General features: G+C 61.4%; 61 protein-coding genes and 3 pseudogenes (2 of these 64 only partly in view). 35 read left to right on the forward strand and 29 right to left on the reverse strand.

The window, feature by feature from the left end:
* The 5 genes and pseudogenes from C475_RS22545 to C475_RS22550 all read left to right on the forward strand — a co-directional run.
* Positions 1–1,912, forward strand: partial view of an Eco57I restriction-modification methylase domain-containing protein gene (locus C475_RS22545; protein WP_152436516.1) — the 3' portion only. Its footprint begins 578 nt before the window's first position; the window shows 1,912 of its 2,490 coding nt (coding positions 579–2,490); the start codon falls outside the window, past its left edge; the stop codon is at positions 1,910–1,912.
* 151 nt (positions 1,913–2,063) lie between these two features.
* The gene (locus tag C475_RS18790; protein WP_049930960.1) at positions 2,064–2,645 is read left to right on the forward strand and encodes a sigma factor-like helix-turn-helix DNA-binding protein; all 582 of its coding nucleotides are present in this window, start codon (positions 2,064–2,066) and stop codon (positions 2,643–2,645) included.
* 332 nt (positions 2,646–2,977) lie between these two features.
* Entirely contained in the window at positions 2,978–3,427 is a 450-nt protein-coding gene (locus C475_RS18800) for a helix-turn-helix domain-containing protein (protein ID WP_152436517.1), read from the forward strand.
* 1,022 nt (positions 3,428–4,449) lie between these two features.
* Positions 4,450–5,040 carry a hypothetical protein gene (locus tag C475_RS23435; protein ID WP_152436518.1) on the forward strand — a complete coding sequence of 197 codons (591 nt, stop codon included), beginning with the start codon at positions 4,450–4,452 and terminating at the stop codon, positions 5,038–5,040.
* A gap of 94 nt (positions 5,041–5,134) precedes the next feature.
* Positions 5,135–6,265 (forward strand): annotated as a pseudogene (locus C475_RS22550) (ISH3 family transposase).
* A gap of 362 nt (positions 6,266–6,627) precedes the next feature.
* Here the strand turns inward: C475_RS22550 and C475_RS22555 are convergent.
* Positions 6,628–7,695, reverse strand: a complete 1,068-nt coding sequence (locus C475_RS22555; protein WP_082223366.1) for a two-component system sensor histidine kinase NtrB — start codon at positions 7,693–7,695, stop codon at positions 6,628–6,630.
* A 476-nt stretch (positions 7,696–8,171) separates the two neighbouring features.
* Positions 8,172–8,324, reverse strand: a complete 153-nt coding sequence (locus C475_RS25450; RefSeq protein WP_006885475.1) for a DUF7837 family putative zinc-binding protein — start codon at positions 8,322–8,324, stop codon at positions 8,172–8,174.
* Between the two features lie 265 nt (positions 8,325–8,589).
* Between C475_RS25450 and C475_RS18810 the strand changes: the two genes are divergently transcribed.
* The 5 genes from C475_RS18810 (at position 8,590) to C475_RS18830 (ending at position 12,306) form a co-directional block, all read left to right on the forward strand.
* On the forward strand, positions 8,590–9,021 hold the full coding sequence (locus C475_RS18810) for a hypothetical protein (protein ID WP_006885476.1): 432 nt from the start codon (positions 8,590–8,592) through the stop codon (positions 9,019–9,021).
* Between the two features lie 133 nt (positions 9,022–9,154).
* Positions 9,155–10,210, forward strand: a complete 1,056-nt coding sequence (locus C475_RS18815; RefSeq protein WP_049930962.1) for an ABC transporter substrate-binding protein — start codon at positions 9,155–9,157, stop codon at positions 10,208–10,210.
* Complete coding sequence (locus C475_RS18820; protein ID WP_006885478.1) at positions 10,197–10,994, forward strand: ABC transporter permease; 798 nt, start codon at positions 10,197–10,199, stop codon at positions 10,992–10,994. The genes C475_RS18815 and C475_RS18820 overlap by 14 nt, the downstream gene beginning before the upstream one ends.
* A 5-nt stretch (positions 10,995–10,999) precedes the next feature.
* Positions 11,000–11,815, forward strand: a complete 816-nt coding sequence (locus C475_RS18825; RefSeq protein WP_049930964.1) for an ABC transporter ATP-binding protein — start codon at positions 11,000–11,002, stop codon at positions 11,813–11,815.
* Positions 11,816–11,916: 101 nt separating this feature from the next.
* Entirely contained in the window at positions 11,917–12,306 is a 390-nt protein-coding gene (locus C475_RS18830) for a helix-turn-helix domain-containing protein (RefSeq protein ID WP_049930987.1), read from the forward strand.
* A 65-nt stretch (positions 12,307–12,371) separates the two neighbouring features.
* On the opposite strand, the gene C475_RS24990 is transcribed toward C475_RS18830, so the two are convergent.
* From C475_RS24990 to C475_RS18855, 5 genes are all read right to left on the reverse strand, one after another.
* Positions 12,372–14,462 (reverse strand): halocyanin domain-containing protein, encoded by a 2,091-nt coding sequence (locus C475_RS24990; protein WP_006885481.1) that lies wholly within the window; start codon positions 14,460–14,462, stop codon positions 12,372–12,374.
* Between the two features lie 311 nt (positions 14,463–14,773).
* Positions 14,774–15,319, reverse strand: coding sequence for a peroxiredoxin family protein (locus tag C475_RS18840; RefSeq protein WP_006885482.1), 546 nt, complete (start codon positions 15,317–15,319; stop codon positions 14,774–14,776).
* 121 nt (positions 15,320–15,440) lie between these two features.
* Complete coding sequence (locus C475_RS18845; RefSeq protein ID WP_006885483.1) at positions 15,441–16,433, reverse strand: sulfite exporter TauE/SafE family protein; 993 nt, start codon at positions 16,431–16,433, stop codon at positions 15,441–15,443.
* On the reverse strand, positions 16,434–16,991 hold the full coding sequence (locus C475_RS18850) for a carboxymuconolactone decarboxylase family protein (RefSeq protein ID WP_006885484.1): 558 nt from the start codon (positions 16,989–16,991) through the stop codon (positions 16,434–16,436).
* A gap of 90 nt (positions 16,992–17,081) precedes the next feature.
* Positions 17,082–17,531, reverse strand: coding sequence for a hypothetical protein (locus C475_RS18855; protein ID WP_049930966.1), 450 nt, complete (start codon positions 17,529–17,531; stop codon positions 17,082–17,084).
* A gap of 125 nt (positions 17,532–17,656) precedes the next feature.
* Between C475_RS18855 and C475_RS24035 the strand changes: the two genes are divergently transcribed.
* The 4 genes from C475_RS24035 to C475_RS18870 all read left to right on the forward strand — a co-directional run bounded on the left by C475_RS24035 (position 17,657) and on the right by C475_RS18870 (position 19,572).
* A complete protein-coding gene (locus C475_RS24035) occupies positions 17,657–17,830 on the forward strand; it encodes a DUF7331 family protein (protein WP_161625219.1) in 174 nt (57 codons plus the stop codon).
* A gap of 132 nt (positions 17,831–17,962) precedes the next feature.
* Entirely contained in the window at positions 17,963–18,346 is a 384-nt protein-coding gene (locus tag C475_RS18860; RefSeq protein ID WP_006885486.1) for a winged helix-turn-helix transcriptional regulator, read from the forward strand.
* Between the two features lie 10 nt (positions 18,347–18,356).
* Complete coding sequence (locus C475_RS18865; protein ID WP_006885487.1) at positions 18,357–19,133, forward strand: sulfite exporter TauE/SafE family protein; 777 nt, start codon at positions 18,357–18,359, stop codon at positions 19,131–19,133.
* Between the two features lie 94 nt (positions 19,134–19,227).
* Positions 19,228–19,572, forward strand: coding sequence for a thioredoxin family protein (locus C475_RS18870; RefSeq protein ID WP_006885488.1), 345 nt, complete (start codon positions 19,228–19,230; stop codon positions 19,570–19,572).
* Positions 19,573–19,624: 52 nt separating this feature from the next.
* Here C475_RS18870 and C475_RS18875 read toward each other — a convergent pair whose 3' ends face one another.
* The 3 genes from C475_RS18875 to C475_RS18885 form a co-directional block, all read right to left on the reverse strand.
* Positions 19,625–20,875 (reverse strand): MFS transporter, encoded by a 1,251-nt coding sequence (locus tag C475_RS18875; protein ID WP_006885489.1) that lies wholly within the window; start codon positions 20,873–20,875, stop codon positions 19,625–19,627.
* 62 nt (positions 20,876–20,937) lie between these two features.
* Complete coding sequence (locus C475_RS18880) at positions 20,938–22,146, reverse strand: MFS transporter (RefSeq protein WP_006885490.1); 1,209 nt, start codon at positions 22,144–22,146, stop codon at positions 20,938–20,940.
* 61 nt (positions 22,147–22,207) lie between these two features.
* Positions 22,208–22,936 carry an NAD(P)H-hydrate epimerase gene (locus C475_RS18885; RefSeq protein ID WP_049930968.1) on the reverse strand — a complete coding sequence of 243 codons (729 nt, stop codon included), beginning with the start codon at positions 22,934–22,936 and terminating at the stop codon, positions 22,208–22,210.
* 209 nt (positions 22,937–23,145) lie between these two features.
* On the opposite strand from C475_RS18885, the gene C475_RS18890 reads away from it, so the two are divergent.
* The 3 genes from C475_RS18890 to C475_RS18900 all read left to right on the forward strand — a co-directional run bounded on the left by C475_RS18890 (position 23,146) and on the right by C475_RS18900 (position 25,852).
* A complete protein-coding gene (locus tag C475_RS18890; RefSeq protein ID WP_006885492.1) occupies positions 23,146–23,898 on the forward strand; it encodes a proteasome assembly chaperone family protein in 753 nt (250 codons plus the stop codon).
* Positions 23,899–23,982: 84 nt separating this feature from the next.
* Positions 23,983–24,846 (forward strand): SDR family oxidoreductase, encoded by an 864-nt coding sequence (locus tag C475_RS18895; protein ID WP_006885493.1) that lies wholly within the window; start codon positions 23,983–23,985, stop codon positions 24,844–24,846.
* The gene (locus C475_RS18900) at positions 24,839–25,852 is read left to right on the forward strand and encodes a patatin-like phospholipase family protein (protein ID WP_006885494.1); all 1,014 of its coding nucleotides are present in this window, start codon (positions 24,839–24,841) and stop codon (positions 25,850–25,852) included. The genes C475_RS18895 and C475_RS18900 overlap by 8 nt, the downstream gene beginning before the upstream one ends.
* Positions 25,853–25,858: 6 nt before the next feature.
* Here the strand turns inward: C475_RS18900 and C475_RS18905 are convergent, their stop codons facing one another.
* From C475_RS18905 to C475_RS18940, 9 genes are all read right to left on the reverse strand, one after another.
* On the reverse strand, positions 25,859–26,065 hold the full coding sequence (locus C475_RS18905) for a hypothetical protein (RefSeq protein WP_006885495.1): 207 nt from the start codon (positions 26,063–26,065) through the stop codon (positions 25,859–25,861).
* Between the two features lie 65 nt (positions 26,066–26,130).
* Entirely contained in the window at positions 26,131–27,153 is a 1,023-nt protein-coding gene (locus C475_RS18910; RefSeq protein WP_006885496.1) for an NAD(P)/FAD-dependent oxidoreductase, read from the reverse strand.
* 86 nt (positions 27,154–27,239) lie between these two features.
* A complete protein-coding gene (locus C475_RS22560; protein WP_082223367.1) occupies positions 27,240–27,530 on the reverse strand; it encodes a bacterio-opsin activator domain-containing protein in 291 nt (96 codons plus the stop codon).
* A gap of 168 nt (positions 27,531–27,698) precedes the next feature.
* Complete coding sequence (locus C475_RS18915; protein ID WP_049930971.1) at positions 27,699–29,096, reverse strand: FAD-binding oxidoreductase; 1,398 nt, start codon at positions 29,094–29,096, stop codon at positions 27,699–27,701.
* Positions 29,097–29,390: 294 nt separating this feature from the next.
* Positions 29,391–30,140 carry a methyl-accepting chemotaxis protein gene (locus C475_RS18920; protein ID WP_006885498.1) on the reverse strand — a complete coding sequence of 250 codons (750 nt, stop codon included), beginning with the start codon at positions 30,138–30,140 and terminating at the stop codon, positions 29,391–29,393.
* Between the two features lie 282 nt (positions 30,141–30,422).
* On the reverse strand, positions 30,423–31,790 hold the full coding sequence (locus C475_RS18925) for a dihydrolipoyl dehydrogenase family protein (protein WP_006885499.1): 1,368 nt from the start codon (positions 31,788–31,790) through the stop codon (positions 30,423–30,425).
* Positions 31,791–32,144 carry a winged helix-turn-helix transcriptional regulator gene (locus tag C475_RS18930; protein ID WP_006885500.1) on the reverse strand — a complete coding sequence of 118 codons (354 nt, stop codon included), beginning with the start codon at positions 32,142–32,144 and terminating at the stop codon, positions 31,791–31,793.
* Positions 32,145–32,266: 122 nt separating this feature from the next.
* Complete coding sequence (locus C475_RS18935; RefSeq protein ID WP_006885501.1) at positions 32,267–32,899, reverse strand: helix-turn-helix domain-containing protein; 633 nt, start codon at positions 32,897–32,899, stop codon at positions 32,267–32,269.
* Positions 32,900–33,062: 163 nt separating this feature from the next.
* Entirely contained in the window at positions 33,063–33,323 is a 261-nt protein-coding gene (locus tag C475_RS18940; protein WP_006885502.1) for a hypothetical protein, read from the reverse strand.
* 422 nt (positions 33,324–33,745) lie between these two features.
* Here C475_RS18940 and C475_RS18945 point away from each other — a divergent pair.
* Positions 33,746–33,949, forward strand: a pseudogene (locus C475_RS18945) (citrate/2-methylcitrate synthase); the annotation flags it as partial.
* A 73-nt stretch (positions 33,950–34,022) separates the two neighbouring features.
* Positions 34,023–34,907, forward strand: a complete 885-nt coding sequence (locus C475_RS18950; protein ID WP_006885504.1) for a hypothetical protein — start codon at positions 34,023–34,025, stop codon at positions 34,905–34,907.
* Between the two features lie 9 nt (positions 34,908–34,916).
* Here C475_RS18950 and C475_RS18955 read toward each other — a convergent pair whose 3' ends face one another.
* Both C475_RS18955 and C475_RS18960 read right to left on the reverse strand, forming a co-directional pair.
* Positions 34,917–35,522: a hypothetical protein gene (locus C475_RS18955; RefSeq protein ID WP_006885505.1), complete on the reverse strand. Its 606-nt coding sequence runs from the start codon at positions 35,520–35,522 to the stop codon at positions 34,917–34,919.
* A gap of 127 nt (positions 35,523–35,649) precedes the next feature.
* Entirely contained in the window at positions 35,650–35,928 is a 279-nt protein-coding gene (locus C475_RS18960; RefSeq protein ID WP_006885506.1) for a hypothetical protein, read from the reverse strand.
* A 359-nt stretch (positions 35,929–36,287) separates the two neighbouring features.
* On the opposite strand from C475_RS18960, the gene C475_RS18965 reads away from it, so the two are divergent.
* From C475_RS18965 to C475_RS18990, 6 genes are all read left to right on the forward strand, one after another.
* The gene (locus C475_RS18965) at positions 36,288–36,791 is read left to right on the forward strand and encodes a redoxin domain-containing protein (protein ID WP_006885507.1); all 504 of its coding nucleotides are present in this window, start codon (positions 36,288–36,290) and stop codon (positions 36,789–36,791) included.
* Between the two features lie 112 nt (positions 36,792–36,903).
* The gene (locus C475_RS18970; protein ID WP_006885508.1) at positions 36,904–38,553 is read left to right on the forward strand and encodes a glutamate synthase-related protein; all 1,650 of its coding nucleotides are present in this window, start codon (positions 36,904–36,906) and stop codon (positions 38,551–38,553) included.
* Positions 38,554–38,584: 31 nt separating this feature from the next.
* Positions 38,585–39,067, forward strand: coding sequence for a dihydrofolate reductase (locus C475_RS18975; protein WP_006885509.1), 483 nt, complete (start codon positions 38,585–38,587; stop codon positions 39,065–39,067).
* The gene (locus tag C475_RS18980) at positions 39,064–39,366 is read left to right on the forward strand and encodes a hypothetical protein (RefSeq protein ID WP_152436519.1); all 303 of its coding nucleotides are present in this window, start codon (positions 39,064–39,066) and stop codon (positions 39,364–39,366) included. Before C475_RS18975 ends, C475_RS18980 begins: the two co-directional genes overlap by 4 nt.
* Positions 39,367–39,411: 45 nt before the next feature.
* Positions 39,412–39,645: a hypothetical protein gene (locus C475_RS18985; protein ID WP_006885511.1), complete on the forward strand. Its 234-nt coding sequence runs from the start codon at positions 39,412–39,414 to the stop codon at positions 39,643–39,645.
* A gap of 119 nt (positions 39,646–39,764) precedes the next feature.
* Positions 39,765–40,154: a helix-turn-helix domain-containing protein gene (locus C475_RS18990; RefSeq protein WP_006885512.1), complete on the forward strand. Its 390-nt coding sequence runs from the start codon at positions 39,765–39,767 to the stop codon at positions 40,152–40,154.
* Positions 40,155–40,522: 368 nt separating this feature from the next.
* Here the strand turns inward: C475_RS18990 and C475_RS18995 are convergent, their stop codons facing one another.
* The 3 genes from C475_RS18995 to C475_RS19005 form a co-directional block, all read right to left on the reverse strand.
* Positions 40,523–41,128 (reverse strand): hypothetical protein, encoded by a 606-nt coding sequence (locus tag C475_RS18995; RefSeq protein WP_006885513.1) that lies wholly within the window; start codon positions 41,126–41,128, stop codon positions 40,523–40,525.
* A complete protein-coding gene (locus tag C475_RS19000) occupies positions 41,121–42,281 on the reverse strand; it encodes a DUF3179 domain-containing protein (RefSeq protein ID WP_006885514.1) in 1,161 nt (386 codons plus the stop codon). The genes C475_RS18995 and C475_RS19000 overlap by 8 nt, the downstream gene beginning before the upstream one ends.
* A gap of 105 nt (positions 42,282–42,386) precedes the next feature.
* Positions 42,387–43,337 carry a DUF3179 domain-containing protein gene (locus C475_RS19005; protein WP_049930973.1) on the reverse strand — a complete coding sequence of 317 codons (951 nt, stop codon included), beginning with the start codon at positions 43,335–43,337 and terminating at the stop codon, positions 42,387–42,389.
* A gap of 121 nt (positions 43,338–43,458) precedes the next feature.
* On the opposite strand from C475_RS19005, the gene C475_RS19010 reads away from it, so the two are divergent.
* Positions 43,459–44,385: a DUF3179 domain-containing protein gene (locus C475_RS19010; RefSeq protein WP_006885516.1), complete on the forward strand. Its 927-nt coding sequence runs from the start codon at positions 43,459–43,461 to the stop codon at positions 44,383–44,385.
* A gap of 88 nt (positions 44,386–44,473) precedes the next feature.
* Here C475_RS19010 and C475_RS19015 read toward each other — a convergent pair whose 3' ends face one another.
* Both C475_RS19015 and C475_RS19020 read right to left on the reverse strand, forming a co-directional pair.
* Positions 44,474–45,280, reverse strand: coding sequence for a DUF547 domain-containing protein (locus C475_RS19015; protein ID WP_006885517.1), 807 nt, complete (start codon positions 45,278–45,280; stop codon positions 44,474–44,476).
* A 66-nt stretch (positions 45,281–45,346) separates the two neighbouring features.
* Positions 45,347–46,321 (reverse strand): prenyltransferase, encoded by a 975-nt coding sequence (locus C475_RS19020; RefSeq protein WP_006885518.1) that lies wholly within the window; start codon positions 46,319–46,321, stop codon positions 45,347–45,349.
* A 75-nt stretch (positions 46,322–46,396) separates the two neighbouring features.
* Here C475_RS19020 and C475_RS19025 point away from each other — a divergent pair, with 75 nt between their 5' ends.
* From C475_RS19025 to C475_RS19045, 5 genes are all read left to right on the forward strand, one after another.
* On the forward strand, positions 46,397–47,089 hold the full coding sequence (locus C475_RS19025) for a hypothetical protein (protein ID WP_006885519.1): 693 nt from the start codon (positions 46,397–46,399) through the stop codon (positions 47,087–47,089).
* A gap of 70 nt (positions 47,090–47,159) precedes the next feature.
* On the forward strand, positions 47,160–47,684 hold the full coding sequence (locus C475_RS19030; RefSeq protein ID WP_006885520.1) for a peroxiredoxin family protein: 525 nt from the start codon (positions 47,160–47,162) through the stop codon (positions 47,682–47,684).
* A 225-nt stretch (positions 47,685–47,909) separates the two neighbouring features.
* Positions 47,910–49,349: a dihydrolipoyl dehydrogenase gene (locus C475_RS19035; protein WP_006885521.1), complete on the forward strand. Its 1,440-nt coding sequence runs from the start codon at positions 47,910–47,912 to the stop codon at positions 49,347–49,349.
* Positions 49,350–49,430: 81 nt separating this feature from the next.
* Positions 49,431–49,787, forward strand: coding sequence for a DsrE family protein (locus C475_RS19040; RefSeq protein WP_006885522.1), 357 nt, complete (start codon positions 49,431–49,433; stop codon positions 49,785–49,787).
* Positions 49,788–49,952: 165 nt separating this feature from the next.
* A complete protein-coding gene (locus tag C475_RS19045; RefSeq protein WP_006885523.1) occupies positions 49,953–50,258 on the forward strand; it encodes a putative quinol monooxygenase in 306 nt (101 codons plus the stop codon).
* Positions 50,259–50,446: 188 nt separating this feature from the next.
* On the opposite strand, the gene C475_RS24995 is transcribed toward C475_RS19045, so the two are convergent.
* Positions 50,447–50,707, reverse strand: coding sequence for a helix-turn-helix domain-containing protein (locus C475_RS24995; RefSeq protein ID WP_006885524.1), 261 nt, complete (start codon positions 50,705–50,707; stop codon positions 50,447–50,449).
* 348 nt (positions 50,708–51,055) lie between these two features.
* On the opposite strand from C475_RS24995, the gene C475_RS22570 reads away from it, so the two are divergent.
* Positions 51,056–51,850, forward strand: coding sequence for a DUF7546 family protein (locus C475_RS22570; RefSeq protein WP_235728483.1), 795 nt, complete (start codon positions 51,056–51,058; stop codon positions 51,848–51,850).
* 1 nt (position 51,851) lies between these two features.
* On the opposite strand, the gene C475_RS19055 is transcribed toward C475_RS22570, so the two are convergent.
* Positions 51,852–52,628: a DUF63 family protein gene (locus C475_RS19055; protein WP_006885526.1), complete on the reverse strand. Its 777-nt coding sequence runs from the start codon at positions 52,626–52,628 to the stop codon at positions 51,852–51,854.
* Between the two features lie 262 nt (positions 52,629–52,890).
* Between C475_RS19055 and C475_RS19060 the strand changes: the two are divergent.
* From C475_RS19060 to C475_RS24710, 3 genes and pseudogenes are all read left to right on the forward strand, one after another.
* Positions 52,891–53,526, forward strand: a pseudogene (locus C475_RS19060) (IS6 family transposase).
* A 341-nt stretch (positions 53,527–53,867) separates the two neighbouring features.
* On the forward strand, positions 53,868–54,128 hold the full coding sequence (locus C475_RS24705; protein WP_204366191.1) for a hypothetical protein: 261 nt from the start codon (positions 53,868–53,870) through the stop codon (positions 54,126–54,128).
* A gap of 338 nt (positions 54,129–54,466) precedes the next feature.
* Positions 54,467–54,871, forward strand: coding sequence for a hypothetical protein (locus C475_RS24710; RefSeq protein WP_204366192.1), 405 nt, complete (start codon positions 54,467–54,469; stop codon positions 54,869–54,871).
* Between the two features lie 709 nt (positions 54,872–55,580).
* Here the strand turns inward: C475_RS24710 and C475_RS19070 are convergent.
* Positions 55,581–56,422, reverse strand: partial view of a transposase gene (locus C475_RS19070; protein ID WP_082223368.1) — the end only. Its footprint extends 898 nt past the window's final position; the window shows 842 of its 1,740 coding nt (coding positions 899–1,740); its start codon lies off the right edge, out of view; the stop codon is at positions 55,581–55,583.

Genomic DNA, 56,422 nt, shown 5'->3' on the forward strand with positions numbered 1-56,422 from the left:
TGTATACGAGCGGTATTATCGAGATGATGAACTTCCCGAATTCTCAGTGAATATCCGTCAAGCATTCCAATTAGCGGGAGAACAGACTGGGAGTCCCGCGTTCGACGAATGTGTTTTAGATGAAGTAGCAGCACTCGCGGATGAGAGCACGCTTGAGCCAGTTCTTGAACAGCGCCATCGCTTAGTCGCGTCTGAGTACCCGTCTGAAGATATCGGCGGACTGTTCGAAGCAATTACACCGAAAGAGAGTCGCCAGAAACTCGGGCAGTTCCGAACTCCACGTGATATCGCATTCCTGATGCGGACGTGGGCAACGACTGGCGGAACGTCTGTCCTCGACCCTGGGATGGGCGCGTGTGCGCTGTCAGCGCCGTCATTCGCCTCCTGGGAGTCCAGCAGTGACCCTCCACAGATGACCGGAATTGACCGCAGTCAGCTCGGAATCGCTCTTGGAACGGCGGTGATGACTATCCACGGTAAGTCGCGGGACATTCGGAAAGATGACTTTCTAACGCTCGATCCCGACGAATTGGACGACGACTATACGGTCGTCATGAATCCGCCGTATTCTCGCTCTGAAGAGCTTTCAACGGAATATACGGATACGATTCATCAGACGGTGGAACAGGAGACTGGTCTGAATCTAAGTAAGAACGCGCCGTTATATATTCATTTCATCGCTCATGCGACACAGTTCCTGGCTGAAGACGGTCGTGCTGCATTCATTACTCCAAACTATCTAGATAAAGACTATGGAGAAGCGCTCAAAGAGTACCTGCTCGCTGAGTACGACATCAAGGCGCTGCTGTTGTTCAATCCTGGAGAAGTATCGGTATTCGACGAAGCGGTGACAACGGGACTGATCACGTTCGTTGAACGCCGTGAAGATAATAAGGGAGAGGGCGACACTCGATTCATTCAGGTTGACGAGATGCCTGAAACCGGGGACCTGCTGTCAGCGGTGAAGGGTGGAGTCGAAGACGAGGCGGAATGGGGTTCTGTGACTACCATCGACCAAGCAGCGCTAGGGCCCGAGCAAAACTGGCGGACTGTATTCGACCCCATCGATGTCGACACGGAACAACTCACCACACTTGGTGAAATTGCAACGGTCAATCGCGGCATTCTTACCGGGAAGAACGACGTATTTTGCGTATCACAGTCCACAGTCGAAGCTCACGAGCTGGACAAATCGCACTTGTCACGCCTCGTCCGAAAGGGGAGCCACGTTCCCCACTTCGACATGGTAGTTGAGGACTGGGAACAACATCGTGACGCCGACAAAGAAGTCTGGTTACTGTATCACCTTGATGACATCGACGTTCCGAGTAAGGCGGGAGATTACGCGTCTGCAGTTACTGCCCCTCCATCGGAAACTGCCTTAGGTAGTGACGCCGCTCAAGACAACGGCGTCCAGCGTCTCCTGTCTTATTTGGAGCATAGTCTGCATCAATCCGTCTCACTGCCGAATCGAACGTTTCAGGATCGCGGTGACTCATGGTTCATCGTAGATCTGCGTGATCCGCCGCCTATCCTCGTAACCACTGTGAACCGGGACCGGTGTCGGTTCATCCTGAATGAAGCGGACGCCAGGAACGTGAACAGCCTGCACTCCATGTATTTGGATGTTACTCTGACAGATCCTGAGATAAAGGCACTGTTAGCGTATCTCAACAGCGACATCGTTTCTGACGTTCTGCGAGAACACGAGCGGCTCCACGCAGACGGGATGCGAAAACTAGAGCCAAACGACGCTGAGGACATCCCGATACTGGACCCGCGGAATCTACCGGCTCACACAGTAGATGCACTCAGTGAGGCCTTTGACACACTGTGCGAAACTGCTCGACGTGATGAAGCCCTAACCGATGTCTTTGAAGAAATCGACGAGATCGTCCAACAGGAACTATAGATCATTCCTTCCAGATCTGGCTCCGCAACCATCAGGAGCAGTGTGAGATTTCCTCCAACTTGCCCTGTTCCTATCTGAATTTCCGCATTTCGGCGACAGCGAGATACGGCGACATATTTATGCCTGTTTGCTACAAATATGTAGTAAATCATTGACCCACCAGCCAACCGCCTCCGAAGAAACCGAGTTCGGTTTACTTTGCCGACTCCCAGACCAGAACGCAGTTCTTGTCGGGCGAGTCGTCGCCAACGACGAGTTTGACGGTCTCGCAGCTTACTACATTCATGGCCGAGGAGATATCCTGATCGGACGGTATGAAAACCGGGAGTTCATCCCTGAGTATACCATCGAACGTGAGAGTCGGCTCATGTCCGCCTGTGTTCGAGAATTTAGTATAGCAGACGTAGAGACAGAACTCTCGAGTGTCGGGAACGCGCTCCTCCAAGCTTGGCACTTTGGCGACCTCACCCCGCTGAGCCACAAACAGGCTCACGCCTATGCGCTCCGCGAAAAAGCCGGATTCGGCCGGGACGAAACGGCTACAATCCTCAATATCTCTCCGAGTACTGTCGATACGCATCTCCAGCGGGCGAAAGAGAAATTGGCCGCAGCGGAGAATCTCGTCCGGTTCGTTCGCATGGATGCTGAAGTACTCACTGACCCAGAGTTCCTCGACGAGGAGAGGATCAGTGACGAGACGAATAGTTCGAGCGATATTACCCCGCTCTCGTAAGATGCGAGGGACCGCAGAGTAAGCTAACCCACGGCTAAACAGTAGTTGCTGAAGTAGCCAAGCGTCGATTGGCGTCGGTGTTCTTGTCTCGATATGGTCGAGACAACCGAGGCAAATGAGTCTTGCCGCTTCGTCGGTGCTGTTCCCGGAGCTTGAGTTCGGTGTTGCGGACAACGGCACGTATCCGAGCGAGGACTTCCAACGAGTCCTCGCTCGGATTGCCTTCGATAACTAATTCAGAGATCTATAATACCATTCACAGGCTTCTATCCCAATCTAACTGTTATAGTGAAATTGGAAACAATTACACTCGTTGCCCCTTCACTTGTCGTATGAGCGAATCAGATGGACCGGCGAAGAGAAGAGATGCTGCAGTGGCGGATGCCGTGCCGACAGAGGACGAATTAGAGGACTTCAGGACTCTGTTAGATCGGACGCGCCTCATCATCGTGCAGCAGACACTTGCGCATGATTCTGGCGTGTTGTGTCGGGCTGAACTGGCGGCTCGAAACCCAGATGTGAACGAGAGTACCCTCCAGTACCACTTGGACACACTTGTTGTGAGAGGGCTTCTCACGAAAGAGACACCATCGGAGACGAAGCGGGATCTTCCGTCTGTCTTTTACGCAGTCAGTAAGCGGGGGATCGACTTGCTCAAACAACTGAACCTCCACGACGAGATCGCCGTTTGGAACGATCTGTACTCTAGTATCTCAACGCCCGACGAACTACGGCAAATCGAAGCGATGGACCGGCCTGAGCCAGAGTGGTACGACTATTGAGGCCAGAGGTTTACAAGCGACTGACGGTTTATTTAATGTGTCGATGCCAAGTGATCCATTGATAATTGTCGCAAAGAACAGTGCTCTCCCCGATTCGAGAGAAAAAAAAGACTCCTGCTTAGACGCACTCAAATCAGCGATCGCGGACGTATTCATTGATCACGGGATATATCCCGACGGATTCCGCGTGTACGACGGCAATCTGTATTCGCAGGTCAGTCTCAATTGTCCTGACTGCGGAGACTCGGTTAGGCCCCTCACTGTTGAGCAAGGCGCAGAAAACGGTGCTGACGGGGAACTACGATGTGTGTGCGGATTTACAGGACGTGCCGTCTACCGATTAGTCGATATCGAGCGGAACACAGATCAAAGCACTGTCGAAGAGTTGTTTTCCACTGGTAGTGTGGCCGCTAACGACGACGTTCCTGTTGATTTAACACCGTATGAAACGACAGAGGTTCATCGTCCGGAGTAACTGGGCGCGCTTTCATAGGGAATAGTCAGCTATTCCAAACACACTGTCTTGGTCGGAACGGAAAAGTGAGAAGTTCTTCAGAGCTTGTACCAATTTAAAAAGGGACCACTGAGGTGAGAGTTCTATCGGGCTGAATCGATATCGTCCAGTTGTGGGGCCGGGAGAACGGTAGCATTGTCAAATTCGGACAGGTAAATGAAATACTGCTCCATGAGGAACATACCAAAGTGCATAGACAAGCAAGGAATTCACCCACTTTACTACTCATCGTTAACTGAATACGATCGGACAACCGGGCCAAGCTATTTTATAATCGCGCTGTATAATATTGATCACACCCAAACAGCTAGTTGAACATTCGTTTCGGCTAGCTTCTTGGGAATCATCGCCTGACCGGCTTGATTCCTGGGTGGCCACCGACACGCGCTCGTCATAGGCGGTGAACCGAGCTGGCCACCTTTGAATCAGCCATGTGCCATGCTTACCCCTTGTGCGAGCCCCTTCTCGTGAGCGGATAGCCTCTCAAATAACCACTTACCCGATAATCATGACCGAACACTCAGACGACAACACTCCCGAGCACAAGTCCCCAGGATCGCACTGGGTTAGCACAGCAGACGAAACAGAAGAGCAAGTCATCACCGTTGACGACCTACAAGACATCAAGACAGGTGATGCGATTGCAGTGCGTGCAGCGACTGATTCTCGTGATACGATCCTTGCTGGGAAAGTCACGTCGCCCACGTCTACGAATCCTGACGGTGAGATTCAGGAGTCTCGGGACGCTGCAAGCGAATTCATCGGTGATTCAACGTCCGTGCACATTGCATTGCTGTCCATCAACGCCGACACGCAATGGGTCATCGCTGACGGCGAGATTACTGACAAAAGCCAGCGACTCGTAGATCGACCGCCTATGCAGCCGCATCTCGGAGAGCCGCCGCGAGACCCGCCGGACTGTTCACTGTCATACCGTGACGACGGACACATCGGACTCACGATCCCTGGTCCGATCGGGAATGGGAAACGCGTCAAGTACTACGCCCCACACAGCTACGGTGGCGTAGTGGAATGTATTCACGGAGAAATAATCGAACCTAGTCAAGTACTTCCTGGAGAATACAACAAACACGATTGACCGCCATACTCGAATTCGGAGGAAGATACGCTCTGCAGTACTATTTTCAGTACCTCACCAAGCCGGTTAGTTAGAACGTCTGCTTGGTGAAGACGTGTCTAAGTACCAGCAGCAAGCAGACAATGAAATCCACGAAGACCAGCTTCTTAATTTCCTCGTTAACCGGCTTGACGAGGAAGTTTCCCTGAACCTCGCCAACAACGCTGATATCGATGTAGAGGACATCTACGAGGTTCTCGTCGGCGTAACCGCCGACGGAACCTCGATCTCGACGCTCTGCAACTCCAGTGACAACTCGCCATCGGCGAACACGATTCTCTACTATCCCCGGACGAAGTTCGAGCCGGAACGGCTCGAACGAGTCTTTAATACACTCCTTCGGTAAGATGTCGTCGAACTGCTTCCCGAGCAGGTGGAGGTCTGCGCAGATTTCCACCTGCGGCCCCACTACGGTGACGAAGACGACACAGACGCCCTCTACCACTCGGAAGCGAAGCGGGGAACCACCGCATTCCACGCTTACGCGACGCTCTACGGACGCCTAAGATGGCGACACCGCCAGCAGTGTCCTCGCTGAATTCCTTGGCATTCTCGACGGCCTTGACACCGAAGTCAAGACCGTCTACCTTGATTGCGGATTCTACGATAGCAAGTGTCTCACGTTGCTTCAGGCGCATTACTACGCCTATGTTGTCCCGATTATCCAATGGGGTGAGACGATTCAGCAGGAACTCTCGGGAGGGTGGAGCCGCGTCATTCAGCATGACCTGACAGGGAAACTCGACGGTCACAGTTGGACCGTCGAGTTTCCCGTCTACGTCGACTGTACGTAGCTGAATGGACGGTATAACGAGAACGGCGTGGCGCGTCACGGCTACGCCGCTGACGCGCCGTCCATCGAGACTCCACGCGACGCTCGATACCATTACTCGAAACGCTTCGGTATCGAGTCGAGCTATCGTTCGTCCGAGCAAGCGATAACGCCGACAACGACGCGAGACGCGACGGTCAGACTGCTGTACGTTGTGGTGAGTCTGCTGATAGGGAGCGTATAGCGATATCAGCACTACGATTACGTGGCGATGCCCCGCTGGGGCGGGCGTCGCCTCTGGTGGTGGCCGTACAAAGAGTTCGTGAACATAGTTCGACGGCCGTGTGGACGGCCCTCGCGGTGCGTCGGGCCGTCCCCGCGAACCGACCTCCTGACGACCGGTTCTACCAGTAGTCACCGACCGAGCAAGCGTCTCCGCAAGTGGCAACGCTATCGCGTCGACGGCTGACCGCCACCAACAGCGACAGCTCCGCCTTCAATCAGCATTGCTCAACCGTGATCGACGACTCACCACAACAGAACAGGTGGCTCAGGCCACCCTAACTGGTGATGCTTTGTGAGGTACTGAGACTTTTTTCGGGAGATAATCTCGCTGAGAAGTCCGAGTCGAAGCAATCGCAGACATCTTCTCTTCCGAACTTCAGCGATCAGAGTCGAGGATTTCAGTACCCTCGCGAATTCGCCTCGGACTACATGAATTATCCGTATAACACGGGTGGCCGAGTCTGTGACTTGCTCACCGGACACACTGAATTTTAGCTAATACCGATAATTTCGAATCGTGTTCCATCCTCACCGGAATCGGTAACTGAAATCTCCCAGCCATGTGCCTCGACAATGTTGGTAACTATAGCGAGTCCGAAACCAGTCCCATCGCCTACTGACGTTTCTCCCCAGTCGAAGATATCGTCCTGTTGTGCCTCCGGGATTCCTGGTCCATTGTCTGCCACGTAGAATCCATTGACAGACTCACGTTCGATCGCTCCAACCGAAATCGAAATCGGCGATGAATTGTGATCAATTGCATTCCGGAAGAAATTGTCCAGTACTTCACGTAGCCGCTCCGGGTCTGCTTGGAACGAAACTGAAGATTCGATCGCGAGTGTTGCTTCGTCTGTGGATGTGCCGTCCCAGGATTTACGAGCGATATCTTCGAGATCTATTTTTGTCGTATCAGAGATCGTATTTCCCTCTTTCGCCAGTTGGAGGAGACTGGTCATCATGTCGTCCATGCGGTCGACAGTCTCGTTGACCTTGTCTAATCGTTCGAGTTCATCGTTTTGCCGTGCGAGTTCTACGTTCGCACGAATGACCGAAAGCGGATTCCGAAGGTCGTGTGAGACGACCCTCGCAAACCGATCGAGTCTCTCGACTTTGGCCTGCAGTTCCTGTCGCCGTGCAATCCGGTCGGAAATATCACGGAGGATTGCAATCATCCGGTTCGACCGCTCTCCATCGGGCGCGGGATCAAGTGCGGCTCCGGAGATCTCGGTCGGAATCTCTTGCCCGTTCTTCTTGAGACAGTGGAGATCATCGGTGAATCCAGTTCCTTCTTCGAGGATGTCTCTGATGAACTCCTCTCGTACTCGGTCGAAATCTTCAGGGTGTATTGATGCCGGATCCATCTTGAGGAGTTCCGCTCTGGAGTATCCGAGTAGCTCACAGGCAGCGGGGTTGACATCGACGAACGATTCTGATTCGATATCGACGATCATGACGGCGTCGTTGCTATGCTCGAAGATTTTCTGGTACCGTCGTTCGATTTCAGTGGTGCCCCCTGTGCCGTCGACTCTCGTATCGGGGGTGTCTCCCTCTTCGACCATGTTCGAGATATTGATCTTTCTGTTCTTACGAATATAAAACTATACTGCGTTGGGGCCCTGATCGAACAACCGTAGCCTTGGAACGTGACCTCTCGGTAGATTTTCCGTCGAGTAATGTAGGTTTTCAATCCGGACACTGTAGCAGAGTATGACGACCTCGTCGACGGCGTCGTTTATCCCGAGGAATTCGAATCCTGTGCCGTCATCATCGAGGTACTCGATAGCGGCGTCCGGTCGATCGAAGCCGTCGGCGGTGATTTAGAGATACTCGAAGTCGAAATCAACTCAGCGGCGCCTGCGGCGGGCTGCCGCCTCAATAGTATAAACTTCCCCAAGGGGAGCCACATTATTGCCGATGCCAGCGGAAACCTGGCCAGCGGTGCAGAGAATGTTCTTGAACCAGATGATCGGTACTTGGTCGGCATAGAGGTAGCGGACCATGACGAAGTGATGAACCTCCTTCCGGGAGAATCCAGTCATTCAGGGGTCACGACGGCACCGCACGAGGGGCATTCTGCGAATACGCTAGTAGAGTCGTCCGACCGTTCGTACGAAACCAGAACGTATGCGGGTCCGACCGAAGTCCCACAGCGTGGGCAAGCACCGAGGGAATCGCCGTCGGATGTCATGGAAGCAAGGGGGGAGCGTGTGACAATCTGCCCCCAAGGCCGGTTGGGCTAGTCGAAAAATAAGAGTTGGCCGCTTGTGCATCTGATATCGTACCCCATTCGAATTCAGAAATTGACACTGAATCAATTGAGAAGGACTGAATCACGGGTAACGTGCAGGTAACTCGATTTCAGACCACTCAGCGTACAGTTATTACCCTCGACAGAGAATGGATACTATACGTAACCCACTATCGAAGGGTTATGTACTTCGAAGGAAACACACATGGCAGAACTCACGATACTCAACGGACTCGCTGGTGGACTGGTCGCGACGATCGTCATGACGGTATTCATGATGACGTTGGGAGACGATTCGCCGCCCCCGACGGCACTATTCTGGTCGAAGTACGTCGGAGACGGTGAACCAGACGAATACATGATGCAGGGGATGGCCTTGCACATGCTGTACGGGATCATCGCCGGGCTCGTGTTCGTGGTCGCGGTTCCCGTGATCGGTCTCGGCATCGGGTCGATGACGATGGCGGTCCTGTTCGGACTCGCGTACGGGTTCGTCCTGTTCGTGGGGGCGGCGGTCTTCTGGATGAACGTCGTCCTGGATCTCGACCCCGAGGTCCCGATGGTCGCGATGTTTCTTCTGTTCCACCTCATCTACGGTGCCGTCTTCGGCGTCTGGCTCCAGCTGGGCGTCCTGTGAACTTGAATATCGACGATCGAATTCCGAATTCGACACCGAAAATCGACTATCCCCGCCGTTTCGGCCGTCACAGACACCGGTAAGTCTGTCTCGGTGTGAAAGCGCTAATGCGATTTGAGACCAAATAAGACACATGACTGAGCGAAGACTCTCTCGTCGGGAACTGTTGCGAACCGCAGGTGGAGTCACAGCCGGCGCGACTGCTGGGCTGGCAGGCTGTCTGGGAGGCGATGGCGGATCGGCGCCGGATTCGCTGACCCTCGGGACGTTGAACGTCTTCCCGATGATGCAGTACTTCGTCATCGACCAGCAGGGCTGGTACGACGATCTCGAACCCGACATCGAAGTGCAGACGTTCGGCGGCGGCCCGCCGCTCGTCCAGGCGTACGCCTCAGGCAACATCGACTTCGCGTACGTGGGAATCAGCCCCGGACTGGTCGCCATCGCCAACGGGGTCTCGTCGAAAGTCGTCGCGGCGAACGTACTCGAACCGAACGTGATGGTTGGGAGTTCCGAGTTCCGCTCGTACTGGGTCGAACACGGGCCTGACGCCTTCGAGCAGTTCCGGTCCGACAAGGGTCGCAAGCCGCGATTCGCGACGCTTCCGGCCGGTTCCACTCCCGACGTGTTCCTTCGATACTGGATCACCGAAGTGCTCGGCCTGGATCTGGACGTCATCGAGATCGTCGGACAGAGTCCGAGTGCGCTCCAGTCGACGCTGTCGAGCGGGAACGCCGACGCTGGGAGCGCTATCGAACCGGTCCCGACGATACTTCAGGAGAACCCGGATACCGACATGAAACCGTTCATATACGCCGGTGAGATCATGCCGGGCCAGCCGGGTGCGGTCCTCCAGCCCTCCCAGTCGCTGGTCGACGACAACCCGGACCTCATTCAGGAACTGGTCGACATCCACGTCCGTGCGACGGGATTCATCCACGAGAACCGGAGTCGAGCAGCCGAGATGGCCAGCGAGGTGATCGGGTCCGACATCCTCTCTGCGGACGTCGCGACGAAGGCCATCAACACCCCCGCGTCGAACTTCATCTCGAATCCGCGGCGGATCGTGGAGAAGTCGCTGGTGTACAACGACTTCCACCAGCAGCTCGGCTCTGTCGACACGGACCTGTCGGAATCGGACGTGTTCGACCACAGTTTCTACGAGGAGGCGAGCGGTGGCGGGCAGTAGCGAACCCGAGACGGTCGGCTACTCGACCGGTGGTCTCGGACTCGAACGCGGTCGTACACTCGGGATTCAGGTCAGCGCGCTCGCTGTCTTCGTCCTGGTTTGGTGGGCGGGCGCGCTCGTGACGCCACAGAACCTCCTTCCCCGGCCGCCTGCCGTCCTCGCTGTCCTCGTCTCCGACGTGGCGTCCGGCCGCGTGTTCGAGCTCATCTGGCAGAGTCTTCGTCACTACATCCCGGGTCTGCTCGTTGGGTCTGCGTTCGGGATGGCAGTCGGAATTCTGGTCGGCTGGTCGCGGACCGCGGAACTCTCCGTCGGGACGGTCGCCGGGATACTCCGTCCGGTCCCGCCGCTGGCGTGGATCCCCTTCGCGATCATCTGGTTCGGATTGAACGACCGCGGCGCCGCGTTCATCATCGCCATCGTCGCCTTCTGGATCAACTACTACAACGCCGAGAGCGGCGTCAAGGGCGTCGACGACCAGTTGCTCGAAGTCGGGCAGTCGTTAGGCACGAAGTCGGACCTGGGGCTCATCAGACGCGTCGTCCTCCCGTCGGCGATGCCGGAGCTGTTCACTGGGTTCCGGACGGCCGCCGGCCAGGCGTGGATGGTGATGGTCGCGGCCGAACTGCTGGGCGTTCCCGGCATCGGGAAACACCTCTGGGACGCCGCGAACTTCCTCCAGATGCAGGTCGTCATCGCGTACATGCTCGTGATCGGTATCCTGTTCCTGATCTCGGATCGCCTGATCAAGGTCGTCGAAGCACGCACGCTCGCCTGGCGGTGATTGATATGACTCCACAGAACTCGACCACCCATTCCGACACGTCAGACGAAGCACGGACTCGCGACTATCCCCAGATCCGCGTCGACAGTGTCTCGAAGACCTACGAAAGCGAGAGCGGACCGGTCGAAGCACTGACCGGTGTAGATTTCGATGTCGGCCACGGCGAGTTCGTCTCGATTGTCGGCCCGTCGGGCTCGGGAAAATCGACAGTCTTCCGCATCATCGCTGGACTCGAAGCGTCCACCGACGGCGCAGTCCTCGTGGATGGATCACCGGTCACAGAGCCCGGCCCCGACCGCGGGATGATCTTTCAGGACGACGCGCTGTTCCCCTGGCGTACCGTCGCGGGAAACGTCTCGTACGGCCTCGAAGAGGTCGGTCCGCCCGAGGGGTTCACCACCGAGGAACGGATCGACTACTGTCTCGAACTCGTCGGACTGACCGACAAGGCCGACGCGTATCCGAAAGAGCTGTCCGGCGGGCAACGCCAGCGCGTCGGCATCGCTCGCGCGCTCGCCGTCGATCCGCCAATACTCCTCATGGACGAACCGTTCGGCAGCGTCGACGCTCGAACGAAAACGTCGCTCCATCGGGAACTGCTCGATATCTGGGCGGAGACCGAGAAGACGATCTGTTTCGTGACACACGACATCGAGGAGGCGGTCTACCTCTCCGACCGGATCGTCGTGTTCTCGACGGCTCCCGGAACTGTCCTCGACATCATCTCGGTTGACCTCCCGCGTCCGCGGGACCGGACCGGCGATGCGTTCACCAAAATCAAAGCCGACGTGCTCTCGTATTTCGAAGACGAGGAAAACTGACTGTTGGCAACTGAGTTCGGCACCGGATATACCCCGGGACACTCGGTGAGGGCAGGGTAACTAATTCGTTTTTGTTGCTCGCGTTCGACCACTGGATCAAGATGGTTAGCGCCGGTCCAGTATCCGAGCAGTCCCACGATCTCATGATCGACGAAGAGCCCGATTTCGAGGAGATTCTTGTCTGTGTGTTCGGTATCAGAGACCACGAGGTCAGGGCGTATCTGGTGTTACTCGACAACCCGGACAGCACGGTCGAAGAACTCGCAGACTGTCTGAATCGGGATCGGTCGAACGTCAACCGTGCCCTGGCGACGCTCCGCGAGAAGGGGCTCGTGAGTCGCAACAACAAGATCATCCCCGGTGGTGGAAATGTGTACCAGTATACCGCGACCCCACTTGCCGAAGCGCAGGAGCTGATGCACGAGACGCTGGACGAGTGGACCAGGTACGTCCACACGCGTATCGACCGGTTCGGCGACGACGAGTTCTGAGTTCGATTCAGCGATCTGCGCCGTGGCACGTTTCGAACGGATGGGGTGGGATTCCTACAGGAGTGCTACTCGGGCGTGTCGCTCTGGCCGGGGACGCCACGTCCCTGGTAGAAATCGCCGCCCCAGTTACCCACCCAGATGTCCTGGTTGGCGAGATACAGCGCCTCGGCGGTCCGGAAACGCGGGTCGGTGACCGACCACTCGTCGGCCTCGGCGTCGTACTCGACTTCCGCGTTGTACACCGCGGCCTGGCCGAACTCCCCGCCAGCTTCGGGCGGGAGCGGCAGCGGGTGCTCGGCGTTCTCGCTGCGGGAGGGCGGGCGCTCGGCCCGCTGGAGCCGCCCGCGGTTGAACGTCTGGTTGAAGAACGTCGCGAACGTCTCCCGGACGCCCGAGCGGCCGAGCACGGCGTCGGCGGCGTTCAGCCCGCCGGTGATGTCGCCGGCGTCCCGAGCCGTGATCGCGTACGTCGAGTCGTCGGTGCCCGACATGAACGTGCCGGCGTCGGCGTCCCACAGTTCGTCGGTCATGTAGCCGACGACCTCGCTCGCCGTGTCACTCCGGTCGACGCCGTCCATCTGAGAGGCCCACAGTAGTCCCTGTGCGACGATACCCTGCGTTGCGGCCTGGTTTTCGGCGCCGCTCTCGACGCGGCCGTTACCGGAAAGGTTGTCGTCAACCACGTCGGCGAGGGCGTTGGCGTAGTCGGCGGCGGACGACCGTAGGTCATCGTCACCGGCTTGCGGACCGTAGTAGCCGACCGCGCCGAGCATCTCGCCGACCGACCGGGTCGACTCCATCGACGCCACCTCGCTCGCGTCGAACAGATCCATCGTCGCCTGGGCGACGCCGTCGGTGATCTCCTGGATACCGACCGGCGGGTCGAAGACGCCGTCCGCGCCGGCCTCTTTCGGGATCAGCGGCCGCGGATTGACGTAGCCGAACCAGCCGTTCTGCGCGAGGCTGGTCAGGTCCGAGAGGAACCACAGCATCGCCGAGTGGTGGTGTGGCCGCCGCGTCTCGTCGACGATCCGGCCCTCGCTCGGGTGATACTCCGAGAGGAATTCGAAGCTGTCACCGTGGGTCAACGCGCCGTTGCCCCTGGACCCGCCGACGAGAATCGCGGCGTTGACTCCGACCTGGGCGAGCGTCGACAGCAACTGCGCACGGAATTTCGGCGCGATCTCTCCGGGAAGCAAGTCGAAGTGGTTCTGGAAGTTCTTCGCCCACGTGACGCCCTTGAGATGAGTCCAGCCCACCGAGGAGGGGCTGACGACCAGCGACGACTTGCTCTTGTCCCAAGCGAGCGTCTTCGCGTCGGGCCGACCGGTGTCATCTTCCAGCACTGGCTGCTGCGTGAAGTGCGGGTCGCCTTCCGTGAACGACGCCAGCGAGAGGTTCGGATCGGTTATCGGCGGCCGGTCGACGTCGGCGTGTTCAAGCATCGCCGGCATGCGCTCGGCCTGCAGCTGTTCCATCTGCTCGTTGAGCGGGAACGGGACGCCGTTGCCGCTCATCGCGATGTTGGTACTCATATTGTACAGTGAGTACCAGTAGGCGTCGAAACTCGCCGCCTGGAATCCGTACTCCTGGCCCGCCGGGGTGGTCGTCGCGGTCTCCTCGGGTTCGCCGACGACAATTGCGCCTTTCATCCCCATCCCGCGATGGGGGTTGCAGTAGTAGGTCACGATCCCGGCGCTGTCGAAGGTCTGAGAGAACGTCGTCCCACCCTCGTTCGTCGGGTCGCCGCTCCGGAAGTCGGCGCCCGACTGGGCGACGACGTTGTGGCTGCCGCCGTTGCCGGTCCACTCCCAGGTGACATCCGTCCCGGGGTCGACCCACACCGCCGGCGGTGCGAACCCGAACCCGCCGCCGTTGGCCTCGGCGCCCACCTCGATAGTCACCGAGCCGTTGCCGCGCATGTCCGCGGTCGTCCCGTCGTAGTTGCTCGTGTCGCTCAACCAGCCGCCGAAGTCGAACTCCGCGCCGCCCGACCCCGAGGTAGGCGTCGAGGCCGGCGTTGCGGTCGGCGCTGGCGTCGACCCGTCGTCTCCCCGGTCGGGCGTGTCGGTCGCTGTCTCCGTCGAACAGCCGGCTATACCACCGATCGCTGCGATGCCACTGAGTCTGAGGAATCGCCGTCGTGCGGGATCCATATCCGAGTAGACGGTGACCCAGAGGACTCATGGGTCTGCCCCGGAACTCCGAGCGGACGCACGGACGGGAAACGGCTATACAGCCCGGGCAGTCGGAGTAATAGAAGATATCGTCGCTGTGTGCGAGTGCGGTCGTGTCGCCCAGACGCCCGACCGGTGGCGACGTGTTCGGCGTCGCTACGCCGTGTCCACCAGGAACAATAAAAAAAGGGGAGCCGGCCACTCGCCTCAGACGGATTGTTGCAAGCTTTTGCCGGGTCGACCGCACGCAGTCAGGCGGTCGATCCCGGACTGTCTTGCAAGAATCCGTATCAGCAGTCGACGAGGGAGCAGTCGTAGACGAACGTCTCCTGAAGGCGATCGATCTCGCCGAGAAGCGTCTCGACTTCGGGCCGATCCCCCGGCGATTCGCCCTCGTACGTGTAGACGATCTCGGCCTCGTCGCCCCGGGTATCGAGGACCACGCTCTCCGGGAGCCGCCCGATCATGTCGTGAAGTTCACCGAGCTTCCCGTACTGGGTCGGCTGGTCGTACTTGTCGGCGATGTCTTTCTCGGGGTCGGCCAGCAGCGGGAACGGGAGATCGAACTGTTCCTGCCAGTCGGCCGCGCGGTCGACGGGTTCGGGCAGTATCGGGAGGACGACCGCGTTCAGTTCCGCGAACTGGCGAGCCTCTTCGGCCAGCGTCTGTACCTGATTCTTGCACTTCGGACAGTGGTAGTCGCGGAGCAACAGCAACACGGCGAAGTCGACGGTGTCGACGACGTGGTCGAGCGAGAGCGGGTCCGGCCCGTTACCCACGTTCGGAAGTTCGAAGTCCGGTGCGACGACCCCACTGTCCAGGTCGGGCGAGGACATGGCCGAACTATCGCCCGTCGAAACAATCAGTATTTTGTAACGTTCCGGTTACCGGGGGAGGGGTCGCTCACCCGGCTACCGAAGTGTAACCGAGGAACCGGTCAGTGGCCGCTGTCACCGGTCAGGCGACGAGGAACTCCGTCACGAGCACGACCAGGCCCACGAGTCCGAACACGACGCCCAGCCCCGTCTCCATCAGCTCGCTGGGGAGGTACTTCCCGACGCGCGTTCCGATGGTGCCGCCGACGACGACGCCCGGAATCGACCAGGCGACGACGTACCAGACCGGCGTCGCGGTCAGCGCGTGAACAGCTGCGCCGGCGGCAGCGGCGATAGCCAACACGAACACGCTCGTTGCGACGGCAACTCGGGGAGGGATCCGACAGCGGACGATGAGCTGGGTCGTGACGATCTCCGGCAGTCCGGCGCTGATGAGGCCGGTGACGAACGCGCCGATAGTCGACAGCGCCACGCCGGGCGGCCGCCAACAGGTGTCGTAGGTGAAGGTCTCGCCGTCCGCCGCTTCGACGGTTGTCGTCCCCCGGCCCGTGTTCTTCTCGCGGAGGAACTCACCTTCGCACTCGCCGGGCTCGCACCGCTCGGGCGACTCGTAGTAGACGAGAAAGGCTCCGAGAACCAGCAACCCGACGCCGAAGATGCCCTTGAGGACCGTCGTCGGGACGACGTGAGCCGCGAGCGCGCCAACGACGACCGCCGGGACGGCGCCGAGCAACAGCCACTTCGCCGTCTGGAAGTCGACGACGCGCTGCTTGACGTACGAGCGCAGCCCGTTCCCCATGCCGAACACCTCCGTCAGGAGTCCCGCACCGATCGCCTGCGACGGGGTGAGCCCGACCACGAGCATGAAGAAGGGACTAAAAAACAGCGCGCCGGAGACGCCGGAGGACAGGGCGACCGCCGAAAACAGGATCGAGGCCGGGAACACCCACCAGTGGGCGAGGAATCTGGCAGTGAACGCCGAGTCGACGAAGCTTGCCCCGCCGAGCTGGGACAGCGCCACTCCCTCGGCCGACGCGACCGCAGCCGCGACCGGCTCGCCGAGCGTCACTGCACCGACGACTACCAACAGGAGTCCGACGACGTTCCGTCTCATTCAGTCGAACAGTGCACCGACAGTCTCGTCGTCGGGCGTCCAGCCGACAAACTCGCCGCCCTCGAAGGGCAGGTCGACCGCGGCTACGTAGTTACAGAGGCCGACGTAGAAATCGACCAGCAGCCCGACGGCGACGATCTCGCCGGGCGAGTACGCTGCGGCCAGCGCTGCGTGGATCTGGTCGGTAACCTCTCCGGTCGCGACGGCTTCGGCGTACTGCAGGAGGACGAACTCCTCGTCGTCGAACCCCGAGAAGTCCCGCCCACCGATCGCCCGCATCTCGTCCCTCTCGACGCCCTTGTCGCGGGCGATGTCGACGTGCTGGTGCCACTCGTAGCGGGCGCCCCGGGCCCGCGCGACCGTCAAGATGACCAGTTCCTTGGTTCGCGGCGTCAACTGGTCGTAGAGCGTCTCGAGGTACTCCAGCGTGGCCTCCAGGAGCTCCGGGTTGTGCGCCCAGACGCGGAAGATGTGGCGGTCACCCAGATAGTCGTCGGTGAAGAGGTAGTGGTACTGTTCGGGGATCTCATCTTTCGAGAGTAATTCCAGTCTGGTCATACGACTGTCTACGACCGCAGTTCCATTAACGGTATCTCACACGCTGGTAACCGTCTTCCGGTTGGATCGGACCCACTTGGCGGAGTCGTGTCACTCGGTGAACTGCGCTCGGACCGACGGCGCTCGAGTGACCAGCAGCATCACGACGGCTTGTAGTAGATTGGGATACTGGAGTCGTTCTCCAAAGCCGATGACGACCCCTTCGACGACCACCCAGCAGACCAGCGCGAGCGCGACGAGAACCGACCCGAACCACGCCCACCGCCGCCGTCGATACGCGCCGACGGTCACGACCAGCGGGACGACTCCCAGGGCGGAACACAGGACCAGACCGGGGATCAGGAAATCCCGAAACGGTGTGCCCGAGAGTTTCGCAGTCGACACCCCCACGATATCGCCCGTGGGTACGAGCAGGAATTGGCCGCCTCCGAGGGTCCCTCTGACCCCGAGCGAACCCAACAGCGCGAGCAACAGCCAGTACAGGAGCGGACGACCGCGCCAGTCCGGGAGGGTCAGCCGAGAGCCTGAATCGTCTGTCACAGTCAACGATAGAGCGATCCCGGGTATCAAATCACCTGGTGAGTCCTACGTAATCCCCTATGAAGCAGGTTAGCGAGCGTATTTAGGTTTCTACCCGTAAGCTAATAGTAGGAGGTAACCCACAGATGTCAGTCACTGACGAAGCAGCCGAATACCAGACGGTCGGGACGGATTCGGCCGAACTCCAGCGATACGACGATGTGACACTCGAAGAGGGCAAAGTGCTCATCTACGACCAGGAAGACGAGACTGCGTGGATTCAGTCCACGTCCGCAATCGAGCTCGAATTCATGACCTGACCTGTGTCAGACCTCGCCGTCGGCGATTTCACCGCGAGTCCCGGCTTTTAGACACTCGACCGAAGTTCGGTTTTGTATAGTAACCAACTTTCTACTAGTAACCATTAAGGAGTCGGGCATCGAACGGAATGTATGGACGACCTTCCTGATGAGGACGGTACCGAGAAGCTCGAAGTGTGGTGCGCTGGCGAGGAGTGGTGCCCCGTGACCACGACAGCATCACTGATCGGAAAGAAGTGGCATCCTGTCATCGTCCACCGGCTCCTCGAACACGGTCCGAGTGGGTTCAACGAACTGCAGGAGAACGTCGACGGGATCTCCAGCAAAGTGCTCTCGGACAGTCTCGAAGATCTGGAGGACAACCAGCTCGTCGAGCGGGAGATTATCAGCGAGAAGCCGTTTCGTGTCCACTACTCGCTCACCGAGTACGGCGAGTCGCTCCAGCCGGTCATTTACGCGATGCGGGACTGGGGAATGCAGTACCTGAACGAGCCCGACGACGGGTCGGCGGCCTGAGTTCCGAGTCGTGCTCTCGACGACCACGCTGGTTCTCGCCGGGTTCGTCGTCCTGTTCGGCGGGCTGGTCAAGGGAACCGTCGGCTTCGGATACGCCATCGCGAGCACCGCCTTGCTCGCCGTCTTCCTGTCGCCCTCGACCGCTGTCGTGTTGATGATCGTGCCGATGCTGGTCGCGAACGTCTCGTTGGTACGCGACCTCGACCGCGAGGAGATCAGCCGCTGCCTGGAGCGATTCTGGCCGTACGTCCTGTCGGCCATGGTCGGCACCGCGCTCGGCATGGTACTGCTGGATTTCGTGCGGACCTCGCTGCTGACGCCGGCCCTCGGCGTCTTCACGCTGGCGTACGTCGCGGTCAAGCAACCGTGGCTGGTACTGCCCGGAGAGCGCGCGGTCGCGCGCTACTGTGTTCGACGGGACACGTCGGTGAAAGTGGTACTCGGGCTCCTCTCTGGAGTGATCTTCGGGCTGTCGAACGTCGCGGTGCAGGTCGTGGCCTATCTCGATAGCATCGATCTCGACCGGTCGACGTTCGTCGGCGTCCTCGCGATGATTCTCGTCGGAGTATCGGGGCTCCGCGTCGGAATGGCTTGGACGTTCGGACTGTACGACGGTGGTGACCTGCTCCTGTACTCGATCGGGCTCTCCGTTCCCGGACTCGTCGGCGTCAGGCTCGGCGGCAGACTCCGACGGGTCACCTCTGAACGGACGCAACTGGCCGCCGTCCTAATCTTGCTCTCGGTCATCGGCGTCCGACTCCTCGCTGCCGGGGTCGGTATCCTGTAGTGGGCTTTTCGCCGTGTTGCCAGGTGAACGGTCGGTAACTCCCTAACTGGAAGGTTCGCGAATCATTATCACGGATGGGGTCGAACCGCTGTGCATGGCAGACAGTCCAGCCCGCAGGGGAGACGATACCGGCACTGCAGCGCGACACGTCGAATCGGAACGCGCGTTCGATGACCTCCTCGCGTCGGAGGGGACGGTTTTGGTCGATTTCTACGCCGACTGGTGCGGTCCCTGCCGGATGATGGAGTCCATCGTCGAGGAACTCGCTGCCGAGGAAGACACGACTGTCGCGAAGGTGGACGTCGACGCGCTATCACCGGTCGCAGCGAGATACGAGGTGAAATCGATCCCCGCTTTCGTCGTTTTCGAGGGCGGCGAGCCGACCGACCGACTCGTCGGGATGCAGGAACTGAGCGACCTCCGCAGAGCGATCGAGTAGCTATCGGGGTACCGCCCGGGAGATCGCAGTGGACGCCATAGCGGACAGCAGGTCAGGAGCCGACGCTCGGGAAGAAGTCGCCGGTCTCGCGTCGGACGCCACCCAGGAGAATCGAGGCTGCGACGAGCGGCATGACCGCACACGCGAGATAGACGGGCCAAAAGCCGACGACCTCGACGACCGGGAGCGTAACGATGGGACCGAACCCACCGCCGATATCCCCGAACACGTTGTTCGTCCCCACGGCACGCCCCATCTCGCCGTCGACGACGAGGTCACCTAACAGCGCCATCAGCGGTCCGCTGGTCCCGCCCTGTCCCAGCCCGACACACAGGCAGGCGATGGCCAGTGTCACCACAGAATCCGCGAGCGCGAGCAACACGAACCCGACCGACGTGACGCCCAGAAACGCGAGCAAAATCGGGACTCGCGACTGATTCCGGTCGCTGACGTACCCACCGAGATACATCGATACCCCTGCGGCGACGACGGTGAGGCCCATGAACAGGCCCGAGGAGCCCTGGGCGTCGAAGCCGAAGACGCTGAGTTGGTTCCGACCGATAAACACGACCAGCGTCGCGAACAACGCCCCGATGTAGACGAACAACACGGCGAAGTTCACCATGCCGACTGTGAGCGCGGGGAGGCTCGTATTGATATCCCACGGTTTGACCGACTGATTCGCCCCGCCGTCGACGTGTGTTTCGGGCACCGTTAGGTACGCGACGACGCTGGCGAAGAACGCGAAAGCGGCCGCGACGGTGAAGGCGACGACGTTCCCGGAGAGTTCGCTGACGAGACCGCCAAGCACCACGCCTGCCGGGAAGCCGAACAGGACGCCACCTCTGATGAGTCCCATGTTCGACCCCCGGGATCCACCGTCGCTGATGTCGTCGGCGATGGTGTACGCTGTCGCGAAGACGAGCGCGCTCCCGACGCCCCAGAGGAGGCGAGCAGCCATGAACCACGCTGCGGGGAGCGGTGCGATCATCGCGATAACGTAGCCGGACGTGGAGATTCCCTGGACGAACATCCCAATGACGAACGGTTTTCGCGTTCCGAATCGGTCGACGAGGCTCCCGGCCGGCGCGTTCGCGAACAGCCGTGAGAACCGGTTCGCGCTCAGGATGAGGCCGACGAAAAACGGAGAGATTCCGAGAACGGTACCGAGATTCGGCAGGATGGGGAAGATCACACCGCCGCCGAAGCCGATGAAGAACGTACTGACGATAACTGCCCCGAGAACGAGCCGTCCCTCGTTTTCTCCACCTGGGAGCCGTTCTTTCACGTTCGAACCGACCATCCCTGAACGGCTTAAGCATGCTCATTTCGGAGGATTTCGACTGTATTACGGTGACTGCTGACTCACCCGCGTCCCCCGGCAAGACGCGACGCTGCATCGGAGTGCCGGAGCCGCAGCATGGACGCGATGCCGAGCGCGGGACCGACTGCGAGCGGTGCGAACGCCCACCGCCAGCCGACGAGATCCACGAGCATCGGAACGAGCTGGATCGATATCGTCGTCAGCAGGAACCCGATCGCGGTCTGCAGCGTCAGCGCGGTCCCGACGTACGACTCCTCCGCGACCTCGGAAACCGCCGCGGAGAACTGCGCCGAATCCGCCACGATCGCGACCCCCCAGACCAGCACGAAGGGGACAAGTATCAGGAGTGACTGTCCGAAGACGAATCCGGCGCCGAGACAGGCGAGCCCGCTGACGACCATACTTACACTCGTGACCGAGGTGCGACCGACGCGGTCGGCACCGTAGCCCGCGACGACGGCACCGACACCGCCGATTGCGATCGTCCCGAACGCGACCAGCGACGCGAGTTCGGCGGACGCTCCGGGATCACTCGCGGCGAGACTCGCCGTGAGATACACGGGGATCCAGGTCCAGACGGCGTACAACTCCCACATGTGACCAAAATACCCGCCGTTCGCGAGCATCGTCGGCGGGTCGCGGAGGATCCGACCGAGGGCACTCGGATCGAACGGTGCTGCCGGTGCCTGGTGCGGTCCCGGCTCGACGAACAAGATCAGGATTCCGCCGACCGTCGCCAGTCCCGCAGCACCGAAGAGGACGACCGTCGGCTGGCCGACGCCACCGGCGGCCCGAAGCAAGTGCGGGAGTGCCGACCCGACAGTGAGCGCCCCGACGAGGACGCCGATAGCGAATCCCCGACCCCCTTCGAACCAGCCGGCCAGTATCTTCATCCCGGGCGGATACACGCCAGCCAGTGCGACACCGGTCAGGAACCGGAGTGCGATGGCCGGTGGCCCCGTACTCACGAAGCCAGCGATTATCGCAGTGAATATCGCACCCGCCACTGCAGAGCTGGCGAACAGGTACCGTGGTAACACGATGTCTGAGAGCGTAAACACTGACGACAGCAACGCCCCGACGACGAACCCGAGCTGGACGGCAATCGTCAACCAGGCCGTCTCGGTGTCAGTGAGGCCCCAGTCGGCGGCCAGTTCCGGTGCAGCGGCCGTCGCACTGAACCAGAGGGACATCGCCAGCAGTTGGGCGACAGCGACCACGACCAGCACACGATACTTGTCGGAAACCATCGAGTCTGTTGAATGAGGGTGCTGCTGTCTCAAAAGCGTCCGCTTACGCAGTAGTAAGCCACTATGTTTCGGACATCCGGGTCAAATCGACTCGATACTCGTCCTCGAACGGATTCGAGTACGGGATATCGAGTGAGTGGTACACCCCGGCTGGGATCGCAATGTCCCCGAGAGACAGGTCGCAATCGATCTCGGACAGTCCGGTCTTTGGAAGTGCGAGCGTCAGGACACGGTCGGGGTCGACCGACGGGCCGGGTCGCTCGCCGGTCGTCGCGACCATCCCCGAGGGAACGTCGAGTGAGACGACTGTCGTGTCCAGCCCGTCCACCTCGGTCACCAGTTCCCCGGCAATCCCCCGGAGCGGGCCGTCGAGTCCGTATCCGACGAGTGCATCGACGACTGTCTCCGCTTCCCTGTCGACGAGCGCGTCGACGCCGGTGTCGACCCGGACGCCCATCGTCGCGAGCGTCTCGTACTGCGTGCGAGCGGCACCGTCCAGTCCGTCTGGAGACCGGTCGAGCACGACCGACACGTCGAGTTCCCGGTTGGCGAGATGCCGAGCGGCACAGAGTCCACCACCACCGTTCCCACCGTTGCCGGCGAGGACGACGACTGGTTCGGGACCGCTTTCGCGAACGTGCCGGGCGAGATTGCGACCCGCGTTCTCCATCATCTGCAGGAGCGAGACGCCGAACTCTTCGACGGCGACGCGGTCGATCTCGCGCATCTCCGCGGCGGTTACAGCAGTCACCGCCCGCTCGGTTCCGGCCCGAAATGCGCGGGTATCCATCGTATCGTTCGTCGGTACGGCGGCAGGCGCAAAAGAACGTTCCGACGATCCGCCCCTCGCGAACTCGGGATCGGTCGGTACCTCGCTCGAAGGGGTTCGATCGGTCTCCCGTTTCGGCTGCCGCTCGTCGCCGGAGCAGTGCGTTCGATTTCGAGTCCCTCTCGCACGACTGCCGGACCGCTATATTCCTTCGAACCGTATGTCTCAGTATGTCACATCTGGTGCTACACGACGACACTCTTCAATTCGACCGACCGGTGTTCGTAGACGGCCTACCGGGGCTCGGACTCGTCGGCAAACTGGCCGCCGACCACTTGATCGACGCCTTCGAGATGACCTACTTCGCGAGCATCGAGTGTCCGTCGCTTCCCCCGGTCGCGGCGTATCTCGGGACCGAGTTCGACGTAGTGCCGCCCGTTCGGATATACGCCGACGAACAGCGCGATCTGCTAGCACTGCAGAGCGAAACCCCGGTCTCTCCGGATATCGTCGCCGACTTCGCGGGGTGTCTGAGTGGCTTGCTCGACGACATCGACGCGCTCCCGATGTACGTGAGCGGCCTCGGTCAGGGAGACCCGGAGAATCTCGATCGTGAGCGGGCGTTGTACGGCGTTTCGACCGGCGACGGAGACGAAATCCTCAGGGATTCCGACATCGGGCCACCCGTCGAAACTGGAGTGTGGAGCGGACCGACCGGCGCACTCCTGAACGAGGCCCGAACCGGCGGGTCGACCGCACTCGGCCTCATCGTCGAAAGCGACGTGCAGTTTCCCGATCCGGAAGCCGCTTGCGTCCTGCTCGAACGGGCGGTCGAACCGATCGCCGACGTCGACATCGACGTCGCTTCCCTCCGGGAACACGCCGCCGAGATTCGCGCGGAAAAACGAGCGTTCGCTGAACAGCTGTCGGAGCCCGAACAGAACGAGAGCTCGATGGTCGAACCGTCGTACATGTATCAGTGAGCGAGTCGGCTTCGTCCGTCGGTGGTTACGCCAACGTGAGACGGAGTTAACCACTCGAGGCTCGTAGTGTCTCTGTGACCACCGATGACTGACGCCGAACTCGACCTGCATGCGCCGGAACTGGCGCGCGAGGACTTCCTCCGTATCGAGGACCCGTACTACTCGCCCGACACCGTCGCGGTCGTGACCGGTGCCGCCTCCGGGATCGGTCGCGCGACCGCCGTCGCGCTCGCCACGAACGGTCTCACCGTCGTCGGGGCCGATATCGACGAGGACGGACTGGCCGAAACCACCGAGATCGTCGAGGAGTTCGACGTCGACGGGACCTTCGTGAGTACGCCGACGGATCTCACCGACGACGACGACGTCGAGGCGGTCGTCGACGCGGCCGCAGACCAGGGCGACTTGCGGTTCGTCGCGAACATTGCCGGGATGCAACACATCGCGAGCATCCCCGAATTCCCGATGGAGAAATACGATCTGTTGACCGACATCATGCTCCGCTCGCCGTTCAAGATGGCTGGCGCGGCGATGTCCCACATCAGGGGGACCGACGACGGCGTCGGCGCCATCGCCAACATGTCCTCGGTCCACGGCCACTACGCGACAAAGGACAAACCGGCGTACATCACGGCCAAACACGGCATCACCGGACTCACCCGCGCGATCGCCGCAGAGGGCGAGGGCACGCTTCGCGGCTTCTCGGTGAGCGTCGGATACGTCCTGACGCCGCTGATGGTCGACCAGATCGCGGACACCGCCGACGAGCGCGGGATCTCGAAGCGGGAGGTGATCGAAGACGTGATGCTCGGCCAGGCGCGCACGAAGGAGATGATGGCCCCCGCAGAGGTAGCCAACCTGTTCGTCTTCGGGTTCTCCACGCACGCGAGCCATCTCAACGGTGCCGACCTGCTGTTCGACGGCGGATACACTCACACGTATGAGTGATTCGAGCGCGGGCGGAACCGACGACGGGGTGAACGCTTCCTCGACAGCCGACGAACCGACTCGCGTCGCGATCGCATGTCAGGGCGGCGGCAGTCACACCGCCTTCACCTGCGGCGTCCTCCGGGAACTTTTGAAGGAGTGGGACGACCGATACGAACTCGTCGGGATCAGCGGGACGTCCGGTGGCGCGTTCAACGCGCTGGCGGTTTGGTACGGACTCGTCACTGAAGGGCCGGAACGGGCCAGGGAAATCGTCGGGAGCGTCTGGGACGACCTGGCCGCGTCGGGTCCGAGCGACCGGTGGACGAACGCCGTCGTCACGTCGCTGTCGCGGATGGAGAGCGCGGGCGTCCCGTTGCCCGCCGTCAGCCCGTATCAGGTCCCCGGTCCCGAGACCGGCAAGCAGCGTATCCGCGAGATACTGGAGACCCACATCGACTTCGAGGGGATCCCGGACCTGTGTGGCAGGGACGCGCCCGAACTCGTCGTCGGGACGGTGGATGTCAACGCCGGCGTCTTCGAGACGTTCGTGGATGAGGAGGTGACCGTCGACGCGGTGCTGGCCTCGGCCGCAGTGCCGAACCTCTTCGAGGCGGTCGAGATCAACGGCCATCTCCACTGGGACGGTCTCTTCTCGCAGAACCCGCCGGTGAACGACCTGATGGGCCTCCCCCCAGACCGCAAGCCCGAGGAACTGTGGGTCGTTCAGATCAATCCCCAGGAGTTCGAGGGAGAACCGTCGACGACCGAAGTGATCGCCGACCGCCGGAACGAACTCTCGGGAAACATCTCGCTCAACCAAGAGCTGCACTTCATCGAGCGGGTCAACGAGTGGGTCGAGGACGGAACGCTCCCCGCGGATAAGTTCGTCCGGACGGACGTGCGTCGCATCCAGATGGGGAAACGCTTCCACTGCTCGACGAAAGTCGACCGCGATCCGGCCTTCCTCGACGAGCTGCGGGAGCTGGGTGCCGAGCGTGCCCGTGAGTTTCTCGCTGCCCGCTGACCCGTCTTACTCCGGCGACCACTCGCAGGCGTCGCCCACGGACATGTCTTCCTCGTCGATGTACGACGACAGGCACGCGTAGTTGCAGAAGTACGTGGGCGAGGCGCAGTTGTCAGTGCAGTCCCGCACACAGACCGGGTCGTGGTCGAAGATGCGCGAACCACAGTACGCACACGTCTCTTCGGCATCGGGTGTCTCGAACGTCGTCGACATACGTGGGCTGAGGAGCCCGCCCCTCAAAAATCGGTCGCGGGATCGTACGGCTCCGACTCGACCGCTCACTCGCCGTAGGTGTGGAAGTCGACCGCCTGTTCGAGCAGTTCGTCGGGGATACCGGGGACTTCGTCGGAGCGGACCGGTCCGAACTCGTCGAGCTCGTCGGGATCCCTGGGAAAGTCACGGAGCTGGAAGTGAACGTGGATGCCCGCTTTCGCGCCCTGGCCCAGTGCGACCGGGATCTGGTTGTGGCCGGGCGTGCAGTCGCCGACCGCGTAGACGCCCTCGACGGAGGTCTCGCCGTGGTCGCCGACTTCGATGGTCCCGTCGTCGTTGATGTCACAGCCGAGTTCCCGCGCGAGGCCGTTGTTGTACTCGGCGCCGTACATCGCGAACCCGCCTTTGTACTCGCGGACGGTCCCGTCCTCGAACTCCAGGGCTTTCAGCCAGCCGTCCTCGCCGTTCTGGACGCCCGTAACGTCTTCCTCGATCACGTCGATAGGGTGGCGCTCGAGGATGCCGCCCGTGTCGTCGCTCCATTCGGGGTCGTCACCGCGGGTCAACAGATCTACCTCGTCAGTGAAGTTCAGCATGATGCCCGCGACGTGAGCGGCGCTCTCGGAGTGGCCCATCACGTAGACCGACTCGCCGACGAACATGTGGGCGTCACAGTGCAGACAGTAGTGGAGCCCCCGACCCGTGCGCGGGAGGGGCGGTTCGGGTCGGACGTCGTTGAACCCGGTGGCGAGTACGACCCGATCGGCCTCGTAGTCGGCGCTGTTACCGGAGAGGCGGAACCGCTCGTCCTCGGTCCGGGAACACGACGTCACCATGTCCCGGTGCTGGTCGCAGCCATACTCCTCTAGCTGTTCCTGGCCGATACCCAGGAACTCGGCGCCGCTGGTCTCCTCGCGGACGCCCAGCAGGTTGTGGACCTCCTGCATCATCGCCGCTCGACCGCCGCCACGGCTGACGACCGCCGTCTGGTGCCCCAGTCGGGTGCTGTACAGCGCCGCGGTCATTCCCGCCGGCCCGCCACCGACGACGACGACTTCGTACTCGTGGTGCTCCGTGTCTTCACTCATATCAGGAAATGTGGGTTCGTTTCGATAAATAACTACGCACGGCGGCAGCCGGGTTACGGCACCGATACTACCTTTCGATCCCGAAATCAGGGCCCAGAGACGACGAACTCGAACAGTCCGCTGTCGATGCCCTGACTGATGGGCCTGGCCTCGTCGATCGCCTTCGAACCCTCCACCAGCGACAGCACCTCGTCCGGTGCGGCCTCTTCGACGATAAAATACTCCAGCAACCGGTCGTCCGGACGGTTCACCATGTGTTCAAGTTTGAGCTGGCAGTCGGCGACAGTAGACGCATCGGTGAAGAAACAATCGCGACCACGTAACTCGAATTCGATTTCGACTGCCGAACCGCTGGTGTCCGTTGTTGTGCCCCACATGGTAGAGACACACAAGCATATCAAATAGGGTTTTGCGCGGGTGTCGAACAGTCGGCCTTACCGTTACAGGTTTGAGGGCGTCATACAGCGGTTTCTATGGCCAATTTTTGCCACATTGCTTCACTCAGTACCGAGGGTGTATTCAGAAAATGCCCACTTTGGGCTCAGTCATTTTGTCGGTTCGACGTTGTGGTTTAGTCGGAACACGTTCTCCGGGTCCCACTCGTTTTTGACCTCGACCAACCGGTCATAGTTCTCACCGTAGGCAGCCTGCTGATCACCCACTTCCTCGGGAACGAAGTTGGCGTAGACGCCGCCGGTCGCGTGGGGAGCCATCGCCTCGTGCATCTCTCTCGTCCACGTGATGCACTCTTCGTCCTGCTCGGAGTCCATCCACTGCGTGTGGAGAACCATCGTGAACTCGAAGTCCCGGTGGGGGTAGGCCGTCGCGCCAACGGGTTTCTCGTTCATCGCTCCACCGAGGTGTGGGATGGCGATCTCCGTCTCCGGGGTTGGGATTGTTTTCCCGTACTCGATGAACGTCTCTATCATCCCATCGGTCAGCTCGTCGAAGTTGTGGGACTTCCAGTAATGTCGGTTTCCAGCCGGGGCCAGGCCGTCGAACGCCTGCTGCCAACCGGTGTACGGGTGCGGACCGACCGCGTCAGCGATTGGAGCGCCGACATCACGAATCGGTTGAAGTACCGCTTCTCCTTCCTCCATGTCGCCGGCGTAAAACGTCGCCAGGATCACGACCTTCCGGCCGTGCCACTCCTCGGGGATGAACGGCAGTGGGGGCGCGTGCCGGATGACACACCAGACCGTCGCATCGTTGGGAGCACTGGCGGCAAACTCACGATACCCCGAAAGGACCACTTCGGCGTCATCGAACGGATAGACAATTGGTCCGGACAGCACGGTCGGACCGACCTCGTGCAGTTGAAACTCGAAGGAAGTGACGATGCCGAAGTTGCCGCCGCCGCCTCTGAGCCCCCAAAAGAGATCTTCGTTTTCAGCTTCGCTTGCGTGGACGAGTTCGCCCTGAGCGGTGACGATATCGACCGAAAGCAGGTTATCGACGGTCAGTCCGTGCTTCCGCGAGAGCCAGCCCCACCCACCACCGAGTGTCAGTCCGGCAATGCCGGTCGTCGAGTTGTAGCCGACGGGTGTGGCAAGTCCGAACGCCTGAGTCTCGTGGTCCAGTTCGTTGAGCACGACACCCGGTTCGACGCGAGCCGTCTTCGCGTCCGGATCGACCCGCACTGATTTCATCGGTGAGAGATCGATCAGAAGAGCATCGTCTTCAACGGCCCTCCCAGCGATGTTGTGGCCGCCGCCCTTCACCGAGACGGGGATATTCTGCTCTTTGGCGAACGTCACTGCGCTGATGACATCTGCGGGGCCAGCACACTGTGCAATAAGCGCCGGGTGTTTGTCTACCATCGCGTTCCAGACAGACCGTGCCTCGTCGTAGCCCTCGTCGTTTGGTCGGATGAGGGACCCGCGTAGACTCCCAGCGAATTCGCTAACAGCTTCATTATTTGAGAGTGGTGCTTCTAATGACATTTCTAATCTCGTTTACTGATACGCGATCGGGCTACGTAAACCGGTGACAATTTCACTCCGAGACGGTGTTATGAGTAACTGAGTGACACGCAGGGGGAAATCACGGTGCTAAATATGCAGACGTACTGAGCAGTCGATTCATCCCCTACACTGCTGAAGACAACTACCTTGTGAGCTATTTTATGATATTATAAATATAGGTGTGATAAAACCCTATCTGCTCGCAGGGAATCTGATTTTGACAGGATTTCGGGGCCAGATCAGTCTATCGTCCAAGAACGCTGAATCCGGCCCTCACTCGGCCACATCAACCAGTTGCTGGAGGTCGTTCGCCTGGCTGATCGCGTCGATGACCTTGCTCGCGAGGTCGTTCATGTCGTCCGCGAACGACTGTGTCGTGTCTGCGACCTCGTCGACGCTCTGCGATGTCTCGACGGCGCTTTCCGCGATGGCGTCGAGGTCCTCGACGGTCTCGGTGATCGACGCCGACGCTGCGTCGGTTCGGTCGTCGACAGCTTCGATCCGCTCGATCGTATCCTCGGCGTCAGACTGCACCTCCGCGACGATGGCCTCGATCTCCGTGGCCTGTTGCTGGGCCTCTTCGGCGAGGGTCTTGACCTCGTCGGCGACGACGGCGAACCCGTCGCCGTCCGCTCCGACGCGGGCGGCCTCGATGGAGGCGTTCAGCGCAAGCATATTCGTCTGGTCGGCGATCTCGTTCAGGATCGCGGTGATATCGTCGATATCGTCGAGCGTCACCTGGAGCGCTTCGAGCCGTTCGCGCGCCTCTGTCGCTGCTTGGCGGGCCTCTCGGACGTCTTCGTGCGCCTCACGTGCGGAGGTCTGGGCCGTTTCGGCGCGGTCGACGGTTTCCGAACTCGACCGGTTCGCGTCAGCCGCGTTCCGTGACAGCGTCTCGATCACCTCGCTCGATTCGCTTAGCTCCGTCCCGACGGCCGAAAGCAGCCGACTGTGGTTCGCGGCGAGGTCGCTCGCCCGACGCTCCGATTCCCGGCCCTCGGATCCCTCGGTAGTTTCGTTCACGGGTCGCTCACGCTCCGATCTGGAACTGTCGAGTTTTCCATCTGTGTGTCGTTCGCACACAGCCTAACGAAATATATAACGGTTGAGGACGCGTTATCAGTCGCGATGTCTGACAACGAGGAACACGCCTGTGACTGCGGTGCGACGTTCGACACGCTCAGCGAGCTCAAAGAGCACGCCAAAGAGAATCACCCGGACGCGTACAAGGAGAACTTCGGCGACTGATCGGGAGCCCCGGCGCCGCCTCACGGAAGCGATACCCGCGGCTTTCTCGACGCACCATCACGATAGCGTCACGTCCTGAAACGCGTACTCGACGACCTTGTTGAGCGTCGGGTGGGCGTGGATGATGTCCGTGATGTCCGACACCTGACCGGACCCCACCCGCATCGCCACGACCACTTCGTGGATCATCGTCGACGCCTCGTAGCCGAGCATGTGACAACCGAGGATCTCGCCGTCCGGCGCCGCGAGCACCTTCACGAACCCCTCGTCCAGCTTCTTCGCCCGACCCATCGGCGTGTCCGGAAGGTCCGCCCGGCCGACGACGTACTCCCGGCCCTCCTCCCGGAGCTCGTCCTCGGTCTTTCCGACGCCGGCCATCTGCGGTTCGGTGAAGATAGCGTGGGGCATCGCGGTGAAGTCGGCTCTCCGGTCACCACCGTGGACGACGTTTTCGACGGTCACCTGCGTCTCGTAGTCGCCCGAGTGTTTGAACATCGCGTTGTCGGCGATGTCGCCCTGCGCCCAGACGTTCTCGGCCGAGGTCTCGAGTCGGTCGTTCGTCACGACGAACCCCTTTTCGTCGGTCTCGATCCCGGCTGCATCGACGGCCAGCGTGTCGGTGTTGGGCCGGCGACCGAGCGCGACGAGCAGTGCCTCGCCGGTCGCTGCCGCCGTCTCGCCGTCTTCGGTCTCGGTGTGGACCGTCACGCCGTCGCCGTCGGACGTCACTTCGGTCGCGCGGTGGCCGGTGTAGATCTCGTGACGCTCGCGGGCGATTTCGGTGAACGTCTCGGCGACGTCCGGGTCCTCCCGCGGGACCAGCGTGTCCATCATCTCGACGATAGTCACGTCGGTCCCGAGCGATTCGAAGAAGTAGCCCAGTTCGACGGCGATGTACCCGCCGCCGAGGATCACCAGCGAGTCGGGCTGTTCGCGACGGTAGAGTGCCTCGGTGCTCGTCATGTATTCCACTTCGTCGAGGCCGTCGATGGGCGGGACGAGTGGTCGGGACCCCGCTGCGACGACGACCTTGTCGGCGCTGACCGTCTCGCTCCCCACCTCGACGGTTCGCTCGTCGACAAAGACTGCCTCGTCTCTGTACAGGGTGAGATGCTCCTTGTCACGATACCTGTCTTCCATCCCTTCGGCGATCGGTGCGAGCGTTTCGTCCATGTCGTCGACGATAGCCGCGTAGTCGACGTCGTCGAGCGTCGCGTCGAGGAAAAACCGGCCGGCCTCGCGGACGTGGTTAGCGGCTGTCGCCGCCTGGATCAGCATCTTCGAGGGATTACAGCCGCGGTTGAGACACGTCCCGCCGAGCGGCCCCTTCTCGACGAGCGCCGTCTCGAGCCCCGCGTCGGCCGCCGCGGCGGCGACGTTGTTGCCGGTGCCCCCGCCGACGACGAGGACGTCGTAGTCGGCCATCTACTCCGCCTCCCGGTCCGGGCCGTGTTCGGCGCCCCACTCGATGAGTGCCGAGACGACGGGTTCCAGCCCGCGTCCGCGCTCGGTCAGCGAATACTGTACGCGAACCGGCTGGTCGCTCACGACCTCCCGGTCGACGAGGCCGTCGTCTTCGAGTCGAGTCAGACTCTCCGAGAGCATCTTCGAGGAGACGCCGACGATCGCCGATTTCAGTGCGCTGAAACCCATCGGGCCGTTCTCCAGCAGGCGGTACACGATACGGAGGTGCCACTTCCGTCCGAGGGTGTCTTGCACCGCGTCGAACACGTCGTCCGGATCGGTGAAAAGCAGGTCGCCGCTCCCCGTACTAGACATCTGCCACGACACTCCAGTCGATTCTGAACTCATGCGTTACCTCCACTGACACGGCGTGTGATACTCAAACTATCACAGACCGGGATCCCCGTTCCGAATCACCGTCAGAATTATATACTAGATTAGTCTTCGGACTGCGCGTCTCGAAACCGTTCCCAGAAGACCTCGTTCAGCCCCCCATCCAGATTGCTCTCCCGATAGTCCTCTTTGGTGAGGTTCGCCTCCTCGATGAGCGACGCCGCTTCACCGGCCCAGGCATAGAACCCCACGAGCGTCTCCTCACGCATTTCGTCTAAGTCGATCGAGTGGTAGACGTTGACGAATCCGCCCGACTCGCGATTGAGCTGGGACTTTTCGAGCAGTCCGAATTCGACGAGTTCGTTGAGGTAGTTCCGAACGGTGCTCTCGTCGTAGTCGAGTCGGTCGGCCAGTTCCCCCGGCGATAGCGGCCCCTCACCGATGACACAGAGGCAGATGTCGAGTCCCGGTTTGGGGAGGCCGAACGCGTCGAGCAGCACCTGTCGGATATCGGGCGGCCGAATGTCGAGCTTCGTCTCCCGCACGCGCTCCATCGGCTCGTCGTGGCAGGTCATTCCGCCGTCGCAGTCCTGCATCGTGAGCACGACGTTGTTGCAATCTCGACACCGATAGATCGCGTATTCGCGGTCCGCGAGGCTGACCTCGCTTCGATCCCCGTCGCGCTCGAGTTCGTGCAGTGCCCCGGCGATCCCATCTGACTGATTCTCGTCGCTCATTGTCTGAACCCTTTCGTACGCTTGGATGGAGGCACACGTGTTTGTACGAGAAGAGCCCTCTTGAAACTTTGAGTCGCCGTCGTACGGAGTATTGCAAGACAGTCCGGGATCGACCGCACGCAGTTCGTGCGCTCGACCCGGGAAACGCTCGCAATACTCCGTATCACTCTTCGACGAGATCCAGAACGAGCACGTCGTCGGGGTCGATGTCGAGTGCGAGAAGTTCCCGTGCGGTGACGGTCGGTCGATACCCTTGCTCCGTCGACTCGAGCAGTTCCAACTCACAGAGAGATTCGAGTGGGCGCGTGAGCGCTTCTTCGGAGAGTCCCTGTGACTCGGCGATGCTGTGAGCTGTCACCGGCTCGTCCGAGTTCTGATACTGGTCGACGACCGCGACCAGTACTGTGTGAGATGACGGAGACATTGGGGAGTCCGATCGTGTACGAGAGGTGATCAACGTCTGCTCGGATAGTAGCAGACCGATCGAATAGGTCTTGCTGACGGGTAGTACACCGTGTTACGTCGAGTTCACCCCGACCGAGATCAGGGATGTGAATGAATTGTTAAAAACCATCCGCCGGGGGAGACGGAATGGGAGTTGTGGGCAGATGGGAAGGGGTCGGGTTCGGGCGCGACGGTTCATCGCTAGTCGGCTTCGGAGCGTCTACCGACGGGCAGCTAGCGACACTTCGCCGCACGTCATCCTCGGTGGAGTGTGATATTATAGCTGTTCCGTGTATGCATCTTTCTCACATCAGCGCACGAAGACGACCAGGTAACCTGCAGGAAGCCGCGTTACGCCGGTCTTAGGCGTCATTTATTGAGGTGAACACGCGAACGGACCGTATGACCGACCAGGTGCGGCACGGTCTCGAAGGCGTGCTCGTAACGGAATCGAAGCTCTCGAAGATAGACGGCGACGCGGGTGAACTGTGGTACCGCGGCTATCCGATCGCCGAACTCGCCCGACAGGCCACCTTCGAGGAGGTTCTGTACCTGCTGTGGAACGGGTCGGTACCGACGCGGTCGGAACTCGCTTCGTTCGTCGACGAGCAGTCGTCCGACCCGTGACCGTCCCGGACCGATTTCGGACGCCACTGTCGGGCCCCGGGAGTGTCCAGCGATGAGATTCGAACCGCTGCGGGCGCGATTCGAACCGCTGGTCCATCTGGGGACCGGACTTCGGTCCGCGTTCGGAGAGCTACTGGACCAGGAGTTCGGGTATTCGACGGGACACCTCGCGGCGATGCTGAACACCTGCCTGTTCGCACCGTCACTGCTCACCTTCTGGTTCGTCAACGGCGTTCTAGACTTTTCGACAGCGGTCGCGATCGGTGCGGTCACCAGCCCCGGCGGCCTGCAGGTCCGTCTGATCGCCTACCTGTTTCTGGTACCGACCTTCCTGGTCGTGCGAATCGCGGTCCACCTGCTCCATCCCGGCCACAGGCGACAGGTCCTCTCGGGCTCGTGCCCGAACACGCGGCTGGTGAGCCTCGACTGGTTCAGCACGGGGATCCTCGCGACCGGACTCCCGCTCGCGCTCCAGGACCTCGGCCCCTGGCTCGCGATGAATGTCGTCTTCCTCGTCGGTCTGTTCGTCGTTCCCCGCTTCGTCGACGACACTCGGGCCGGAATGGTCAAACTGCTCGCTATCGCAGCCGGGAGTCTGGTCTTCCTGTACGCGAACTACGGCGGGGCGGTCGGCCTGCTCCCGGAACCGTCGACGGTCCTCGGCCCCGTCGCGACGTTCAGGCTCGGTGACGAGGCTACCCGATGGCTGCTGCGGGCGTTCAACAGCGTCCTGTTCGGACCGATCCTCGTGGGTCTGTTCGGCGGGATGATGAATCGTATTCTCACCCGACCGGAACTCTCGGGCATCCCGCTCGCGGAGTACGCACTCCCGGCCCGGGACCCAGACTCAGTCGTTCTGACGAGCGCTGCCTTGGGGACCGCGTTCTATCTCGTCGTCGTCTTCCTGCTCACGGGTCGATCGACCCTGATCCTGTGAATATCCGTCTCAGGACCGCTCGACGACGACCCGGACCTGGTCGCCGCTTCGCAACCCGTACGACCTGGGGGTCACCGGTTCACCGTTCACCGTGATCCGAACCGTCGTGTTCGCACTCCCGTCTCGGTACGTCGTCCCCTGATATGTCACCGACGACTCCGTCGCGTTGAATCCGAGTGTGCCGAGCGCGTACTGGAGCGTTACGCCCCGAGCGTGGACGTGCCACCGCGTCCCGCGGCCGCCCTCGAAGTGGAACGCGTTCGACTGCATCTGATATCGCTGCCGCCCGAAATCGACCTGTTGACCGTTCACGACCATCTCCATCGTCCCGTGGTAGTGGACCGCACCGAGGTCGGTCGGTTCCTGCCCTGGGGTCACGTCTCCGCCGCCCCCCGACGGCGAGAACAGCACGAATCCGACGATCGCCACCGTGACGACCAGAATCCCGCCCAACAGGATCGGCCCCGTGGCGCGCGTCTCCTCGTCGTCACCTTCGTCGACACCGACTCGTCGTCTGTCGATCGGTCCGAGTTCCCCGAGATGTTGGCCCTCGAGATGGTCGAGATACGCCGATTCGCTCTCGAACGATTCGTCGCAGTAGTTGCACTCCGGCATTCTCTCATCTCCAGGGAGTCACGAAACTGGCTTCAACGCCCGGTAACGTGCCCGTAACCCGATTCTCGGCCCGACGGTTCCGGACCGTCGGTTCGGGTTCCGACCAGCTCGATCCGCTCCCGTCGAGTCACTCGCAGTCCATCGAACAGTCGTACGACTTGCTGTATATCCAGTAGCCGTCGTCGTCGTCGGGCGCCGCTAGCGTGGCGTAGTCCAGCGAGAGTCGTGGTTCGTTGTCCCGGTTGAGCGTCTCGACGTGGTGCCACTCGCCGTCCGGTTCGGAGAGCGTCGCGCGGTACTGCCAGACGCGAACGCGTTCCTCGGTTACCCGGACCGCGTACGACTCCGGTCGAACGTCTGCCTGTGGCGGACGCTCCGCTTCCGTCGGAAGCGTTTCTCCGACCATACTCTCCTAACGGGCGGGATCGGATTAACTGTATCCCGGATATTCGTGACGGATGCACGACTGCTCTGAAGCCTGGCGGGTCTCAAGACACGCATGGCGGTGTCTATTCTCGTAATTTCAGTGGGTAACGCCTCCATCACCGCACAATTAGATAGGCGCGGCGGCTGGAACTTTACACGAGTTCGGATTCCGGAACGAGCTGAACGAAAATCCACTGGCACAGGGTACTCGAACGCGATGGACTCCCCGAAGGGCGACCCCGTGTGACGGGGGCCGATTGACGCTGCACTAAGATTCCACGTGAGGCGGTAACTCGGTGGTTAGCGAGATATTATTACCATGTGTCGCCGGGTGATCGTATGCTCGATGTCGGCGACACTGCACCGGAGTTCACCCTCCCGGGAACCGCTCGCGACGACGACGGGAACGACAGGGACGACATCGCCGAGTACTCCCTCTCCGCGGCGCTCGAAGAGCGTCCGGTCCTGCTGAATTTTTACGTGTTCAATTTCCATCCGGCCTGCCGGGAGAACGTCTGTTCGCTACACAACCTGTCGTGGTTCGACCTCGACGACGGCATCACTGTCTACGGTATCTCGACCGACAGCGTCCACAGTCATCGGGAGTTCGCGCGCCAGGAGACGCTCGGATTTCCACTGCTCTCAGACAGCGACGGGAGCGTTGCCGCGTCCTACGACGTCCTCGCAGACGAGATCGCGCGTCACAGGCAGGTCGCCCAGCGCTCGGTCTTCCTGATCGACCGGTCCGGGACCGTGCGCTACGCCTGGAGCGCCGAGACGCCCTCACAGCAGCCAGACTGGACGGAAATCAAACGTGCGACCGACCTGTTCGAACCGTCCTGAGACCGGGTTGGCTAGAGGTCGATGTCACGAGTGGGTCGAACTGCCCCACTACGGCATCGGATTACGTCGGTGTAAGCTACAGTTAATCGCCCGGCAAAACAGTTTCCACGAAATGCGACGAGAAGCGTTCGAGGAGCCGAGACGAGTCGCGACCTGGAGTGACCTCGACGACCGCGATCCGACCCACGCTCGCGTGGGGGACGTCGACCTCGTTGTCGTCCGTGACGGGGACACGGTCTCGGTCCTCTACGGCCGGTGTCTGCACCGGGGCGTCCTGCTAGCGGACGGCCACGTCGACGGGACGAACCTCATCTGTGGCGTTCACGGCTGGGACTACCGCTTCGATACGGGGATCAGCGAGTACGACAACAGCGAACAGCTCGAGAAGTTTCCGGCGGCAGTCGACGAGGGCGACGACGCCGTCTACGTCGACGCCGCCGAGATCCGGGCGTGGGCCGCCGACAACCCCCAGCCCTACGGGGACCCAGAGGAAGCCGACAGCACCACCGACCCGGAGTTCTACGGCGAACCGGACTACGAAAAAGAACCGTACACGCATTACATTCAGAAGCTCGCTCAGCACGGGCCGGAGGGTATCGGCGAACATGGGCCGGTCTCGGCGATGGGCGTCCCGCGAACGGAGTTACCCACCTGGGACGACCTGCAGATCCAGACGGCCCAACTCGCCGAGACCCCGCTCGATGACGAGGCACCGGTCGACACGGAACTCGTGCTCGGACCGAACGCGGAGAATCCGCTCACGCTGGAGATCCCGATCTTCGTCAGCGACATGAGCTTCGGCGCACTCAGTGAGGAGGCGAAACTCGCGATGTCGGAGGGCGCCGAACGCGCCGGGACGGGGATCTGCTCCGGGGAAGGCGGGATGCTCCCGGAGGAGCAGGAAGCTAACTCGCGATACTTTTACGAGTACGCCAGCGGGAAGTTCGGCTGGGACATCGACCACGTCGAGCGGGTCCAGGCGTTCCACTTCAAGGCCGGCCAGGGCGCGAAGACGGGAACCGGCGGACACCTGCCCGGCGAGAAGGTCCAGGGACGGATCGCCGAGGTTCGAGACCTCGAACCGGGTACGGATGCGGTGAGTCCGTCCCGGTTCCCGGACCTACAGACTCCCGAAGACTTCGCGAAGATGGCCGACCGGGTCCGGGACGTCGGTGGGGGCATCCCCGTCGGTTTCAAGCTCTCGGCCCAGCACGTCGAAGCCGACATCGACTTCGCGCTGGAGGCGGGTGCGGATTACATCATCCTCGACGGCCGCGGTGGTGGGACCGGAGCCGCGCCGGACGTGTTCAAGAACAATATTTCGGTACCCACGATGGCGGCGTTGGCCCGCGCCCGCGAGTATCTCGACAAGCGCGGTGCGGCCGAGGTGACGCTCATCGCCACGGGCGGGCTTCGGACCGAGTCGGACTTCATCAAGGCGATGGCACTGGGGGCCGACGGCGTCGCGGTCGCCAACGCGGCGATGCAGGCCATCGGCTGTCTCGGGATGCGCGCCTGCGATTCGAACAACTGCCCCGTCGGCATCGCGACACAGCGCGAGGACTTACGTGACCGGCTGGTCGTCGACTCGGCCGCGAACGGACTGCGAAACTTCTTCGAGGCGACGGTCGAACTGATGAACGTGATGGCCCGCGCCTGCGGACACGACAGTCTCTCTGGATTCGAGCGCCGCGACCTGACCGCGTGGAAACGAGACGTTGCGGAGTTGACCGGCGTCGAATACGCCGGCGTCGGGAGGTGAGTCGTCCGTGCTTCCGTACGACGGCCGACGCGTGGAACTGGTTACGGTCGCGGCTGTCGCCGATAACGGCGTGATCGGTCGCGACGGAGAACTCCCCTGGCCGTCGATCCCCGAGGACAGGCGCCAGTATCGGGAGCGGATCGCCGACCATCCGGTGATTCTCGGCCGTCGGACCTTCGAGTCGATGCGCGAGGACCTCCCCGGGACCGCTCAGATAGTCGTGAGTCGGAGCGACCGCGAGTACGACGTCGAGTCCGCGCGCCACGCCGCCGGCGTCGACGACGCGGTCGGGAGCGTCCACGCGCTCGGCGCGTCGCGGGCCTACGTGATCGGTGGCGGCGGGATATACGCCCTCTTCCAGCCGTACGTCGACCGAATGGTACTGAGCCGGATCCCCGGCGAGTACGAGGGGGACACGTACTTCCCCGAGTGGGACGCCGGCGAGTGGCAGCGCGTCGACGCCGTCGACTACGACGAGTTCACCCTCGAAGAGTGGGTTCGGGAGGCGGAGTGAACGGAGACACCCCCATGGACACGTCACGTCTCTCCGACGCTGTCGACGACTACCTCGCGACGGAGCGTTCGGAACTGTTCGAGTTCACTGAGCGGCTGGTGGGCTTCGAGACGCAAAACCCGCCGGGCGGCACGGTCGATGTCGTCAAGTGGCTCGAATCGACACTCGGCGACATTGACCTCGAACTGGACCGGGTCGCCGTCGACCCGGAGAAACCGAACCTGCTCGCAGGTGAATCAGCTGTCACCCGGATCGATGTCGATCCAGTATCGGGCCTTGAGTGCCGAGCGAGAGCATAGTTGCCCAGAAGAACATTAAAAACCTACCGAGATGTAAACAGGGTAATGACGGATCCTCCAACTGTCACTCCCGGCGAGATGGACACTGACACGCTCTTGGAAACGATCAAACAAAAGGGGCATGTCGTAGTACGGACTGAATTTCTAGACTCTGACTACGATGTGACGCTTCGATGGGATGGGGAGACGTTCTATTGTGATACGCCGACGCGGTTGCACCATCACGATACCGAACAGGGAATGCGTACGTGCATCGAGGAGCAGGGATACAGCGAGTGATCTCTGGGTTTGTTATCAACGTAGCCCGCTTACACCCCCTGTCGGTGAGGTCTTTGATACTGGGTGACCAGTCAGTAACCTGTTCATTTATTTTGTCGCACTGTCTACCATAGAGCACAATGATCCAGGCAGATCCTTCGCCCGAGCGGTTTCGTGAACTGATGCTAGACGAGGAGCCAGCGTTTGAGGATGTACTGGCCTGCGTGTTCGATATCCAGAGTCATGAGGTTCAAACGTATCTGACGCTCCGTGATAATCCAAGGACCACCGTTGCGGAACTGGCCGCTGAGCTCAACCGCGACCGGAGCAATATCAACCGGTCGCTGACAACTCTGCAAGAGAGAGGCCTGGTCGATCGAGAACGCCGCTTGCTTGATGGTGGCGGCCACGTCTACCAATACGCCGCTACACCACTACCCGAGGCACGCGAATTGATGCACGAAACCCTAGACGAGTGGGCCGCCTACGTCCACGACCGCATTGAGGAGTTCGGACAGGACTCCAAATGAATCCTACAGTCTCCGTTGGCTGATCTGAAATTTGATTCAGGTAACGTAACTTGCTTGCGGGTGAGAAACTTCGGAAATCGTCGTTCGTTGAATGTCCCATATATGAATATAGGCCAACAAACCCGTCAGGGACTCGTTTCTGAGTGATTAGCTCTGTGAAGACGTACCGGTCCCGATTCTGGGTTCCAGTGAGGTGAGATAGATCTCGATAGAGGGTCTACTCGTCGAAGCAAGTGCAGGTGCCGTTGAGTTCGCCGTCAACAACCCGGTCTATCGTCGGATCGCGGCCGTCTATGCGCTGCTCCCGCTCAGATACGCACAGACTATCGATCATCCGATGGTCTAGCATTCCAAGTTGGAGACCACAGTTACGGAGGATCGATCTGCCGACTCACCAGAACGAGACTTCCGACGAGCATGACGACAGAGAGCGGGAGGAGAAACTGGAACGTCGTCAGCAGGGCACTCGACGCCTGGATTCCGAGGACGATCAGCACGACGGGGCCGCAACAGGCGGTTCCCGAGAGGACGGCCGGAACGCTCGCGAGAATCCCCGTCGAGGACTGGCCGATTCCGCACGCCTTCGGCTGTCGCCAGGCGAGGTACGTGAGGCCCAAGTTCAGCCCGACCAGCACCGACAGCCCGAACCCGATGACTGAATTGAACGAGAAGAGGTAGGTGACTGGGCCCAGCCGGACCTGTGCCACGGGAGTATAAGAGAACGGGCCGAGCGCAGGTTCGAGGAGCTTTCCGAGAGGGTCGGCGACTACGGTGACCGAGTACCCACCTAGTCCCGGTGCGAGGTGGCCGAGCGCCCAGAGATACACCAGCAGGTACCCGGCGGTGACCGCGCCGACTACGGCCAGCGCGTCGCGGCGGGACAGCGTCAGCGCCGTCGCGGCCCGCGTCTTCGCGGCGAGGGCCCTCGACCGGTGTGCGAGCGAACGGTCGCTCGTGAAGACGCCGTCACTCATACACGTCGGTCTCGGGGTAGTAGCTGCCCCAGGCGAACCACATCGCGTCGAAGGTGTGGACTCGCGAGAGCGGGAGTGAGTCCGGTTCGTGAGCGGTTCCGTCGGGCCCGACAACCGACCCGTCCTCGAACCGGTACTCCTCCTCCTCCGAGTTCCAGTAGACGTACCCCGTGTCCAGCGCCGGGTCGTACACGGCCAGCACCGGTTCCGCCCCGAGTTCGCCCGTCATCAGGCTCTGGTCGCGGAGCGATTCCTTCAGGAACGCGACGGCGCCGTCCGCGGTCCGGGCGCCCATCACGACCGTCTTTTTGTCGAAGCGATCGGTGCTGTTCAGCGCCGGGAACAGCAGGTTCCCGTTCGCGTAGTAGCCGCCGCGCGGGTTGTACGAGCCGTAGGGGTCCGACCCGTAGTTACGCGCGTGGCCGGTGTCCGTCGAGAGCACCCGCGTCTCGGGCTCGTGACGCCGCCAGCGCTCCCAGGTCGTCCAGACCAGCCGGAGTTCCCGAAGCGACCGGACCGAAGCGTCCTCGTTCCACGGTCCCGGGATAGACGTGGCGAGGATCTGCGGCCACCACGTCTCGGTCGCCCGGTCGTACATGACGAGGTTGTTGTTGATCAGTCGACCCGACACACCGAAGGTCGTCTCCCCGCGCTCGAAGCCCTGGACGGTCCCCGTGAGCGGACAGTAGGTGACCGCGACGTTGGTCCCCGCGAGTTCGTCGTTGACGATCTCGTGGTGGGCCAGGATCTTCTGCGGGTAGGCCTTCGCGACGCCGTCGCGTTCGACGCCAAACACCGGGTCACCCGGGGCGAGGTAGTCGACCGCGTCGGGCGCGAGGAATTTCGGGTCGTCGATCGAGGGGATCCCGTCTTTCGACGGACCGCCCGACATCGCGTTGTCGCGCAACGTTGCGGGCTCCATTGGCAAAGGGAGCTGAGCGTCGGCGGTCGGGACTGCGTCCGTCACGCTCGTCGAGTCGGCCGTGGCTCCATCCGCCGAGTCAGCCGCCGTTCCGTCCGCGCGACCGGCCTCGTCCGGTCCCGCGCTTCCCGGCGTCGGGGTGGTCTCGCTGCTGCGACCGACACAGCCGCTGATGCCGATCGCCGCGAGCGCGGCCGCGGAGAGGAACTGACGCCGTGAGGGAGACACCATTACCCTCTATAGGACGGTCGCTTGATTAACAGTTGAGCGGCTGTGCGAGCGCGGCACACTCCTCCAAGGGCCCCCCACGGCCTGCCGGGGGCTCGCAGCGGGAGATCAGTCCGGCCGGTAGAACGCGTCGGGACCGTGGTCGTCCCGCCAGGCGAACGCGAACAGGCGACAAGTGGGCAGCCGTTCCAGCGCCCGTCCGTCCGCCGCGCGGCCGGTCGCGGGGTCCCAGACGGTCCCGTCGGCCGCGACCCCGCCCTCGGTCACCACGAAGGCGTACCCCGGATCGACGTACCCGTGGATCCCGGCATCGGGCGTCGCGAACACGACGATGTCGCGAGCGCCGACAGTTGCCCGCACGACTCCGTCCGCGTCGCGGACCCGCGGGAGTGGGAACCCGACGGCCTTGTCGCCGACTTCGACCCCGAGGACGACCGTCTTCGGGTCGAGGTCGTCGCCGTCCCACTCGCGGGAGCCGTCGCCGCGGTGAGCAGCGAGGCCGAAGCCGTCGCTCTCGAAGTAGTCGCTGTACGGCGACTCATCGTAGTCGATGGGGGCGGGCGCGTCGCCCTCGCTCGCCGCCTCGCTCTCGCCGCCCGGCCGCCGGAGCACCACACCGTCGGGGTGGGCGTCACGGAACCGCCCCCAGGGGAGGACCGACGCGGGTTGAACCGAGAGCGTGTCTCCCGCGAAGTCGCCCTCGATGCAGTCGCCGCTGGACTGTTTCCACTCGCTCCCCGTCTCGCGGTCGTACAGCACGAGGTCGTCGTCGGCGAGTTTCCCCGAGACTCCGAATTCGAGGGTCTGCCCCTCGTGACGCCGCCCGTAGACGACCGCGCTGCCACACAGCGGGCACCACGTGACCGCGATCGGGTCGCCGTCGACGGTGTCGTTGACGACCTCGTGGAACTGGAGGTATCGGACGGGGTAGGCCTTAGCCCGGTCGTCCGTCTCGACCGCGACGACGAGGTCGTCGGCCGCGCCCGGGTACTCGGCTCCGAACGCCGGGTCGTCGACGCTCGGGATGGCGTCGCGGGGAATCACCTGTCGGACGTTCACGCGGCGGACTACTCGGTCGCGGTTCATAACGTTCAGGTCGTCGCTCGTTTCGGCCGCGCGACGGTGCGTGGCGAACGCCGCCCGGCCAAACCCCTATCAGGATCCGCGCGAACCCGAGTGTATGAACGTCCAAGACGTGCTCCCGCGGGACGCGATCCCCAGTATCGACGATCCTGCGTTCGGGCCGACGTACTTCGGCGACCCGAACGACGAGGTGATCGTCGTCGACGGTGACCCGCCGCGGGCGTATCCGATCCGGGTCCTCAGCTATCACGAGATCGTCAACGACACCATCGACGGTCGTCCCATTGCAGTCACCTGGTGTCCGATCTGCTGGAGTGCGGTCGTCTACGACCCGGTGGTCGACGGCCGGACGCTGACGTTCGGCACCTCGGGAAAGCTCGCCGACGACGCATTGGTCATGTACGACCGGGAGACCGAATCGGAGTGGAAACAGCCGACGGGGGCGGCCATCGCCGGACCGCTCGAAGGAGTGCGTCTCCCTGCGATCCCCGCACCGGTCGTCTCCTGGGAGCGATTCGTCGCTGACAACCCCGACGGCGTCGTCCTCCAGCCCGTACGCGGTGACGGGACCCGCTCGCCCGACGAGGTCTACGACATGGACCCCTACGAGCGCTACGCCGAGGGCGGCGAGTTCGGTCTCTACGGGATGCGAGGCGAGGGGGAGCGCCGCTCGTGGGACCGAACGGACATCGACGCGAAGACGGTCGTCCTCGGAGTCGAAGTCGGCGACGAGGCCGTCGGATACCCGGTCCCTCGCGTTCGGGCCGCGGGTGGGGTCGTCACCGATACCGTCGGCTCCAGTCGGGTCGTCGTGTTCGCGACGGACGACGGCGTTCACGCCTTCGAGGACCCTGGGTTCGACTTCGAGCGACGCGACGGGTCGATCCGCGCCGACGGGACGACCTGGGACGGGGCTACGGGTGAAAGTGCCGACGGCCGCGCGCTCGACCGGCTGGCCTCCCGACGACTGTTCGCGTTCACCTGGCAGGACGCCCACGGGCGCGACTCGTTCTACGCCCCGTGAGTGAAATTTCACGAGGACGGTTCGGGGCGGTTGCGGTTCGACAGCTCGCGGCGGGTTCGGCGGTCGGTCGCGGGCGCTTCGCCGGGCGTCAGCCCTGCCGGCGACGGTCGGCGAACTTCCGTGGCGCCTTGCGCCAATCGTACTCGTGGAAGCGCAGCGACGGCGTCGCGTCGGCCGGAATCTGGTCGAACTCGCGGAGAAACGAGCGGAGCCCGGACCGCCCGCCGAAGTCGCCGATGAACCACAGACAGACCCGCGGGAGCGTCACGCGGTCCCGGTCGCGGTCATACTCGACGGTCCCGTCCAGATAGGTCTCCGTCGCGTCGTCCAGCGTGTCGTCGACGATCTCGGGGGTGTAGGCGAGCACAGCCGGACAGCTCACCGCCCCACAGTTGAGCGCGAAGTGGATCCGCGGGTCGGCGTCGAGGCGGTACGCCGCGGACAGCCCCGTCCGGCCGAGCCGGGGGAGATATCCGAGCCCGTACTTCGACTTTTGTCCCCGGAGGATTCCGTGTTCGATGTCGTCCAGGCTCAACTCGACGCCGGCGACCGTGACCGCCGACGCTCGGAAGAATCGCCACCGCGACTCGAACAGGGTGGGCCGCCTGTCGAGCAGGAGCTGGGCCGCCGCGTTGTAGACGTTCAGCCAGAAGGCCAGCGCCGTCCGCCGCTCCGTCCGGACTGGAGCGAGTGACGGCTCGTTCATATCGGCTAGCGACTGGCGGAACTGTTCGGTGGGCTCTCTGCGGCGGACCCGTTCGAGCAGCCCACGGGCCAGCTCCGTCGGCGCCGACGGCGCCGAATCGAAGTCGTTCGCATCACCGACGGCAGGGGATCCCGGAACGTCCGGGCCCGTGTCCGCCTCTCGACCGTCGTCGCCGGACGAGTCTCCCATCGTCCCAAACGAGGGTGCGGACGAATAAAAATCGTCCGCGGTCGAGAGCGGATCGCGCGGACCCGCTTACAGACCGACGCCGACGCTCCACCAGGCGACCGTGACGGCGACCGCGAGCATGACCATAGCCAGAACCGACGGGAGAGGACTCCGCTGTCGCGTGAGCGTGGCTCGACCCCAGATGAGGAAGGGGGACGCCGCGAGGTGCGCCGCGGCGACGGTCGTCGGGAGGACGCCACCGACCCACAGCGCCGCGGCTGCCAGCGCGGCGAGCCCGGCGAGCGCGACGTACGCCCGCCGGATGCGCCCGGGCGACCACCGAACGGCCAGCGTCCGCTTGCCGACCCGCTCGTCCGCACGGCGGTCGGGCCAGTGGGTCGCCAGGAGGTTGCAGCCGACCACCGCCGCGAACGGGAGGGGCGCCAGCGCGGTGGCGACGGTCGGTGTCGCTACGACCGTGACACCGTAAATCGGGAGTACGATACCGCCCAGCGTCGCGTTGACGAGTTCTCCGACGCTGCGTCTAACCAGCGCCACGGGCGGCAGCGAGTACGCCAGCCCGGCGAACAGCGTCACGACGAGCAGTCCCGCCGCCGTGGGCGGCACCCAGCCGGTCCCGGCGACAACCACGATCACGACGACTGAGGCCGAGAGGGCGGCGACGGTCGCCCGCCGGAGGAACGACCGTGGTAGTCCGGTACGTGCGAGCGCCCCGCTGCCGCCCGAGAACGGCGTGCGGTCGGTCAGCGCGTCCGTGTCCGCGTCCGCGTATTCGTTCGCGTAGTGGATAGTCACTGTGACCGGCAACAACGCGACCGCGCCGGCGAGGACGCGCGAGGCGAACGCCGGGGCAGTCACGTCGGCCGGTGTCGCAGCGGTCGCGGTCCCGGCGACCAGCGGCGGGCCGGCAGTCGACATCCCGACCCCGAGCAGGTAGACGAGGACGACCAGCGCGACCTGACTCGGCCGACTCGCCGCCCACAGCGCCCAGAGCCGCGGCAGCCGGTCGACGAGTCGCGAGCGAACGGACGGGGTCGACATAGGTGCTGCTGTGGCCGCGGCGCGGGTAGCTCTGTCGGTAAGGTTCAATACCGCTCGCTCCTGACCGTCTTGCAGATGACACGAGCGGCGGCGGTCGATGGGTTCGAGACGTTCGTCGACCGAACGGCCGAAGCGACCCGTCGAGAGTTCAGCGTGGAGCGAGCGCTTCGGGGGACAGGGCTCGGCCCAGGCGGCGCGCTCGTCGACCGGCTCCGGCGCCACACCGACGCGTTGGAACGGCAGGTCGTCGAACCGGAACTGGAGGCGTACCGCCAGCGCTCGGTCGAACAGTTCCGCGTCATCCTCACGGCCGTCAAGGACGACCGCCCCGTCGGGGCGGTCGAGACCGAGCTGCTCGAACACGACAGCATGGTGCAGGCGCTGGACCCCGACTTGACACCCGAGCGGCGCCGAGCTGTCGTCGAGGACGTCCTCGGCCGGCTCCAGCGACTCGGCGACGGGGTCGTACCCATCGTCGAGCGGCCGGAAGACGAGTTCTGGCCGGCCGTCCGGAACGCGTTCGACGAGGAACGTGCGCGTTCACTGGTGGAGACGGTCGTCCCGTTCACCGGCCCACTGCGACGCCACCGCGACGCGTTCGCCTTCGAGGTGCGTATCGACCCCGCCGACGTGCTCTCCGGTCCACTGGCTGGGCGGCTGCCGGCCGTCTCGCTGGACTACACCGACGAGGCGGTCCGCGCGATGCGCCGCGCCGAGCGGCGGGTCGTCCACGAGGCTAAATCCGACGTGGCCGAGCAGTTCGACTGAACCGGACAATCATCCCGTTCTCCGGCCGCGAGGGCAGCAGCCAAGAGTCTGGAGTCCGATATCGGAGGTGATGGATACGACAGCCCTGGAGTTTTCGCTGCCGAACGCGGCCGCGGAGCCGGACCCGTTCTCGATCGCCGACCTCTCGCCGGAGATCCGGTTCGCCGTCCTGTTCTTCCAGCGAGACCACTACTGCACGAACTGCCGGGAGCAGGTGCAAGCGGTCGCCGACCGGGTAGACGCGTTCAGAGCGCGCGGCGCGGAACCGGTCTCGGTCGTGCCGGAGCCGCTGGACCGCGTCGAGCAGTGGCAAGCGGAGTACGACCTGCCGTACCCGCTGCTCGCCGACGAGGACGCCGCTGTCGGTGACGCCTACGACCAGCCAGTCCGATTCGGCCTGCTCGGCTCCGTGTCCGATTTCTTGGGCCGGATGCCACAGATCGTGGTCCTCGACCGGAGCGGTGGCGAGGGCGACCCCGAGGTCGTCTACACGTACAGCAGTAACTCGACGTTCGACCGCCCCAGCATCGACGAGTTGCTCGCGACGCTCGACGACCTCGCGGCGGATGGAGAGACCACATCCACCGACGGGTAATCCACAGGCTCGAAAGAAGTCGACCGATCGACGTGGATATGTCGAGGACAACGCGAACCGCGACAGATACGTCACGGATCTACTGCATCTCGCCGCACGTGAACCCTGCCTGAATTGGCAGTGCATGGTCCGTGAGAACGCCTTCGTTCCAGACGCTCGACTCGCAGGAGCGACTTACCACCCCGTTACTTGAATTTCATAATGCTTCGGGCCCTGGACGACTGTATGGAAGAGTTCGATTTCTTGGTTATCGGGTCGGGTTCGGGCCTCGATGTCGCGAGTGTCGCGGCGAGCCAGGGCCAGTCGGTCGCAGTCGTGGAGAAGGGGCCGCTCGGCGGCACCTGTCTCAATCGAGGCTGCATCCCGTCGAAACACCTGCTGTACCACGCGGACGTGATGGAGACGGTCGAACACGCCGACGAGTTCGAGATCGAAGCGACGGTAGACGATGTCGACTTCGCAGCGATCGTTCGAAACGTCAACGAAGACGTGCAGGAGGACTCCGAATCCATCCGACGGGGTCTGGAGTCGTCGTCGCAGCACGCGCTGTTCGACGGCGAGGCCAGGTTCGTCGACGAACGGACCGTCGAAGTCTCAGATGGCGACGACGACGGCGCTCGCCTGCGGGCGGAAACGGTCCTCATCGCCGCCGGGACACGGCCCGGGATTCCGAACGTCGATGGAATCGATGATGTGGCGTATCTGACGAGTACCGAGGCGCTCCAGCTCGAAACACCCCCGGACCGGCTCGTCATCGTCGGCGGTGGGTACATCGCGGCCGAACTCGGCCACTTCTTCGATACCTTCGGCAGCGACGTGACCGTCGTCGGCCGTCGCCCGAACCTGCTTCCGGAAGCCGACGAGGAGGTGGCCGAAGCGTTCACGGAGCGCTATGCCGATCGGTTCACCGTCCATACCGGACACGCCGCGACGGGAGTCAGCGAGGACGACGGTGAGATCACCGTCGAAGCACGTCCGTACGAGTACGGCGACGAGCCAGGGGTCGTAGACGACGGTGAGTCCGTGACGGTGACCGGTGACGAACTGCTCGTCGCCGCCGGACGAGTGCCCAACACCGACACGCTGAACCTCGACGCGACGAGCGTCGAGACCGACGACAGGGGGTTCGTCGCGACCGACGAATACCTCCGGACGGACGCCGACGGCGTCTGGGCGCTGGGAGACATCGTCGGTGAGTACCTCCTGAAACACAGTGCGAACCACGAGGCCAAGGCAGTGGCCAGGAATATCTTCGGGAGCGAACTCGAACCAGTCGACTACAGTGCGATGCCGTTCGCCGTTTTCGCCTCGCCGGAAGTCGCTGGCGTCGGCGCACTCGAACAGGACCTTCGCGAAGCGGGCCGAGACTACGCGACTAACACCTACCGGTACGAGGAGACCGCACGCGGCGACGCGATGAAAGCCGATGGCTTCGTGAAGGTGCTGGTCGATCTCGATGGTGGAATACTCGGCTGTCATATCGTCGGTCCCGACGCCTCGACGCTGATTCAGGAGGTCGTCGTCGCGATGAAGGCCGGGTCTGGTACCGTTCGGGATATCAGAGAATCGGTCCATATTCATCCGGCGCTTCCCGAAGTCGTTCAGCGTGCCTTCTCCGGACAGTTCAGTCGCGGCGGAAATGGCCACGACCACCACCATCACTAGCGTTCTACTTACACTCGCGTAACTACCTTACTGAACCGTTCGCGTGCGTTTTTGTGGGTCCTGTCCGTACCCTTGGTTGCAATGACGAAAGCAGCAGTCGTAATCCTCGCCGGAACGGAATCGCACGCTGATACGGGTCGTCTCGTCAACGGACTCGAGACAGCCAAGGAGTTTGCACAGACCGACGGTGACGAAGTCGAACTCATCTTCGACGGTGCCGGGACACAGTGGATCCCGGAACTCGAAGACGAAGAGAGCGACTACCACGAGCTCTACCAGGCGGTCCGAGACGACACGTCGGTGTGTGACTTCTGTGCCGGTGCGTTCGGTGTCGAGGACGCAGTCGACGACGCCGGCGTCGTGACCCTCGACGACCACGACGGCCACCCGAGCATTCGCTCGCTCGTCGACGACGACTACGAGATCATCACCTTCTAATCCGGGTCCGAGCGGTAGCCACGCTCCTCCCGTTCCCCTCTTCGAAGCTTCGGATAAATGAATCGCTGGCCTCGACTGTGGGGTGTTCAGGTAATTCGCCGTCGGGTACGGTGGGCACACAGTTGCCGAACAATTTTGACCGTCCCTGTCGCACTCTGATACGCGATGGTCATCATCTACGCGACGTTCCCGATAGATCCGCAACACCGCGAAGAAGCGACCGAATTGATGCGAGAACTGGCCGAGCAATCGCGCAGCGAAGACGGAGTCATCGAGTACCGTGTCGGGGCTGACATCGAAGACCCGAACACGTTCAGATTCTTCGAGCGGTACGAGGACGAAGCAGCGTTCGGTGCCCACGCTGAAACAGAACACTTCGAAGAGTTCGAGTCTGCGCTCCCCGACGTACTCGCGGGTGAGCCGACCGTCACTCGATTCGACATCGATTCTGTAGCAGATCTAGAACTCTGAGGGATGTGAAGAGGCGGTTACTTTCTCTGATCGGGTAGTCCAGTCGAGTCAAGCTAGTAGATGGGGTATCGGTCCCCGTTGCACTCCCTCGATTTCACCCACTCCGAGAATTTCTATCTGAGCTACCGAGATCGACTCTGACAGGGTCGTTGATCACTATATTAGCGTCTACCACAGAGCTTCTGAGTCTATCCTTCTTCGGTAGAAAGCGTATAGACTCGCTTTCTGGCGTCCATGAACGAAATCCGAGAACGAACGATATTGTTGTCCTCGAGTTTTGTTAATGCAAATCGGACCGTCCGTTGCGGAAGGCGCGCTGATTCGGATATCTGTGACTGTGTGAGGTCTCCCTCGTACTCCAGTGTCTTTGCGACCAATTTCGCGCTCGGAGGGAGGTCCGTCAGAGCGGCACGATTCGTATCGTGAATCGAAGTAGAACGCCCGGTCATCTACTCGGAAGATGAGTCGGGACTGTTTGTAATCCCATACCGGGAATGCGCGCTATCCGCACATCCGGTAGTAGACGGTCTCACCACGTATCGTCGTCAATTCGCTGTTTTAGGACATCTCCTGCCGTGTGCGAACGGACAGTTTCCCGTTCAGATCTGGTCGTACGGAGCGACACACTGCTTTTGAGATTGTGAATCCGGACCTCATCCAAATTACAGTCATAGTTACGTAATGGTAACGGGGTTACTCGTAGCTCACCCGATGTGAGAATATAATAGGACCACGAATTCTCGTACTCTTCGGCCACCTAAGAGATAGTTGAGTGGCGAGATCGAGATATCGTTCCGATGGTAGATTACTCGACGTGGGCAAATGAACCAGTTGATATAATTAGAAGCGGGAACTCCGATATCAGTATGAAGCCAGAAACTTCGGGGAAGGGGGACCTGTATGCACTCGTCTCGAACGCGTCGGTCTGGTTCTCATCTCGTCGTCCGACGAATCGGGCTTTACTTTTCGGGGCGCTCGTCGTCAATAGCGAACTTCTGTTACTGCTTGTCTATCTCTCCGTCACGTCGAATACGGTGACGAATGGTTTGATGTTACTATACCCGTTCGTCTGGATCAACCTCACAGTCTGGGCGGTACTGTCGGTATCGCGTCCGACCGCAACCAAACGACGAACGTGGGCCGTTGGCGCCTTGACTGGCCTGTATCTACTAGTGTTGTCTATCGCTGGTGGACTGATCGGACCCGGCCATGCGTTCCACGGCCACACCCACGGTGGTGGAGCAATCCGTCTCACTATTCGTTCGCTCCCACCAGGATGGAGTCCTGCGCTATTGTACGGCGGCGACTGGCTCCGCGTCTCGATTTTCCCCTACCAGCTGATCGGTTATATTGGCCTCTCGTACCTGGTTTACGTGACACTGCTCGACCTCGACGGGTCGGCTCTCACCGGAATTCTTGGGTTCGCTTCGTGCGTCAGTTGTACGTGGCCGATACTCAGTTCGTTCGCTGCCCTCGTATTTGGCGGGGGATCCGTCGTTACCTCTGCCGCTGTGAAGCAGCCGTACGGACTCTCCACGCTAGTCTTCGCTACTTCGGTCTTGTTGCTGGTGTGGAACCCGTTTAGCGAGTGAATCAAAATACCAGACTGAACAAAACGAGGTTGTGGACTGCCGGTGCCAATCCAACACCCCCCGCCACGACTAAGAGCCCCAGAGTTTCGATATCAGGTTGTGAGTCGGTATCCGCCGCGAACCGTACAATAAGTACGGCCACAGTGATTTTGATGAACAAGAACATGATAACTCCTGGAACCTCGTTGATGTTAGCGTTGCCAGCGTTGATGACCGCTGCAGAAATCGGATTCCGTTCGGTCGCCCCGAGGACTTCGAGGCCGATCACTGTAGTCATCGCATCGAGAACGTGAGAGAATACAACGGTTGCACCGAGCCAACCGCCCACTGATTCTTTTTCAATTTTGTACAAAACTATACTAACTACACCAGTCAGTACAAAAGCGAGAACGACCGAAATAGCGTTCCAGCGAAGCACACCAGTTTGATTTGGTGCGACGGCGAGTATGACCGCAACGCCGACCGCAAAGAGAATCAGTGTCCCGAGGGAGGCAGTCGCAGTGGGCAGTCTATCAGTCCCGAACGCATCGAGAACGATCCATATCGTGAGGACGACCACGCTCACGGTAACGTACGCCATCGGAGTCTGAATGAGCAGTGTCAACCACTTTGGCCAGGAAATTGCTTCTTCGAGAGCGTACGTCGCACCGACAATGCCGAACCAAGGGACCAGCGCGACGATCAGCTGCTTTGTGATAGCTATCTGCCTCGCTTTGACTGCGAGAGTGAGGCTTATAAATATAAAACCGAGAAGAACGAACGCAACAATCGCCTTCATCAGACAGACTCTGACCCCATTTCACGGGCTATCGCGGCCGAATCCGATATCTCACCTAAGGGTGCAAACTCGTCAGGACCGACGATTTGTATCATCGACTCCGTGATTTCGATAGGTTGGGTTGACTTAAAACGATGTCCTCCGAGAGTCTACTTCGACGACTGGCTATGAGGGTCGCTCGATACAGCAATTCATTTTCGGCGTGCCCCGGTCGTGTTTAGTTAAGCGTGAAAAGCGAGGCAGGCGAATTTCTTGCAGGTCTATGGCAGAAATTGCCCGCCTCAGCGGTCATAGAGACTGGATAGATTTGGATTTTGTGGAGCGCGAGCGGACACCCAAGCCGGCGATGGCACAGGGTATTCAATCGCACGTTGCGGGCTTGTCGCTGTCGAATACCACCGATCTACTCGCAGACCTGGATGTCGAGCGGAGTCGCAAAGCGGTCCACGATTGGGCCCAGAAAGCCAATCTACAGCCCGAACCCGGGCAGTCTCCGAATCAGATCGCGCTTGACGAAACGGTGATTCGGATCAACGACCAGCAATTCTGGCTGTACGCTGCTGCAGACCCCGAAACAAACGACCTGCTTCACGTCCGGCTCTTTTCGACGACCACGAAAGCTCTCACCGAGATCTGTCTCCGTGAACTGCAACACAAACACGATGTCGAAACTGCCGTCTTTCTCGTCGACGGCGCTCAACACCTCCAAACCGCACTGTAACGAGCTGGACTCCGATTTCAGATGCGTCGCCACGGAAATCGCAACGCTGTCGAACGGATCTTTCGAGAGATGAAGCGTCGAACGTCGTCGTTTTCGAACTGCTTCAGTCACGTTGAACCGGAAACCGCCGAATTATGGCTTCAAACCTTTTCTCGCTGGCACAATACCACTAACTAAACACCACCTCCCGCACAGAGCCAAGGATTATATTCTGTACTAGCCTCTATTTTGTATGGGGTTATATCCAGAAACGACAGGGCCGGGAGTCAAGCGTGGTGCTGGCATCGGCCTCGCTCTGGGCGTCGGTCTCGGGATTGCGATCGATAGTATCGGCCTGGGAATGGGAATTGGACTGGTCCTCGGAGCGGCGATCGGTCGCGGGTGGGACCAACAATAACCATAGCCCACTAAACGCCGTGTCTGCCGAAGAGTTTTATAATGGCTGAACAAGAGTAGCATACCACATAGTATAGACGAGACCGCGGCCGTTTCCATCTTGCCGATGCAATCGAGGTTCGATGCCAGAGACGTTGGACCCGCTCTCGGAGCGTGGTTGTAGGATGACCCACGCCTACAAGACTGGAATCGAACTCGAGGAGACGCTGCGAGATGGAACGTGTCTTCGATCCGCGGTCTGTGAGGTCACACTCTACACAAACCATCTCAAGGACGGCTATCCGGAATGGCACCCGGCACCCGATCCGTTCCGGGGCATGCTCCTGCTGTTCATCTATCGGGAGATGACTGGCGACAGCTACCGAACGCTCGAAACGTATTAGGAACTCGCCGAGCCGTTCGGACTGGATCATGTCCCCGACGAATCCGTGCTCTCGCGTACCTTGCGCTCTCGTTTCGACGATGGTGTCCGCGAGTAGGTGACCGTCGCCCCCCACTACGTGGTCAAAGAGATCCACGACTACGGCCCCACCATCTCTGTGGTACGCCCGAAAGCGGAGGTACTGACTCGAAGCTGGAGTCAGTCGAAGACAATGAGCAGGACGAGTCTACGGGCACTGAGTTCTCAGACGAGCAGATTCGCCTGTCGACACGCCTCGAACGGGACCACGGCTTCGACGGATTCGACTCTGGTCGGGCGTAGAACGCCTCCTACGAGGACGTGCAATTATTCGAGTTGCAGACGTTCATTGGGATGGTCGGTTGTGGCACCGCCCAAGGGGCTGCTCGCTTCCAGTTCCGGCGTAGGGATGACTACGGTCCACACGGCAACACCCATCTGCGAGCGGTCAAACAGTTCGATCCGAAAGCGCTCATTGAGGGCTTTAATAAAGCCTGCGACCGACTGTTATCAGCAATTGGATCGGAGGCCTCGTTTCGTCGACCGGTGACTGCAGCAATCGACATCACCACCATCCACTACTACGGCGACGTCGGGGAGGTGCCGATGGTCAGCGAAGTGCCCGGCGAGCAAGAACGGGCATTCAAGTTCGCAACGCTCTCGATTACCGGAGATAACATTCCGCTTGTCCTGCCGGTCGAACCCATCCGCGAGAGTTCCACCTAGGACGAGAATCCGTCGAATCAGGTCCACCGTGTCGTCCGGCGACTCGTGACGCGAGCGAAAGAGCACGTTCCGATAGAGACGGTCCTGTGTGACCGCGAGTTCGACTCGATGGACGTGTTCCAGACACTCTCGAGCTCGGGGTCAACTACCCCATCCCGAAGCGAATCACGAGTTCTGAACGGGAAGTGATCGAATAAATAGGTAGGGAAAATAGGGATGTCGCCGTCGAATCAGCGTCTGCTCACGTCGAGACGGGGTCGCATCCGATGCAGTTCCTGTACGTCCCTTCGACGAGTGGCGAAGGAATGGCCGCCTCTGCGACGAATCTCCGAGTCGGACCCAATGAAGCCGAAGCGTTTTGTCGGCACTACAGCCGGCGCCGGCAGATCGAGAACGAGTACAAGTCGATAAGAGCGACTTCCTCGCAAAGAACTCCTCGAAAGACCACCGTGTACCTATTTTACTTCGTGTTCGAGGTGTTGCTGTACAACATCTGGCGACTCACTGTTCCCACGTTTTCGGGATGTAGAGCCGCTACAAACGAAGAATCGGATAATTCGACGGTGTCTGATAGGTTCTCGGTCGACGCCAATGCATATGCTTCGGCCTGGCCGAGAATTACTCCGTTATCCTGGGGATACACCGTTAATTTAGCCGAACGCGCGAGTGCTGCGGCTCACCAAGGGCGATCCGAAGGGAGTCTCAGACGTCAGTCTATCTCGCGGAGGTACCGACCAACGGCTCGGACGAACGTCCTAACAGTCACAACCGGTGGCGATCTGATGTCACGGCCTAGTCCCGCTTTCACCAGAAAGTCGGTGAGTCGCCAGAGGTTGTACAGCAGCGCCGCGAACGTGAAGGTGAACAGTCGAATGCGGTAGTCTTTCGAGGAGGTCTTCGGCAGGAACGCTTTCAGTGACTTGTACTGGTTTTCGATGTCCCAGCGGCGGCTGTAGCTGTTCGTGACGTGGTGGATCTCCTCAGGCTCGACGCGGTCACGATTCGTTACGAACACGGCGTAGTTGCCGTCAGCGTCATCCGCAGTCGCTGGGACGTACAGAAACTCCGCAGTGTGATGGACTTCTCCGTCGAAAGCCAGCGGTACATCGTGCTTGACCGCAGCGTCGGCGTCTTCCTTTCTTTCGATCTGCTTGATCGTCTCGTAGTCGTCTTCGTACTTCGGCACTGGCGTCGTGTACAGCACGTCTCTGTCGTGAATCTCGGCGTAAACATCGTCGCTGTAGAACCCACGGTCGAGCAGGACTTCATCGAGATCGACGTACTGCTGGGCACGGTCCAGCAGGCGAGCTACGACATCGGCTTTCGAATCAGCCGGTGTCTCGGCGGGTTCCCACTTGGAGTGTTCTTTGACCGGTTCGATCCCGAGAATAATTGGAACCTGGTTGCCGACGATGGTGATCGTCGCGAAGGTGTAGCCGTGTTTGAGCTCGCCGTCTTTCGTGTAGCCGCTGACCATCGGTAGATAGTCCGCTTTCGGGATTTGGTTGTCCTTGTCGATCCACGGCCAGACGTGGTACGGGACGTGTGTAA

It is taken from the genome of Halosimplex carlsbadense 2-9-1 (genome assembly GCF_000337455.1).
Classification (GTDB): domain Archaea; phylum Halobacteriota; class Halobacteria; order Halobacteriales; family Haloarculaceae; genus Halosimplex; species Halosimplex carlsbadense.

Coding starts and splice junctions, on each gene's coding strand:
- C475_RS18800 (WP_152436517.1), top strand. CDS start 2,978: ATGAGCGAATCAGATGGACCGGCGAAGAGAAGAGATGCTGCAGTGGCG.
- C475_RS23435 (WP_152436518.1), top strand. CDS start 4,450: ATGACCGAACACTCAGACGACAACACTCCCGAGCACAAGTCCCCAGGA.
- C475_RS22555 (WP_082223366.1), bottom strand. CDS start 7,695: ATGGTCGAAGAGGGAGACACCCCCGATACGAGAGTCGACGGCACAGGG.
- C475_RS25450 (WP_006885475.1), bottom strand. CDS start 8,324: ATGACATCCGACGGCGATTCCCTCGGTGCTTGCCCACGCTGTGGGACT.
- C475_RS18810 (WP_006885476.1), top strand. CDS start 8,590: ATGGCAGAACTCACGATACTCAACGGACTCGCTGGTGGACTGGTCGCG.
- C475_RS18815 (WP_049930962.1), top strand. CDS start 9,155: ATGACTGAGCGAAGACTCTCTCGTCGGGAACTGTTGCGAACCGCAGGT.
- C475_RS18825 (WP_049930964.1), top strand. CDS start 11,000: ATGACTCCACAGAACTCGACCACCCATTCCGACACGTCAGACGAAGCA.
- C475_RS18830 (WP_049930987.1), top strand. CDS start 11,917: ATGGTTAGCGCCGGTCCAGTATCCGAGCAGTCCCACGATCTCATGATC.
- C475_RS24990 (WP_006885481.1), bottom strand. CDS start 14,462: ATGGATCCCGCACGACGGCGATTCCTCAGACTCAGTGGCATCGCAGCG.
- C475_RS18840 (WP_006885482.1), bottom strand. CDS start 15,319: ATGTCCTCGCCCGACCTGGACAGTGGGGTCGTCGCACCGGACTTCGAA.
- C475_RS18845 (WP_006885483.1), bottom strand. CDS start 16,433: ATGAGACGGAACGTCGTCGGACTCCTGTTGGTAGTCGTCGGTGCAGTG.
- C475_RS18850 (WP_006885484.1), bottom strand. CDS start 16,991: ATGACCAGACTGGAATTACTCTCGAAAGATGAGATCCCCGAACAGTAC.
- C475_RS24035 (WP_161625219.1), top strand. CDS start 17,657: ATGTCAGTCACTGACGAAGCAGCCGAATACCAGACGGTCGGGACGGAT.
- C475_RS18860 (WP_006885486.1), top strand. CDS start 17,963: ATGGACGACCTTCCTGATGAGGACGGTACCGAGAAGCTCGAAGTGTGG.
- C475_RS18870 (WP_006885488.1), top strand. CDS start 19,228: ATGGCAGACAGTCCAGCCCGCAGGGGAGACGATACCGGCACTGCAGCG.
- C475_RS18875 (WP_006885489.1), bottom strand. CDS start 20,875: ATGGTCGGTTCGAACGTGAAAGAACGGCTCCCAGGTGGAGAAAACGAG.
- C475_RS18880 (WP_006885490.1), bottom strand. CDS start 22,146: ATGGTTTCCGACAAGTATCGTGTGCTGGTCGTGGTCGCTGTCGCCCAA.
- C475_RS18885 (WP_049930968.1), bottom strand. CDS start 22,936: ATGGATACCCGCGCATTTCGGGCCGGAACCGAGCGGGCGGTGACTGCT.
- C475_RS18890 (WP_006885492.1), top strand. CDS start 23,146: ATGTCACATCTGGTGCTACACGACGACACTCTTCAATTCGACCGACCG.
- C475_RS18895 (WP_006885493.1), top strand. CDS start 23,983: ATGACTGACGCCGAACTCGACCTGCATGCGCCGGAACTGGCGCGCGAG.
- C475_RS18900 (WP_006885494.1), top strand. CDS start 24,839: ATGAGTGATTCGAGCGCGGGCGGAACCGACGACGGGGTGAACGCTTCC.
- C475_RS18905 (WP_006885495.1), bottom strand. CDS start 26,065: ATGTCGACGACGTTCGAGACACCCGATGCCGAAGAGACGTGTGCGTAC.
- C475_RS18910 (WP_006885496.1), bottom strand. CDS start 27,153: ATGAGTGAAGACACGGAGCACCACGAGTACGAAGTCGTCGTCGTCGGT.
- C475_RS22560 (WP_082223367.1), bottom strand. CDS start 27,530: ATGTGGGGCACAACAACGGACACCAGCGGTTCGGCAGTCGAAATCGAA.
- C475_RS18915 (WP_049930971.1), bottom strand. CDS start 29,096: ATGTCATTAGAAGCACCACTCTCAAATAATGAAGCTGTTAGCGAATTC.
- C475_RS18925 (WP_006885499.1), bottom strand. CDS start 31,790: ATGGCCGACTACGACGTCCTCGTCGTCGGCGGGGGCACCGGCAACAAC.
- C475_RS18930 (WP_006885500.1), bottom strand. CDS start 32,144: ATGTCTAGTACGGGGAGCGGCGACCTGCTTTTCACCGATCCGGACGAC.
- C475_RS18935 (WP_006885501.1), bottom strand. CDS start 32,899: ATGAGCGACGAGAATCAGTCAGATGGGATCGCCGGGGCACTGCACGAA.
- C475_RS18940 (WP_006885502.1), bottom strand. CDS start 33,323: ATGTCTCCGTCATCTCACACAGTACTGGTCGCGGTCGTCGACCAGTAT.
- C475_RS18950 (WP_006885504.1), top strand. CDS start 34,023: ATGAGATTCGAACCGCTGCGGGCGCGATTCGAACCGCTGGTCCATCTG.
- C475_RS18955 (WP_006885505.1), bottom strand. CDS start 35,522: ATGCCGGAGTGCAACTACTGCGACGAATCGTTCGAGAGCGAATCGGCG.
- C475_RS18960 (WP_006885506.1), bottom strand. CDS start 35,928: ATGGTCGGAGAAACGCTTCCGACGGAAGCGGAGCGTCCGCCACAGGCA.
- C475_RS18965 (WP_006885507.1), top strand. CDS start 36,288: ATGCTCGATGTCGGCGACACTGCACCGGAGTTCACCCTCCCGGGAACC.
- C475_RS18970 (WP_006885508.1), top strand. CDS start 36,904: ATGCGACGAGAAGCGTTCGAGGAGCCGAGACGAGTCGCGACCTGGAGT.
- C475_RS18985 (WP_006885511.1), top strand. CDS start 39,412: ATGACGGATCCTCCAACTGTCACTCCCGGCGAGATGGACACTGACACG.
- C475_RS18990 (WP_006885512.1), top strand. CDS start 39,765: ATGATCCAGGCAGATCCTTCGCCCGAGCGGTTTCGTGAACTGATGCTA.
- C475_RS18995 (WP_006885513.1), bottom strand. CDS start 41,128: ATGAGTGACGGCGTCTTCACGAGCGACCGTTCGCTCGCACACCGGTCG.
- C475_RS19000 (WP_006885514.1), bottom strand. CDS start 42,281: ATGGTGTCTCCCTCACGGCGTCAGTTCCTCTCCGCGGCCGCGCTCGCG.
- C475_RS19010 (WP_006885516.1), top strand. CDS start 43,459: ATGAACGTCCAAGACGTGCTCCCGCGGGACGCGATCCCCAGTATCGAC.
- C475_RS19015 (WP_006885517.1), bottom strand. CDS start 45,280: ATGGGAGACTCGTCCGGCGACGACGGTCGAGAGGCGGACACGGGCCCG.
- C475_RS19020 (WP_006885518.1), bottom strand. CDS start 46,321: ATGTCGACCCCGTCCGTTCGCTCGCGACTCGTCGACCGGCTGCCGCGG.
- C475_RS19025 (WP_006885519.1), top strand. CDS start 46,397: ATGACACGAGCGGCGGCGGTCGATGGGTTCGAGACGTTCGTCGACCGA.
- C475_RS19030 (WP_006885520.1), top strand. CDS start 47,160: ATGGATACGACAGCCCTGGAGTTTTCGCTGCCGAACGCGGCCGCGGAG.
- C475_RS19035 (WP_006885521.1), top strand. CDS start 47,910: ATGGAAGAGTTCGATTTCTTGGTTATCGGGTCGGGTTCGGGCCTCGAT.
- C475_RS19040 (WP_006885522.1), top strand. CDS start 49,431: ATGACGAAAGCAGCAGTCGTAATCCTCGCCGGAACGGAATCGCACGCT.
- C475_RS19045 (WP_006885523.1), top strand. CDS start 49,953: ATGGTCATCATCTACGCGACGTTCCCGATAGATCCGCAACACCGCGAA.
- C475_RS24995 (WP_006885524.1), bottom strand. CDS start 50,707: ATGACCGGGCGTTCTACTTCGATTCACGATACGAATCGTGCCGCTCTG.
- C475_RS22570 (WP_235728483.1), top strand. CDS start 51,056: ATGGTAGATTACTCGACGTGGGCAAATGAACCAGTTGATATAATTAGA.
- C475_RS19055 (WP_006885526.1), bottom strand. CDS start 52,628: ATGAAGGCGATTGTTGCGTTCGTTCTTCTCGGTTTTATATTTATAAGC.
- C475_RS24705 (WP_204366191.1), top strand. CDS start 53,868: ATGCCAGAGACGTTGGACCCGCTCTCGGAGCGTGGTTGTAGGATGACC.